This window comes from Lysinibacillus capsici, from assembly GCF_003367505.1.
In the GTDB taxonomy this organism is placed as follows: domain Bacteria; phylum Bacillota; class Bacilli; order Bacillales_A; family Planococcaceae; genus Lysinibacillus; species Lysinibacillus capsici.
The window spans coordinates 57,672-114,835 of sequence record NZ_PXXX01000009.1 but is presented as its reverse complement, the minus strand read 5'-3'; the positions used below and the strand labels follow the sequence as shown (position 1 = coordinate 114,835).

The following is a 57,164-nucleotide window of genomic DNA, read 5'->3' as shown; positions in this document are numbered from 1 at the left end:
AAAGGAAGTATTTGGTAAAGGTCCTGAACGTATTCATACTGTTTTTGTCGAGAATATGGCTGTATCTACCTTATACGGAAATATCACTCCGACAGAAAAATTTATTGCCAGTACACCAGAAGGGCTGAAAATGGTGCATGCTGCAAGGACGAGTATGATTCAAGATTTATATAGACAATCGCCACCAGAGGGTATGGAAGAATTGATGGGCAGCAAATTACTTCACTTATTTTCAGATATTAAAATTGAAGAGGATTTTGCGATTTCCGTCTTTGTTTTTGAAAAGCATATCAGTGAATAAAGGGGATGCCTTATGGATCGAGCAATGACAAGAAAAATTGTGCGTGTTGAAGGACAACGAGTGACAGAAATGGTTGATTTAATTGTTTCAGAATACGCTGTTACCGTAAAAATTAATCAGCAGGAATTTGTCACGATGGTCTGTACACCCGAGTATGTAGAAGATATGGTTATTGGCTACTTAGCTTCTGAACGAGTGATTCGTAGTTTTGAGGATATTGAGGAAATTTGGCACCAAGAGAAAGAGGGTTTTGTGCATATTAAAACAAAGCATATTAATCCTTATTACCAACAGACGCAAAACAAGCGCTATATTACGTCTTGCTGTGGGATGAGTCGACAAGGCTTTGTGTTTACGAACGATGCATTAGTAGCAAAAAAAATGGATCAAGTCCATGTGCAAATAACGACCGAAGATTGCTTCCGTTTAATGCATGCGATGCAGGATAGTGCAGATATTTTTAAGAAAACGGGTGGCGTGCATAATGCTGCACTATGTGATGTAAATGGCATCGTCCTAAGTCGCATGGATATTGGACGTCATAATGCTTTGGATAAAATTTACGGCTATTGCCTACGCAACAACATCCGTATGGAAGATAAAATTATCGTCTTTAGCGGACGAATATCATCGGAGATTTTACTAAAGGTTTCCAAAATAGGTTGTGCCATCGTGCTGTCTAAATCAGCACCCACAGAATTAGCATTGCAATTAGCAGAGCAGCTTGGTATTACGACGGTTGGCTTTATTCGGCAACAGACATTGAATATTTATACACACCCACAGCGCATCCTATTACCAGCTAATGAATTGAAAGAAGGAGATTAGATGACGAATCTACAAGACCAATTACACAGACCGTTAAGAGATTTAAGAATATCCGTGACAGATCGTTGTAATTTTCGCTGTCGCTATTGTATGCCAGCAGAAGTATTTGGTCCAGATTACGCATTTTTACCGTCTGATAAAATATTAAGTTTTGATGAAATTGAACGATTAGTAAAAATCTTTGTTTCATTGGGCGTGAAAAAAATACGGATTACAGGTGGGGAACCCTTACTACGTCGTGATTTGCCCGAATTAATTGCCCGTATTCACCGCATAAAAGGTGTAGAAGATATTGCTTTAACAACCAATGGCTCGTTATTAAAAAAATACGCACACTCATTGGCACAGGCAGGCTTAGCCCGAGTTTCTGTTAGTTTAGACTCGCTTGATGATGAGCGTTTTTTCGAGATGAATGGTCATAGAGGCAAGGTATTGCCAGTGTTAGAGGGAATTGAAAAGGCTGCAGAAGCGGGCTTACAAGTAAAAATTAATATGGTTGTTCAAAAAGGGAAAAACGAACAAGATATTGTTACCATGGCGCAGTTTTTTAAAGAAAAACAGCATATTCTACGCTTTATTGAATATATGGATGTAGGGAATTCGAACGGCTGGCGCTTGGATGATGTGGTGTCCAAAAAAGAGATTATTGAGCAAATCCATCGGTTTACGCCGTTACAACCAGTAGCGCCCAATTATAAAGGAGAGGTGGCAACGCGTTATCAGTATCAAGATGCTCAAGGTGAGATTGGTGTAATTTCATCTGTAACGGATTCATTTTGCTCCAATTGCTCACGTGCTCGTCTCTCTGCAGAAGGTTCATTATACACTTGTTTATTTGCAACAGAAGGCACGGATTTAAGGGAATTGTTACGTTCAGGGCAAGATGATGCTGCCATCATCAAGTGCATTACGAACGTTTGGGAAACAAGAAATGATCGTTATTCCGATGAACGCAATGAACAAACGATGGCAAAAAGGAAAACGTCAAAAATTGAAATGTCTCATATTGGGGGGTAGCGTGTAAAAAACAGAAAAAAATCGGCACAATAATGCCGAATTTTTTCTGTTTATTTATGCACAAAAGTGCCACTTTTCCCACCTGTTTTTTCAACAAGGTAAGTTTCTTTGATGACCATCGTCTTATCAACGGCTTTGCACATATCATAAAAAGTTAGTGCTGCGACAGACACAGCAGTGAGAGCTTCCATTTCAACACCCGTTTTTCCACTGCATTTAACAGTGGCTTGAATATGGAGCTCATAGCCATTCTCTGCTTTTTCATAGTCAAACTGGAAATCCGTACCCTGTAGCATGATGGGATGGCACATGGGAATGATATCAGCTGTTTTTTTAGCTCCCATTATCCCTGCAATTTGCGCAACTTGCGTCGGATCACCTTTTTTAATGCCACCTTGTTGGATGGCTTCATAGACCGCATCGGATAAAAGAATCGTACTGCGCGCAATGGCTGTACGTGTTGTGATTTCTTTTGCGGAGATATCGACCATTTTAGGACGACCTTCTTCGTTCCAGTGTGTAAAATTATTCATTATTAAACTCCTTTTTACTTGTTTGTGACCAGTCTTGTTGTGCGTTGATATTGATAAATGTTGAGCTATCGTCATCAAAAGGGACATAACAGACACGAAGTTGCTCTAAAAGCACTTTCATACTCCGTTTATTTTGTGCCGTTAATTGTGTCGCCTTTGGTAAAGCAGTACGTCGATATAATGCAGCTAATGGCTGATCGCGTAGTGCTTGCGTCGGAACAATGGCATCATAAGTGTCATCAATCAAACCTACCATTTTTTGGATAAATTCTGCATTCATATAAGGCATATCGCTTGCTACGACAAAAAACCATTCCACATCAGGATAGGCTGTCATGATATGATGCAAAGCAAAAAGAGGGCCTTGATGTGGCTGCTTTTCAATAACCCAGTGGACATTTTCCTGTCCAAACTGATGTTGTAAGTGCGCATTTGTAGCGATAATAAGAGGATCCAGCTGATTTTTTTGCAGGGCTATGAGACTATGTTTATATAATGGCTGTCCAGCAAACATCTCAAACATTTTTGGCTGTCCATAGCGAGAGGATTGACCGCCAGCTAACACTATACCTGCAATTTTCATACGCGCTTCAACTCACCGACAAAATGTTGGACTGTAGGTACTATGAGCTTCGTCATAGCTAAAGTCACCGCATTTGTAGAGCCTGGTAAAACATAAATGGCTGTTTGCTGAAGACTTCCAGCGGTGGCACGACTAAACATCGCCTTTGGGCCAATTTCTTCATAGCTGAGCATTCGAAATAATTCACCAAACCCCATCATTTCTTTTTCAAACAGAGGCAGAATGGTGTCATAGGTTTGGTCTCTTGGTGTAAATCCTGTTCCACCCGTAACGATAATGGTATTAATTGTTGGATCGCTGCACCAATTTTTAACATAATGAGCGATATCGAGCGGTTCATCCTTTGTTAGTTGGTAGTCTATAACTTCAAATGCAGCTTCCTGTAGTAAGGACTGAATACGCTGACCAGCATGATCATCTGCCTTTGTGCGTGTATCACTGACCGTTAAAATGGCAACTTGAATTGGTTGCTGCTGATGTGTGGGATGCACAGTAAGACCTCCTTCAAATGCGTTTTTGCTAAAAAACATTGCTTTTATTATAATGCTATAAATGAAAAGGTCAAACGAAAATTCATAGAAAGAAAGGCCACATACGTATGCAAAATAGATATTCTAGACAACAATTATTTCACCCTATCGGACAAACTGGGCAACAATCCCTTCAGCAAAAACACGTCCTTATTATAGGTGCGGGGGCATTGGGGAGTGCTAGTGCAGAAGCGCTTGTGCGAGCAGGTATTGGCAGGCTGACACTCATTGATCGTGATTATGTAGAGTGGAGTAATTTACAAAGACAGCAATTATATACAGAGCTAGATGCACAAGAAAAAATGCCCAAAGTTATCGCAGCTAAAAAGCGTCTCCAACAAATAAACACAGAGGTAGAAATTCATGTCGGCATTATGGATGCTTGTACAGAGACCTTGCTACCATTACTAGAAGATGTTGATGTGATGGTCGATGCGACCGATAATTTTGATGTTCGTTTTGTCATGAATGACCTTGCGCAAAAATATCGTATTCCTTGGGTATATGGCTCTTGTGTTGGTAGTTATGGTGCGACTTACACGGTTGTACCAGGTAAAACGCCTTGTTTGCATTGTTTATTAAAGGTGATGCCCCATACAGGGATGACTTGTGATACCGTTGGCATTATTAGTCCAGCAGTTCAAATTGTTGCTGCTTATCAGGTGGCAGAGGTTTTCAAGCTGCTTGTTGGAGATGACAAGGCCTTACGAAAAAGCTACTTAACGTTTGATGTTTGGCAAAATCAACACTATGAAATCAATATGGAGAAAATAAGGCAGGGTGATTGTCCATCTTGTGGCGACAAGCCGACCTATCCTTACTTATCCTACGAAAATCAAACGAAATTACAGATCCTTTGTGGCCGAGACGCGGTACAAATTCGACCACCAAAACCCATTTACTATTCGCTTGATCAGCTGGCAAATCAGCTCTGTTCCCACGGAGAAGTCCAGGTTAATCCTTATTTGCTATCTTGCCAAGCGGACGATTACCGAATCGTTATTTTCCAAGATGGGCGAGTTGTGATACATGGTATACAAGATATACAGAAAGCCAAAAGCATTTATTATCGTTTATTAGGTTAAGGGAGTGTACCAAATGGTAGAAAAAAGACAACCAATTCCTGTGGCAGAAGCCGTTCATCGTGTAATGGACTATGCCGTTCAAGCAAAAAAGGAGCATGTGTCATTAACGCAAGCACATGGACGCTTTATAGCACAAGCTATTAGAGCCGATCATGATGTACCTGCTTTTGATCGTTCACCGTATGATGGCTATGCCATTCGTTCCGTCGATAGCCAAGAGGCATATTCACAGCATCCAGTCCGCTTTCAAGTCGTTGGAGAAATTGGCGCAGGCTATGTCTATGAAGACGTAGTTGGCGATCATCAAGCAGTCCGCATTATGACAGGGGCGCCGATACCGCAAGGTTGTGATGCAGTGGTCATGCTAGAATTAACCCAAACATTCGAAGAAAATCATCAAAAGTATATGTCGATTAAACGACCTTTTGAAGCAGGTACTAATATTTCCTATAAAGGGGAAGATGTGCAGCAAGGCGCAGTCCTCATTGAACAAGGCCAATATATTAACCCGGGTGTGATGGCCTTACTTGCTACTTTTGGCTACGAGCAAGTACCTGTTTATTGTAAAACAGTTATTGGTGTGCTTGCCACTGGTAGCGAATTACTAGAGCCAGGTGAAGCTTTACAGCCAGGTAAGATTCGCAATAGTAATGCCTATATGATGATGGCGCAAATTGAGCGTGCTGGGGCAGAAGTGAAATATTTCGGCAAGTTGAGCGATGATCTTACATTATGTATTGAAAACGTAGAAAAAGCCTTACAGGAAGTAGATATTTTAATTACAACGGGTGGCGTTTCCGTAGGTGATTATGATTATTTACCAGCTATTTATGAGGCGATCGATGCAAAGGTATTGTTTAATAAAATAGCGATGCGTCCAGGTAGTGTGACAACGGTTGCTGCTCGCAACGACAAATTATTATTTGGTCTTTCTGGTAATCCTTCAGCCTGCTATGTTGGCTTTGAGCTATTTGTACGTCCGATTATACGTTCTGCATATGGGCATACTCAACCACATTTACGCAGAGAGCAAGCGATTTTAGGGGCTGATTTTACAAAGCCAAATCCCTTTACACGCTTTGTACGAGCTCGTATCGAATATGAAAAAGGGAAGCTCGTAACTGTCCCATCTGGGTTCGATAAATCGAGTGCAGTTTCATCTTTAGCGACAGCCAATGCATTCATTGTTTTACCAGGTGGCTCTAGAGGCTATGAAAAGGGTATGCAAGTGGATGTCCTTTTGCTAGAAGATCTGCAAGGAAGTGAGTGGCCTTGGGACAATATCGAAAAATCTTACAGATAGTTGGCTATCAAAATAGTGGGAAAACAACATTGATGGAGCAATTGATCAGGCAGGCTACAATGGAAGGGCTGAGGGTAGGAACCATTAAGCATCATGGACATGGTGGAGTACCGACGATCGAAACTTCCAAGGATAGTAGTCGGCATGAGCAAGCAGGCGCGGTTGTCACAGCAGTGGAGGGGGCGGGTACTTTACGTATGAGTATCCACCAAAATAGCTGGCAATTGGCTGATATACTAGCGATTTATGAGTCCCTTCCACTGGATATCATGCTAATTGAAGGGTATAAAAATGAACATTATCCGAAGGTTGTGCTGCTGCGCACTGCACAGGATCAAGTACTACTACAGCAAGTAACCAATATCCTCTGTGTGATTTTTTGGCCAAGCTGTCCGCTTGATCTATCCCTTGCAATCCCTGCTTTTTCGATTTATGAAGAATCACAATATATGGAATTTTTGTTGACAGAAATGAGGGGAAAACTATGACGACAGCGTTATTTGAAGTTATCGATCAACCAATAGATGTGGAGGAAGTAAGACAAAAAGTCCTTAGTCGAAATGCTGGAGCCATCACATTATTCATCGGTACAGTGCGTGAAATGACAAATGGTAAAAAAACGATGCATTTGGAATATCAAGCCTATCCAGCAATGGCGATTAAAATGTTTGAACAGATTGCAAAGGAAATACAAGAAGAGTGGCCAGAAGCAAAAGTGGCCATCACCCATCGTGTCGGTCATTTAGCTATTTCCGATATTGCCGTAGTGATTGCTGTGTCATCACCGCATCGTAAAATAGCTTACATGGCGAATGAATATGCAATTGATCGCATAAAACAAATCGTGCCCATATGGAAAAAAGAACATTGGGAGGACGGGACAGAGTGGATTGGTGATCAATTAGAAAATGTTCCCTATCCGCAAGGGAAACCAGCCATTCAGGAGGAGGAAAACCTGTGATTAACATTTTATTATTTGCCCACCTACAGGAAGCACTAGGTGAATCAAAGCTATCAGTAGAGCTGTCAGATGTGACAGTTGCTCAGTTAAAAGAGTGGATGGAAAAGCGCTACCCTCAGCTATCATTACAACAGATCATGACAGCGGTTAATGAGGAATTTGCAACGGATACGACGATTGTCAAATCTGGCGACACAATCGCCTTTATTCCACCGATCAGTGGGGGATAAGCAAAAAGAGGTAGTTGGCTTGAGCCAACTACCTCTTTTATACTTTCAGGATATGGATACTAAGAAGTAAAAGAAAGGAAATGGCGATCATACACAGAACCCATGTCCAGGCAAGGGTCATGTTTCCAGAATCGATGGCCATATATATTGCTAGCGGTGTTGTTTGTGTTTTCCCTGGAATATTTCCCGCAAACATAAGTGTCGCTCCAAACTCACCCAAAGCTCGTGTGAAGCTTAGAATCCCACCAGAAACAAGTGCCTTTAATGCAAGGGGAATGGACACGTAAAGAAAGACCTGCCATTCATTCGCCCCATCCACACGTGCTGCATTTTCAATATCTCGATCGACAGAGGCAAAGCCAGTTTTAGCTGATTGATACATTAATGGAAAGGCAACGATTGTAGAAGCGATGACGGCCGCCCACCATGTGAACATGATAGGTTGATCGAATAGCCAGATAATGATATCTCCTAACATACTATTTTTCCCGAAAATGACGATAAGCAGGAAACCGACTACTGTAGGAGGTAATACTAATGGTAATAGCAATACCGTTTCTAGCACTAGTTTGCCTTTGAAATCATGGGTTGCCATCCATTTACCCATTAAAATACCTGCTATAATAGCGATGATCCCTGCAACAAAAGCAATTTCGATCGAAAGCCTAAGTGGAGACCAAAAATCGGTACTCATCTTTTATTGAGCCCCTTTAAATCCATACTTTTCAAAGACATCCATAGCTTCATCACTTTGTAAGAAGTGATAAAAATCCTCCGCCTCTTGCCCATGCTTACTAGCTTTTAGAACACCTACAGGATAAATAATCGGTGCGTGCATAGCATCATCGGCAGTTGCCACGACATTTACCTTATCAGAGACAAGGGCATCTGTTTTATAGACCATACCCGCATCCACATTTTCTGTTTCTGTATAAGTAAGTACTTGACGTACATCTTTTGTATACACTACTTTTGATTCGAGTGAATCCCACAGTTGCATATTTTTTAATGTGTCCACACCATACTGTCCGGCAGGAACCGTTTCGGGCGTACCGAGTGCAATTTTTCCTGCTTGTTGTAAATCTTCAAAGGATTGAATTTGCTTTTCATTGCTTTTAGGCACGATTAATACTAAATCATTGGCTAAAAGATCCGTTCCTAGCTTTTGATCGATCATTTCTTTCTCTACAAGCGCATCAAATTTATCCTTTGCTGCTGAAAAGAAAAGGTCTGCAGGAGCTCCTTGTAAAATTTGTTGCTGTAAAGCACCTGAACCTCCAAAGTTATAGAGGATTTTGATTGTATCGTGTTGTTGTTCATAAGTTGTTTTCAGTTCTTCTAAGGCATCCTGTAGACTAGCTGCCGCAGAAATTGTTAGTTCAACTGGTTCGTTTGTTGCCGCCTCTTGGTTACCACAGGCTGCTAATAGTCCAACTAGTACTAACATTGTCGCAAATAAACGATAATATTTTTTCACGATGAGTATACTCCTTTTATAACTCGTTATAACAAGACATAACTAATTATAATCAGATGTAAATAAAAAAGAAAGTTAGTAAGGGTAGAAAATGTCAAGATGTTCATAAGGCTATAAATACGTTACCATGTAAAATAGAGGCTTATAGGAGGAGAACTTTTACATGTCACAAGAACAATCCTATACGATTGAAGAGGTTGCACAATTATTAAAGGTTTCAAAATTAACAATTTATGATTTAGTGAAAAAGGGTGATTTGCCAGTTTTCCGCGTAGGACGGCAAATGCGGGTAGATCGTGCTGACTTGCAAACCTATATACAAAAACGAAAAACAGGTAGTATGCCAGCTGTGGCACAGGCTTCCATAGCCACTCCTACTAAAAATCATGCGAAAATTATAGTGAGTGGGCAAGATTTAGTATTAGATATTTTAGCAAAATATATCGAGAAACGACGATCTACGAAAGTATTACGCTCACATGAAGGTAGTTTTAATGGTGTAATGGCGTTGTATCACGGAGACTGTGATATTGCGAGTTTACATATGTTTGATGGGGATACAGGAGATTATAATACTCCTTATGTAAAAAAAATCTTTGTCAGCCATGCCTTTGTTCTCATCAATGTTGTATCACGTAAAGCAGGTTTCTATGTTCAAAAGGGGAATCCGCTGGAAATACGCACATTTGAAGATTTCCAAACAAAGACATTTACATTCATCAACCGTGAGAAAGGCTCAGGTGCTCGTACTCTGTTAGATGAGCAATTGCGTATTCACGGTATCGCTCCATCCACGATTGCAGGCTATACCCATGAAGAAATGAGCCACCTCGATGTCGCCTCTGCAGTCGCCAATGGACGTGCAGATGTTGGGATTGGCATTGAAAAAATTGCCAAGCTTATTCAGGTCGATTTTATACCAATGGTCACTGAACGTTACGATATTGTGTTATTAAAAACACCAGAAAATCAACCGTTCATCGATATGGTGAAGGAGATTTTAAATACACCTGATTTCCAATCTGAAGTAGCTGCATTAGGAGATTATGACATCTCTTTAATGGGCCAAGTCATGTATGAAACGCTATAATCAAAAATTCATATTGAGTTTAATAAAAAAATCAATTACAATTCTAACTAGGAAATTTTATGGTCGTTGTGTCAATTAGTATGGCACAGCAGCTATATTCTTTTATGATACATGGTGAGATGGATAAATTAGTAGGTACTACTGCTAGGATATTAGCCCACCATAAAATAGCTTGCGTACTCAATGCGCAACTATTTTATGGTGGGCTTTTTTGTATAGTAAAAAGGAGATGGATGATGTGACATGGTCAGTATTACATATCATTGGCATTATTGCCTACGCCATTAGTGGAGCATTTGTTGCGTTACAGGCCAACTATTCTTTTATTGGCATATTTGTGCTTGGTCTGACAACGTCTTATGGTGGTTCCATTATCCGCAATGTTGTACTGGATATCCCTGTGTCAGATATATGGGAACGGCAATCCTTATTAGTCGTTTTAGTCACGCTGACGACCATTTTATTTGTCAAAAGGAACTGGATTCATCATTGGAACCGCTGGGGCTATTTCTTTGATTCAATTGGCCTAGCTTCTTTCGCAATACAAGGCGGTTTGTTAGCAAAAAGCTTACATCACGACCTAGGTATCATTATTATAGCGTCGATGTTTACTGGTGTTGGTGGAGGGATGGTTCGAGATTTGTTAGCTGGTAGAACACCGCTTGCATTAAGAGAAGAAATCCATGCTGTTCTAACATTTGTATGTGCCCTTTGTATATGGTTAGGGTGGGACAGCCCGCTTGAATTGTCAGTCATTGTTATTTTTATAGTAGTGATTCGCATGTTATCGGTGAATAATAAATTAAAATGGAAGCTTCCTTTTAAACATTCCTATAAGAATGCAGAGGAAAAATAGGTTGATTGTCGAAATAGGTGAAGGTAGTTTTAATTCGAAAAAAGGAGGGGAAAAATGGCAATAGAACGTTTACGTGAGTGGTTACTATCCTCAAATAATACAGTGATTCTAACAGGAGCGGGCATGTCAACGGAAAGTGGAGTTCCTGATTTCCGTTCAGCATCTGGTTGGTGGAAACAAATGGATCCAAGAACTGTCGCGACAACGGAAGCATTAACAGATCATTACTCATTATTTCATGACTTTTATAAAACACGTATCGAAAACCTAGAAAAGGTGGCTCCCCATGAGGGACATCATATATTAGCTGATTGGGAACGAAGAGGTTTAGTGTCTCTAATCGCTACTCAAAATGTGGATGGTTTTCACCAATTGGCAGGAAGTCAATCCGTCGAGGAGTTACATGGTTCGATCCGGTCTATTCGTTGTCATCGTTGCCAGCAGGCGGCTGTCATGGCAAGCTTCTTGAATAAGGCTAGTTGCGCCCATTGTGGTGGGAAACTTCGTCCAAATGTTGTGCTCTTCGGAGAAAGCCTACCACAAGCAAGCTGGCACTGTTCAATGGAGGCAATCAAAACAGCTGAACTTGTCCTTGTCATTGGAACGAGTCTTGAGGTATATCCCGTCAACCAACTACCTATGATGACAACAGGAAAAACCGTGTATATTAATATGGATATTTCACAACAGACAACCCCATTTGATCTGACAGTGAGGGGAAAAATAAAAGAAGTGTTGCAAAAACTTCAAATTTAAAAAAGGCGCCCTTGCAATTTCAAGTGGCGCCTAAAACATTTGAGGTAGAAATTCCCTCATGAATCGTTGATTTTTTCTTAACCATATCTTCAAAATCATGCGATGTGTTAACAGTTTATGCCTTTTATTTGGTCTCGCCTTTGCTTCTATGAGGCTCTGTAAAAGAATACAAGTTTCAGTTGCAAAAGCTTGAGGTTCAACGAGAACATCCAGCTTGTAATTAATTAACTGGGCTGTCTGAACCTTGGCAAGTAATTGCGCAAATTGTGTATTCATGGTAGCGTAATTTTCCTCTAATTCTAGGTCAATCAATGCATAGAGCGTTTGCTCTATTTCAACTTCTAATTCCTCCAATAACTCTTTTGACGGCTGTGTCACTAGTTCACCCTCTTTTATACGACTAGATAACCAATAGCTGCACAAAGTACGCCAATTAGCAAGGTACTGGCAATATAGCTTATGGCTTGTCTCCATTTTTGTTGTTCTATAAGCTGTAGACATTCAAATCCAAAAGTAGAAAAAGTTGTGTAGGCTCCTAAAAAACCTATGCCCATTAATTGCCATAACCAATCACTAAGATGTAGGGCAAATAAGAAACCAAGCGCAAAGGAGCCTGTACAATTAATAATAAAAGTCGCCCATGGATAGGGATGTACAAGTAATTTTCCTAAATAAAATCTAGAAAGAGCGCCAAAAAATCCACCAATTCCGACTAAAATCATGCAATACGCCCCCTAGCAAGTCGTATTCCCAGCCATGTGCAAGCTAATCCACCTAAAACACTTACTGTAACATAGAGTACAGCCTGTAGCCACTCGCTATTTTCTAGGAGTAATAGTGTCTCTAAGGAAAATGTCGAAAAGGTAGTAAAAGCTCCACAAAACCCTGTACCTACTCCTAGTACAATAGGTGTGCGTTTTATAAATGAAGTAAAAAACCATGCTAAGCAAAAGCAGCCCAGTAAATTAATAAACAGTGTTGTGAATGGAAATATTTCTGTATTGGGAACGGCGAGACTCAGACTATATCGACAGATGGCACCAAGAATTCCACCAATTCCCACGGCTAGAAATGACCTCAACATAAAAACCCCTTACTGAAAATGACTATAATGAAAGTGTATCATGAGACAAAAATTTTAGAAATATTTCAATTCGAGTTATGTCCCAAAATCGATTGTTGAAATGTATATAGTGTATAGAAAGTTATAGATGCGCATGAAATAATATTTCGAAATATTATATGTGGAAAATGAAATATCTTTTATTATAAGGACAATTCTTTGTCCCTCTTATGTGAAGCCGTTGACGGAAAACCCGGTGACGGCTAATCCATAAACGGAAATCCAGACACTACTAAATAATAAATAACTAAATAATAATTAACTAAATAAAGATGATGAGATAAGCATATGGAAGGAGTGCAACAGACGCAAAAAGAATATTCTAGTGTCTACTACTGGGTATCAAAATCACTAGTCGTGTATTTCAGTCTTTAGGTTAATGTTTGTGCCGTAGAATTATTGTAAGGTTATAGACAACACTGTAATTTTAAGCATGTTCTCCCTTTGATTCCTTAGAGCATTTCAATGCTTTAAAGCGCTAACTATTTCCTGAAAATGATAAAAAATAACAGGGTGATAGTTGACAAATATTTCTATAGTGTGATAATCTTCAAGAACACTATAACAAATAAACTAAAGGAGGGCATGACAATGTTAATTTTATCAGTATCAAATTCAATCACAGTTACATACATTGTCCGTGCCTAACGCTTTATTTACTATTGCAGAACTAGGTATGGAATTATCCTGCCTTTTATAAGAGACACTTACTCTTTTAGGGTATGTGTCTTTTTTTGTGCAAAAAAGGTTGTAGTGCAAACAAAAAAGGAGTGTATGTATATGACAAAAACAGTTAGAAGAATGATTTTCAAAAAGGAATTTCTAGAAAGTGGGTAGTCATCCACAACAGCACGGAGGAAAGAAGGTTATGATGTATGTTTGATGTGTTAAGTAAATTAGGCTGGTTCTTTAAAAAATACTGGAAGCAATATACGGTGGCCATTGTTCTACTAATGGTTGCCAGTGGATTAGAGGTTGTCCCTCCCTATTTACTCGGTTCTATTATAGATCTATTGACAGCCGGAGAAATGACCCCAGCTATTTTAACAAAATATGTCTTGATTTTTATTGGGATTATTATTGGGGGCTATTTATTAAATTTTGTGTGGCAATTCCGACTATTTGAAGGAGCTATCAACCTTGAGAAAATTTTACGTCGTAATTTAATGCAGCATTTTTTACGTATGACCCCAACATTTTATGAAAAAAACCGTACCGGTGACCTGATGGCGCGTGCAACAAATGACTTGAATGCCGTATCCACGACAGCAGGTTTTGGCATTATGACGTTGATTGATTCAACGATTTATATGGGTTTTATCATTTTTGCGATGGGCTATATGATTTCGTGGAAGCTTACATTTTTTGCTATGTTACCAGTTCCTATTATGGCGATCCTCATTCAATATTTAGGGAAAATTGTTCATGAGCGATATATGAAGGCACAAGATGCTTTTGGGGAACTAAATGATAGTGTGCTAGAATCTGTAGCAGGAGTGCGAGTGGTGCGTGCCTATGTGCAGGAAAAAAAGGATGAGGCTAATTTTGCAGATATGAGTGAAGTTGTGTATGCGAAAAATATTCATACAGCGAAAATCAATGCTTTATTTGGTCCAATTACAAAAGTCGGAACGGGCATTAGCTATGTTGTAGCACTTGGTTACGGGGCTCATTTAGTGGCAACTGAGGCGATGACGGTTGGGCAACTGGTCACGTTTAATGTTTATTTAGGTTTGGCTGTTTGGCCGATATTTGCGATTGGTGAGCTCATCAATGTTATGCAGCAGGGGAATGCCTCACTAGATCGCGTGCAGGAAACCTTGAACTACGAGGCGGATGTTCAAAATATTCCGAATCCACAAATGATTGCGACACCAAATGCGATTGGCTTTGATGCCTTAACATTCCAATATCCGATGAGTCAGGTGAAAAACCTACAGCAGATTTCACTTTCCTTGAAAAAAGGCCAAACGCTTGGCATTGTTGGTAAAACGGGAGCAGGTAAAACAACCTTCCTACGCCAATTATTGCGAGAATACCCAATCGGTCAGGGACAGCTTTCCATTGACGGTATCGATATTACCGCTCAAACGAAGGAGCAGATCCTCGATTGGATTGGTTATGTGCCACAAGATCATGTGTTATTCTCACGAACTATTCGTGAAAATATATTATTTGGGAAAGAAGATGCAACACAAGCAGAGTTGCAGCAGGCGATACGTGCCGCGTATTTTGAAAAGGATTTAGACAATCTACCAATGGGCCTTGAAACACTTGTTGGAGAAAAGGGTGTCTCTCTTTCAGGCGGTCAAAAACAACGTGTATCTATTGCTCGTGCTTTAATTAAAGATCCTGAAATTTTAATGCTGGATGATTCACTCTCCGCTGTCGACGCGAAGACAGAGGCAAGAATTATTGAAAATATTCAGCGTGAACGTCAAGGTAAAACGACGATTATTACGACACATCGCTTGTCTGGTATTCAGCATGCCGATGTCATCATCGTACTGGATGATGGGCAAATTGTAGAGCAGGGAACACATGAGGAACTTCTTGCGCAACAAGGATGGTATAAAGAGCAATTTGACCGTCAGCAGCTAGAAGGAGGTGCCTCATGAGTACGAGTCAACGTTTAATGCGCTATGCGATGTATTTTAAAAAGCCGATACTATTAGGCTTATTCTTCCTAACAATTGCCGTATTCACGGAGCTTGTTGGACCGTTTATTGCGAAACATATTATTGATAATTACATGACAATCGGTCATATAGAAATCAAACCGATTACATGGTTGCTCATTGTGTATTTACTTTTAGCCACTGCAACAGCCATATTACGTTATTTTATGTATATTTATTTGCAAATTGGGGCAAACCGTGTCATCCAAAAATTACGTAAAGATGTCTTTGAACATATTCAAACTTTACCGATCCAATACTTCGACAATTTACCAGCGGGTAAAATTGTTGCGCGTGTAACAAACGATACAGAGGCAGTTCGGAATTTATATGTACAGGTACTATCGAATTTTGTAACGAGCTTCATTTCTATTTTTGGGGTGTATATAGCGCTCTTTATTTTAAATTGGAAAATGGCAATGCTTGCTTTAACCATGATTCCAATTGTTTATGTATGGATGATTTTATATCGAAAATTTGCCTCTAAATACAACGATGTCATTCGTACAAAAATTGCAGATATTAATGCCATGATTAATGAATCCATTCAGGGCATGACAATTATTCAGGCGTTCCGTCGTGAGCAGCAAATGACGAAGGAATTTGATGACATGAATAATGAGCATTATGCGTATGAACGTAAGCTGCTGGTGCTTGATTCAGCTACATCCTTTAACCTTGTGAATACGCTAAGACTTATCATGTTTACGGTCTTTATTTTCTACTTTGGTACACGCTCATTCACATCAACTGAAGTGATTACAGCAGGGACATTGTATGCATTTGTTGATTACTTAACAAAGCTATTTAATCCGATCACGAATATTGTGAACCAGTTTTCACAGCTTGAGCGTTCACTCATTGCAGGTAAACGTGTCTTTGAGGTGTTAGATACGAATGGTGAGCCTGTTTCTGAAAAGAGCATCCCACGATATAAAGGAAATGTGGTTTTCGAAGATGTTTCCTTTGCCTATAAAGATAATGAATATGTGCTGAAAAACCTGTCATTTGAAGCACATCAAGGTGAAACAATTGCCTTAGTTGGTCATACAGGTTCAGGGAAAAGTTCCATTATGAACTTACTGTTCCGCTTCTACGACCCGTCAAAAGGCAAAATTACCATTGATGGCATTGATATTACCTCTGTTCCACGTCAAACGATGCGTGAACATATGGGTATTGTGCTACAGGACCCTTACTTATTTACAGGTACGATTGCATCCAATGTTAGCTTAAACAACCCGCGCATCTCTCACGAGAAAATAGAAGCTTCCTTAAATGCTGTCGGGGGAGAACGTGTTTTAGCTAATTTACCAAATGGCTATGAGGAGCCAGTTATTGAGAAGGGCAGCACATTATCTTCAGGACAACGTCAGTTGATTTCGTTTGCACGCGCCCTGGCGTTTGATCCAGCCATTTTAATATTGGATGAAGCGACATCGAATATTGATACGGAAACGGAAGAAATTATTCAGCATGCGATGGATGTCCTGAAAAAAGGACGAACAACGTTTATTATTGCCCATCGACTTTCTACCATTAAAAATGCAGATCGTATTCTTGTACTTGATCGAGGAAAAATTGTAGAAAACGGCACACATGATGAACTGCTAGCGCTTGGCGGAATTTATGACAAGATGTATCAAATGCAGGCGAACTCCTTACAATAAAGCTTAAAAGCCCCACTTCAACTGTGAAGCGGGGCTTTTCTATTTATCTTACATATTTGAAGACATTGATAAAGAATAACAGGACAGACAGCGCTACAGCAATTCCACCACCAGACAAGAAAAGCTCAAATAACCAGCGTGGTACATCCCAATACACCATCATCATGCCAACAAAAAGGAAGGGTAAACCGAGATTGTAAAGCCAGAACTGTGCTTTGGCGAGACCTGTCTCCGCAGCATTTTTATAAGTCGAATAAATTAAACCAATGAATCCAGTAGTCAGCCAACCTACCACACCAATATGAGCATGTGTCGCTTTCCATTGAAGTTGAACCGTATAATGCATAAACAGGCCAAAAGCAAAAACAATTAATAAATAAAAGACTGAAACCTTTATCCATTTAGCACCCATTATCCACAACTCCTTTCTTGAAAGTGATTTTAGCTAGCTGCTACAGTATATTCTTGTCAAATTAAAAAGATGCTTGTATGTATTTGAAAATAAATGTTGTTGGTTTTCACTAAACTAAAATATTTAATGAGAACTTTTTGTAATATGTAAACTTTTCATGGAGTTCTGCGTTGTATAGGCAGAAGGGGGGTGGACATGGTAAAGCAATCAATGAATGCGTTTCTACAGCAAGCAGGAACGCTGCTATATCGTTATTTGAGAAAACGTGGATTAGCCCATGAGGATGCAGAAGATATCGTCCAAGATACATGTTATAAATTTTTATTACATAAAAATGGAATTCAGTCAGACAAAGTAATGAGTTGGTTATATCGTGTAGCAACCAATCAATTTTATGATCTCAAGAGAAAAGAAACACGTCATCCAACAACAGAATTAGAGGAAGTTCAATTGACTTCATTCATTCATATTCCTGAGATCCAGATGCTAAAGAAAGAAAAATTAAAGGACATACAGAACACACTCGAAACGCTATCCATTTTGCATCAGGAATTATTAATCCTGAAATATGAGCTGGGATTATCGTATAAGGAAATTTCAGCCTTGATGAATAAGAATGAAAACACACTAAAAACGCATGTCAGACGTGCTAGGGAAGAATTTACTGAACGATTTAAGGAGGATGCTCATGATGAATAAAGAAGAAAATGAATTTTTGTTTGATGATAGACAAACGAAAAAAATAATGAGAAAGGCAAGGTTTTGGTCAACAGTCAAAATGATTGGGATTACATTGGTCGTTACCCCAATTGTGCTAATAGCATTATGGTATGGGCTGAGGGCTTTATCGTTAAATAGTGCGCAAAAAGTAATGGATGATATTCATTTATTTAACGAAATAAGTGCGCCCAATGTCCAAATTAGTAATCAGGTTTATGACGATCATTTGCTGGGAGGGAAAATAACAACAACAACCTATAAGGTGCTTGGAGATCAGCATCGGCCATATATTTGGCAGCCTATCAAAAGCGATTATAATTTATTTGGAACGCTTACACGAACGGCCATTTCTAGCCCCATCCAAATAGAAGGTTCAGAATCACTGGCGGAAACATCTCAATTCGAACGGTTTAATGACTACACAGGTGACCGAGAAATGTTTTTTTATCATCCAAGGATTTCCTACGACCATTATCAAGATAATATTAGTGAAGTGCATCAATTGGAGAAAAATACTTTAGTAGAAATAGCTATTTCTTTTGATGATGCCTATGATTTTGGTGAAATTAAAAGCAAGCTACCTTCTGAAGTACAAGTAGATTGGTGGTGGGTGGATGCCTATACAGATGATACACTAGATTTTTTTAAGCAAGGACAGAATACTATTTCAGCCAATGATCCATACATTTATGGCTTTCAATCAGAGCAATCCAAGCCAAAACCTCGACGCTCTTCAAACGATGAGGTTGAGACCTTTATTCGAAACATTGAGCTTCTGCGTAAAAGCAAGAACTTTGAGTGGGAAACAAACCAGATTTATCAAGCTTTAGTAGGGGGAAATGGCACCCTGGAGAAAAGTGATGTGAAAATAAGTGGGGCTGTAGTAACTGGTACTCCAGAGCAATTGCAGTCTTTACAAGGACAAACCTACATTAAAGGGTCTATATTTGGGGTAATATCAAATCAGAAATAGAGCGCTGGAAAAGAGAATCGGCACAATCATGTAGGAAAGATCAATTTTAGAAAAAGCTTATTTTGGATGAACCCTTCTCCAGAATAGGCTTTTTTATCTGAAACAATTTAGTTTAAAATTAAATAGTTTAATGTTAAACTATTAACAGATAAACAAGAAGGAGATGTTGTTGCAATGGGTAAACTACAAAACAAAGTGGTCATCATTACTGGTGGTGCAGGTGGTATTGGTAGTGGAATGGCAAAAGCTATGGTAAAGGAAGGGGCGATTGTTACAATTGTTGACTTAAATGCAGAAGCAGGCGAGGCAATGGCAAAAGAATTACAAGAAATGTCTCCGAAGTCTATGTTTTTACAGGCTAATCTAATGGAACGCGACCAATTACCAAAAATTATTGATACAGTCGTAGAAAAATACGGTAAACTAGATGTGCTAGTTAATAACGCTCATGCTGCTAAACAAGTTACAATAGAAGAAACTACACAAGCAGATCTTGATTTGTCATTTGGAACAGGTTTTTATCCAACCTTCTATTTAATGCAAGCAGCCCTACCGCATTTAAAAGAAACTAAGGGTAATATTATTAACTTTGCATCTGGAGCAGGCATTCAAGGTCATGAAACACAGGCTGCTTATGCCGCTGCCAAGGAAGCCATTCGTGGTATTTCCCGTGTTGCCGCAAATGAATGGGGACGTTTTGGTATTAATGTCAATATCATTAGTCCGCTTGCTGATTCACCAGGTGTACAAGCATGGGCAAAAGCACAGCCAGAGTATTATGAAGCGGTGAGAAGTAAAATCCCGTTAGGCCGTTTTGGTGATATTGAGCAAGATATTGGTCGAGTAGCTGTTTTCTTAGCTTCTGACGATTCTCAATACATTACAGGTCAAACGATTATGGTGGATGGAGGCTCACTAATGCTTCATTAATTCTCAGCGTTTGAGGAGGATTTTTTTGAAACAGACAAATATTTTTAAACTGATTCATATGATTGAACAGGTGAACAATGCGAATATTATACGTTTTACAAAAGCGTTCCCATATCCTTTAGGAATTTCACCAATTTTAGTTTTAAATGAGCTACATGTCAAAGGCCCTCAAAAACAAGCCGAATTAGCTGAGACAATCGGCTATACAAAAGGTGCTATGACGAGCATTGCTGAAAAGCTGGTCAAGCTTGGATTAGCAGAAAGACTATATGATCCATCCGACCGCCGCACCATTCGCTTACAAATTACAGATGAGGGTCAAAGTGCTTTAGCAAAGGCTCAATCTATCGGAAAAGAGGTCTTTGTACAGCTTTTTGAAGTATTAGATGATGAGGAAATTGCCCAATACTTGCGGATTCAAGAAAAATTAGTACAGGGTATCCAGCAGAAATAACCATGTAAAAAGATCAACCTACCTTTTAAGAGGTGGGTTGATTTTTCTTTGTTTAGGCGGATTGGGTACGTAAACTGGCGGATAGCTTTCCTTTTTTGGGTGATAGAATGGCTCTAAGTGGATAGAATGTCCAAACTGGCGGATAAAATTCGAAATGTGACGGATAAAAAGAGGAATCTAGCGGATAGCCTTCTTTTTTTGGGTGATAGAATGGCTCTAAGTGGATAGAGTGTCCAAACTGGCGGATAGCCTTCCTTTTTTAGGTGATAGCCATGCTCAGCACAATACGAATGTCCATATGAACTGCTTGAAATGAAATAGTTCATTTAAAATCTAATTGTAAAATAGTTGAATTTATTGAAAATTGTCCGTCTTCATTTTATAATCAAAATACGGTTCTATTATAGAGACATTTGAGGTGTGAAATGACATTAAAAACATTAGATAACTCATTGGAGGTACTGAAATATTTTAATAAGGAAAATCCTACATGGGGTGTTCGTGAGCTCGCAAAAGAGATGGATATTAGTCACTCCATTATTTATCGGATTTTAGCAACCTTCGAAAAACAAGGCTTTCTTATTCAAAATCCTGAGACAAAAAAATATGAATTAGGGCTTCGCTTTCTAGAATATGGCCAGATGGTTAAAGATAAATTAAATCTTTCTGACTTTGTTTTACCAATTATGATCAACCTTGCAGATACCATCAAAGAATCCGTATTTTTAACATGGCTGGATGGAACAGATGGTGTCACAGTAGAAATAGCTGAGAGCTCTCAAACCATTAAGTTTTCAGTGTCGATTGGCACGCGGACACCACTACATATCGGGGCATCTTGTAAAGTCATCATGGCGTATCTACCTGAAGAGAGAAAAAAGGAGATCATGAAGCATGGGATGAAAAGATTAACTCCTGAAACCATTACTGACCCTGATGAAATGTTAGCCGATTTAGAAAAAATACAACAGCAAGGCTGGTGCTTTTCAACAGGAGAGTACTCTCATTCAGTATTTGGGCTAGGTGTACCTCTTTTTAATAGTAAAAAAGAAGTCATTGCCTCTTTAACAATTGCTGGCCCTATTTATCGTAAGCCAACAGAGGAGAAATTACCTGATATGGTCAATGTTCTTCAATATGGAGCGATGAATATTCAACGGTATTTCGATCAATACAGCTTTAAATTATATCATGAATAAGCATGAAAAAGAGGCTCAAGATAGACATTAACTATCTTGAGCCTTTGCTTGGATTTTTTTCATGATGGATACGGCCTTGTCAATTTCTTCAAACGTATTAAAATAGTGTGGTGAAAAACGGGCCATTTTAGAAATTTGATTGCGTTCCATAATGGTATTCGCCATAAATGTGCCAGCTTCAATGATGACCCCATGCTCTGCTAAAGCATTGGTTAGCTCATCTGGTGACAGCCCTTCAATGTTAAACGGCGTAATCGATAATCGATGAGCACTATTTTGAGGACCATATAAGACAATGCCTGGAATGGTTGCAAGCTGTTCAATTAAATAGTTTGTTAGCTGCTTTACACGATCATATATGTGATGGATACCGATATTGTTCGCATAATCAATAGCTGCCCCTAAGCCGAAAATACTTGGAATGATCGGACAACCTGGCTCAAAACGTTTAGCTGTTTCTAAAAAAGAATAGGCATTGTTCTGATAATCCCACTGGGTGCTGCCCCAGCCAATCATAATAGGCGTCAATGTTGGAATGAGTGCTTCTCGTACATATAAAATACCTGATCCTTCAGGGCCGCGTAGCCATTTCCGCCCACTAGCAACTAGAAAGTCACAGCCAAGTTCGGCAACATTAATGGGTGTTAAACCAAGTGTTTGATTGGCATTCATCAATGTTAGTACATGGTGTTGCTGGGCTAGCTGACATATTTCTTTGGCAGGCTGGAGTGCCCCAGCAGCGTTAGACATATGGGCAAAGGCAATTAATTTTGTTTGTGGTGTGATGAGTTGTTCAAGTGCATATAAATCTACCATATATTCATCATTGGTTTTTAACACTTTCAGCTGAACCCCTTGTTGCTGAAGGGCAAGCCAAGGCACATAGTTACTCAACATTTCTGTGTCGAGCACTATGACCTCATCTCCCTGTTTCCATTGCAAGCCACCTGCGACATAATTAATCGCCACTGAACCGTTTGGCACAAAGGCAATCTCCTCTTTTGTTGCGCCGATGAACAATGCTGCTTTTTCTCGAATACGCTCTACTTGCGCATACGTTTCTTGACGAAAAGAGGGCAAGTAGGGACCAATACTTGCTTGTTTTTGGAGATAGCTAGTCATTTCATCCACTACTGGCTGTGGCATGGCAGATGCAGCAGCTGTGTTTAGATAAATATAGTGTTCAAGTAGCGGCATATCCTGTTGTATTTTCCTCATATCGATCATTGTACACACCAACCTTATAAAATGATTAATTCTTTCGAATAGGTCATTAAATTTTCGTAACCATTTTCTGTGACGATTAAATTATCCTCGATACGAACACCACCAACATCTTGCACATAGATACCTGGCTCCACGGTAAAGGCCATGCCTGGCTTTAACACTAGCTGATTACGCTGCATCATATAAGGCTCTTCATGTGCACTTAAACCAATGCCATGGCCAAGTCGGTGTGTGAAAGAATTGCCATAGCCGGCATCGCGAATAATGTCTCTGGCTAGATCATCAATGGCATGAGCTGTCATACCTGGTTTTATGGCTGCTATGGCTGTTTCATTTGCTTGCTTCACAATGCTATAAATTGTTTTGAGCGTTGGAGAAACTTCTCCTAAAGCAACTGTTCTAGTCATATCCGCCACATAGCCCTTATAAATCGCGCCAAAATCTATGACGATTAATTCACCTGTCTCTATTTTCTTTGTGCTCGCTCTACCATGAGGAAGTGCACCTCGATAACCAGAAGCAACAATGGTTCCAAAAGGTGTTCCCTCTGATCCACGTCGTCTCATTTCATATTCTAATTGAGCTGCGACTTCCATCTCTGAAATACCAGCTTGAATAATCGGTAATGTGGCTGCAAGACTTTCTTCGACAATCTGTACAGCCTGACGCATGAGGGCTATTTCGTGTTCATCTTTTTCCATACGTATATCACGAATGGTTTCACCGATATCACATAAAGTGTCATATGTAAGGTTTTCGATAGCTTTCTGTTCCTTCACGCGCATGGTGTCAAACTCAACGGCAAGTGTCTGCGCTGTTCCTAGTTCTTTTTTTAGTTGCTGGATGGCCTGTGACGGTCCTTCCTCATCCGAATAGGATAGGATTGTCCCTCCATTACCCAAGTCAACTTTTGTTAATTCTACTTGTGGAACGAGAAAGTATAATTGATGATGAGCAGTAATAGCGACTACTGTTAGGCGTTCACTTTGCTTTAACTGAAGACCTGTAAAATAATACATGTTTGACCCTGGCACTAGCACTGCTATATCAATTGACTGTTGCTGCATACGGGAAACGAGCTGCTCTCTTCTTTTTTGAAACATTGAGTGATTCCTCCTAAAAACGTTTCTATTATAGAGACGTTGTATCTGAAAAATAGTATATATCAACAATAATGAATTTTCAATAAATTAAGATAGCACCATTTTGATAGAGGGCAATGAATGTAAAAGGAAGATAATTGACAAATGAGGGAATAGTATGTTGTAAATTTAGTAAATACTAGTGTACGTCTTTTTTTCGTTCATTATGCATATAAGTAGACTAGATAAACTTTTTTCCAACTTAATACGTCAAAAAGAGGGGCAAAATTGTTAAGCAAGAAAGGACTTATGTATGGAAAAAAACATGAAACGCTCAAAAGAGAAAAAGAGCAAGAAAAAATTATGGCTGTGGATTGTTGGTAGCCTATTAGCAATTTTTTTAATTTTTATAGGTACTGCCTACTTTACCATCCAAAAAACTATGAATAAAATAAATACACCACTTATTCAAACAACAGATGCAGCACAACCAGAAGAAAAAACAGTGATTAAAAAAGATCCCTTTTCGGTTCTAATGCTTGGGGTCGATGAACGTAAAGATGATAGTGGACGTTCCGATACCATGATTGTAATCACTGTAAATCCTGAAAAGCAGACGATGAAAATGCTTAGTATACCCCGTGATACTCGAACAGAAATCGTTGGTCATGATACGGTAGATAAGATTAATCATGCCTATGCCTTTGGAGGCGTCCCTATGGCTGTGGATACGGTCGAAAATTTTTTAGATATACCCATTGATTATTATGTATTTATTAATATGGAGGGCTTTTTACAAATTATTGACACGCTGGGTGGCGTAACAATCGATAATGATATGGATTTAACCTTTGACGAATACCACTATCCAAAGGGAGAAATCACATTAGATGGTAATGAGGCCCTTATTTTTTCTCGTATTCGTTATGAAGATCCTCGAGGTGATTTTGGACGCCAAATTCGACAACGTCAAATCATTGAAGCGGTGATGAAAAAAGCCTCCACACCATCAACATTATTAAAAGCAACTGATATGTTGAATGTACTAGGCGACAATGTTCGCATGAACTTTTCGGTGAAGGACCTTATTCAGCTTCAAAGTATTTATAAAAAAATGGATAAGGATATTGAGCAGTTATCGTTCGAACAGGGAGACGGTGAAAGGATTAACCGCATTTGGTACTATATTCCGAATGAGGCAGAGCTTCAAAAAATACAAACAGATTTAAAACACCATTTACAAAAGTAAGTAAGCAAGTTGCTTACAAATGTCGCATACTAGTTGTAAACTTTTTGGCCACGAAGGGAGGGAGATGAATGAATGGGAGGACCCAGGTGCTGAGGTATACAGCGCTGAATCATTGCATGCAAAGCTATGTACCTAAACGTAAAGTGCGAAAAAATCCAGTCCAATCAGCAATTAGAGGCCTACAAGTATTATGTTTAAAATTATTTATGTAAGGGATAAAAAATCATTCAGGTAGGGTGCATGCCTAGTTGAATGATTTTTTTGCTGTTATTCATCATTTTTCGATATTTCTTGAAATATCAGAAAATTAAGTGTATACTGACATTAGAAATGGTTAAAGGAGTGATTGTGATGATTGTAGGCACAATTTTATTAGCATTTGCATTACCAGTGGGTATCGTATTAGCAGTAGATTTATTAAACGAGCAGCATCACTCTGCTACACAAACTAACCATTCATAACGTTGAAACAGTAAAATATCAATTTCTAGACAATGTTACTTTGTAGCCTTGTCTATTTTTCTATGAATAGGAAACAATTTGTGTGATTCATTCGTCAATAATAGTGAGAAAATGTTATACTATTAAAAAAACAGTATCGGGGAATGAGCATGCAAGCGGAAAAAACATCCAATCTTAAAAAAGAAATATTATCCTACATCAAAATTATTGTCATTACAGCTGTTGTTGTTTTTGGCTGTAAGCAATTCTTATTTGCGCCGATTAAAGTACAGGGAGCATCTATGTATCCAACTTATCACGATAAGGATATTATTATTGTAAGCAAAACAAGTAAAATCGAGCGTTTTGATCAAATTGTTTTCCAATCTCCTGTCGAAGATGAGTTATATATTAAACGTGTCATCGGTCTTCCAGGGGATAAAGTGGAAATGAAAGATGATGTATTGTACGTCAATGGCAAAGCATATAAAGAAGATTATGTGAACCGTCAAACGGATGATCCTAATCAATTACGCATTACGGAAAACTTTACATTGGAACAATTAGTGAATGAAAAAGAAGTGCCAGAGGGCATGTATTTTGTGCTTGGTGACAATCGCCTAAAAAGTAGTGACAGTCGCCATTATGGTTTAATTTCAGAGGATGCTGTATATGGTGAATCGAAATTAATACTATATCCATTTAGTCATTTTCATATTGGCTCAAAATGATGAAAAAAGAGGTCACTCCATTGAGTAGCCTCTTTTTTATTGTTGGGGTAAATCGGTACAGCTTTTATAAGTGGGATAATAGACACAAATCCTTGAATTTTCAACGGTTTCCTTGATGGGCGATGGCTTACTTTTCATGGGAGATTGCATTGCTGGTTCTTCATTTGTGAACGCTTCTTCTACTAATTCTACGCCATAAAATAGTATTAAAAAATAGCAGACAAATCCTACTATACGCAAACAATCACCTCGTAAAATAGTTATTGTATGTTTATATATATGGTCAAATTCGTCGAAATATAAGCAGAAAATCGAAATTTTCTCTTGCCCAAAAGATTTTTAGAGGCAATGAATTCTATGAAAAAAGCTATTGTCAATGAAATTTTGATGTGCTACTATAGCTAAAGTAAATATTTGATCTGTATAACCTCAATAATATGGATTGAGGGTCTCTACCAGGAACCATAAAATCCTGACTACAAAACTTTGCTTCATTTTTGTAGTCAGGATTTTTTTAGTTTGTTTTAAAACAATCTCCTACAAAAATGAACGTGTATCGAAGGGGAGATTACGATGAATTGGAGAGTTTATATTCTTGCTGTGACTACCTTTGCAGTCGGGTTAGTTGAATTAATTGTTGGTGGAATCCTGCCAAATATTGCAGAGGATTTAGATGTGTCTTTAGCGACAGCGGGACAATTAATTACTATTTTTGCACTTGTTTATGCGATTTCTGCGCCTGTCCTACTATCCTTGACAGCCAAGGTGGAACGCAAGCGCTTATTCCTTATTTCTTTATTTATTTTTACGTTAGGAAATCTAATGACCTTCTTTAGTACAACGTTTATCATTGTGCTAATCGCACGTATTTTCACAGCTATGAGTACAGCGTTAGTGATTGTTTTATCATTAACGATTACAACTAAAATCGTAGAGCCTCGCCATCGTGCTAAAGCACTGGGGCTTGTTTTTATGGGGGTAAGTTCTGCGCTGGTGATCGGTGTGCCAATGGGTATTTTTATTACAGAAGCGTTTGGCTGGCGAGCTGTATTTTTAGGTATTAGTATCCTATCAACGATTTCAATGATATTAATTGCTTTATTACTTGAAAAAATGCCAATTGGAGAAGTAGTGCCACTCAAGGCGCAAATTAAATCGCTGGCGAATTTAAAAATCCTGACAGCACAGTTAACTACCCTATTTATGCTAGCGGGCCATTACATGCTCTACGCCTATTTAACACCATTTTTAGTAGAGGCATTTGATATGAATGCTTCATGGATTAGTATCTGTTACTTAATCTTTGGTATTGCCTCTGTTAGTGGGAATGCTGTAGGTGGATGGGTGAGTGATAAAATTGGCACAAGTAAAGCCATAATTTTAATTGTCTCAGCCTTTGCCATTGTCTTATTTAGTATTCCTTATACAATTATTGCCCTTCCACTGTTTTTAGTATTTACGGTTTTATGGGGTGCGTTGAGCTGGGCACTGACACCGCCATTACAAAATTACTTAATTCAGGCGGATCCTCAATCATCGGATATTCAGCAAAGCTTAAATACAGCTGCCCTGCAAATTGGTATTTCTATCGGATCAGCAGTTGGTGGCGCAATGTTTGCTTGGACAGGGTCCGTTATGCACCTAGCTAGCTTTGGTACGATTCTAGTTCTTTGTGCATTAGGCTGCGCGATCTTTTCTATTAAAAGGGCACCTCTTGGACAGGAGCAGCACGTAGATTATCAGTCAGCACATCATCATTCATAATCGAACGATAGCCCTGAAAGGTATTGGGAAAGCCATCCCAATACCTTTTTAATTGGTTTGCATGAATCTATTTTCGTACACTTCCTAAAATTAAATTCTCTATGGTTTCTTAGCATACTCTAATTACCTATGGAATAGATTGTTGTAGTTAATGAATTTACAGATTTGAGGAGTTTGAGATTTTAAGAGCGAATATTATTTTTAAGAAAAATAGTAGGAGACTTTCAAATCTTGTAAATGGAAGGAGAACTCAATGACTGAATATCATCAACAATCAACTGCTGAAGTCATGAAGATATTGAACGTCACCACGCAAGGTTTGACTGATGATGACGTCCAAAAGAGGCAACAAGTCTATGGCTATAATGTATTAGAGGAAGGGAAAAAGACAAGTACGTTGGCTGTTTTTATGGGCCAATTCAAAGATTTATTGGTCATCATTTTACTCGTTGCTGCCTTCGTTTCCTTTCTACTAGGAGAAGTAGAAAGCACCATTGTGATCATGATCGTGGTTATTTTAAATGCCATTTTAGGTACAGTGCAGCATGTGAAGGCTGAACAATCATTAGATAATCTAAAAGCATTGACCTCTCCCATTGCCAAGGTCATGCGTCATAATCAACTAGTAGAAATTCCTTCTGAAGAAATTGTAGTAGGGGACCTTCTGATGTTGGAGGCGGGAGATTATATTAATGCGGATGGAAGACTACTAGAAAGCCATAATTTACACATCAACGAAAGCTCTCTTACAGGCGAATCAATTGCTGTGGCAAAAAGTACAGACCCTATTCGGAAGCAGAATATCACCATTGCGGATAAGAAAAATATGGTGTACTCAGGAAGCTTTGTGACCAATGGACGTGGCATCGTGATGGTTACGGCAATTGGGATGCAGACGGAAATCGGAAAAATTGCGAATTTACTCGATACAGCAAAGGAAAAGAAAACGCCATTACAAATTAGTCTCGATCAATTCGGTGAAAAATTAGCCTTAGGGATTACGCTGATTTGTTTAGCAATCTTTACGATTGATCTTATCCGAGGACGAGCCTTAGTAGAATCCTTTATGTTTGCTGTATCTCTTGCTGTGGCGGCTATCCCTGAGGCTTTAAGTTCTATCGTGACCATCGTATTAGCTTTTGGCACCCAAAAGATGGCAAAGGAAAATGCGATCATCCGCAAGCTTTATGCTGTGGAAAGCTTGGGGAGTGTATCGGTCATCTGTTCTGATAAAACAGGTACTTTAACAGAAAATAAAATGGTGGTACAGGAAGTTTTTGTGGACCAGAAGAAAATTCCTCATGATTGGCTCAATCCAGTAAATCCAGTGGAAAAAGAACTAATGGTAAAAGCGCTTTTATGTAGTGACGCTGTCGAGCGTGACCACAAAGAAATTGGTGATCCTACAGAAATTGCGCTCGTGAAATTGGGGAAACAGTATGGGTTAGATGAATTGAAGATACGTGAGCAATATCCACGATTGGCTGAAATTCCATTTGATTCGACGAGGAAGCTTATGAGCACTGTCAATCAGATGGACAAGCAGCCCATCATGATTACCAAAGGGGCTCTGGATGTACTCTTACCAAAAGTGACACGAATCAAAACATCAACAGGTATTTTTGAGATAACCCCGCAGCATCGCCAGAAAATCGAGGCGGTGAATCGTGATTTTTCTATGAATGGTTTAAGGGTGTTAGCCATTGCTTATAAGGAGGTATTGCCTCTACAAAAAGTCGATCCACGAGCGGAACGAGATTTAATCTTTGTCGGCTTAGTAGCGATGATGGACCCTCCAAGAAAAGAGTCGAAAGAGGCTGTGGAAAGCTGTATAAAGGCAGGTATTAAACCCGTCATGATTACAGGAGACCATAAAATTACAGCAACCGCGATTGCCGAACAAATTGGCATTTTGCAAAATCCAGCTGAAGCTATAGAGGGACATGCACTCGAAGGCTTAACTGATCAAGAGTTGCAAGAGAAAGTACAGGATTATTCTGTTTATGCCCGTGTTACACCAGCCCAAAAAATTCGAATTGTTAAAGCATGGCAGGATAAAGGACATGTGGTTGCCATGACAGGAGACGGTGTCAATGATGGACCTGCTTTGAAGCAAGCAGATATTGGGGTGGCTATGGGCGTAACAGGCACAGAGGTTGCAAAAGATGCCTCATCCATGATTTTAACGGATGACAATTTTTCAACAATTGTTAAAGCAATCGCCAATGGCCGTAGCATCTATACAAATATTAAAAATGCCATTCTGTTCTTATTATCTGGAAATGCAGGCGCTATTTTTGTCGTGTTATATGCAACGGTTCTGGGCTTACCTGTTCCTTTTGCACCTGTCCATCTTCTATTCATCAACTTATTAACAGATAGTCTGCCTGCTATTGCCATCGGTTTAGAGCCAAATAATAAGAAAACAATGAAGGACAAGCCTAGAAACATTCATACTCCTTTATTAAATAAAAAATTTACCACACAAGTTGTGCTTGAAGGGATATTAATCGCCATCTCCACCATTATTGCGTTTCAAATCGGTTTATCGACAGGCGATACGTTAACAGCAAGCACGATGGCCTTTACAACACTATGCCTGTCAAGGTTAGTGCATGGCTTTAATTCTCGATCCAAACAATCCATCTTTGCGATTGGTGTATTTTCGAATAAATATACGTGGTTCGCCTTTATCATTGGTGTGCTAAGTTTACACATGGTCTTATTTATGCCGATGCTTACAACGGTCTTTGAGGTAGCTCCATTAACACCAGCACAGCTAGGCTTTATTTATAGCCTATCGGTGTTACCATTCCTAGTCAATCAATGGTATAAGCTACTGTTCGTGAGAAATCGATAAAGATTAAAAAAAAGAAGCTTCCGTTAGTTATTAAAACGGAGGCTTCTTTTTAGTGTGTAGAGGCTAATAACCAGCCTTTACTCTTACTTAGGTCAATCAATCTCGCTCCAAGTAGCGCATAACGCATATGGAGTTCACTATATTTGGTTAGATGTGTTTTCTTTACTGCCAGCTCTAAAGCTTGGCTTACGGCAATCAAAGAAGAGGCAATATTCATCGATAAAATAGCACTTATTTCGCCATCATTAATGAAAGATTTCCCACGAATATCCGTTATTTTCATTTTACTGTATTCTATTGATGCTGTTGGTGCCAGCACACCGTTTTCCTTTAATAGCAGTGTTAGCTGTTTATTTTCCTCTTTTAAACATTGAATAAATTCCAATGTAAGGATTTTTAAGTTTTTATCACGCGTATGCTTAAAAAAAGCATGACTGGAAGCAATATAGCCTTGATTGATCCCAAGCTGTGACCAAAGCTTGAAAACCTCCTTAAATCGTAGCGATGCTAGATTTTCATTTATCATTGTCATCCTGACACTTCCTAACTCTTAGGTTGATTTAAGATTAGGATGTAGCAGTAAATGACATTCTATTCATCTTTTACAATAAAAAATGTATAAGAGGTCGCTAATAGTAGGTGCCATAAGGGTACATAGGAGGGTAACGATAGGGATAAGGGTATGGACATGGTTTCATATATTGCTGTGGCATGGTTGGTTTATAAGGGGCTTGATCGGTTGCTGATTGGACACGATTGCAGCCTTTTGCTGGTCCGATATAAGTCGTAGGAACAATCGGTGCAATCGTTTTCTTCCATTGTTCTTCATCTAAACAATACGTATGGGCCATAATATTGGCTGGTGTGAATTTTAAGATATCAGAGCCTAAAATGACCTCTGGCGTTGGCGCATCAAAAATAGCAAGTAGATGCGTGTCATCTTCTGTGGCTACTTCATAATGCCACCAGCCCTGTGGTACATTCGCAACCTGCCCAGGCTTGATAGGATAGTTTTGAATTTTCTTGGTAAAGGGATTCAATATAGAAACCGTTGCTGCTCCTGCAATACAATAGACAAGCTCTGCAGCATTTTGATGGTAATGTGGCTCGATGACATTGTCTTTACTTAAAAAAATATCAAGCAAAGATGTATTTTCTAATGTATTTAATTGTTCCACACCGAGAATATTAATGTAATTTCGGGAGTCTTTTTTAAAAAGCGTACTTTTATTGACATCAAAAGTGAACGCTGCAGAAGGGGAGTTATAATCGATATTTGAGCTGATACTTACATCCTTTCTCATATAAATTGAGCTATTCATCATCATAGATTATGTTTTAGGTACTTCTAGACTTACACAAATGCCTAGCTACAGTCAGCCTCTGTCTGGAAAAAAATTAGCTAAAATTACCACTTCTATTTCAGAACATACGTGCGTATAATAAAAACACAAACGTTTGTTCTTAGTTATCAAAAACTCTGTTCAACATGAACGCAAACAGAGTCAGTAAAGGAGCATTCAACATGAAAGAACAGTTGATAAAAGCCATGCATCGTCACCAAATCGTTCACATGATGTATATAGCGAAATCAGGTGCCATTACGAAAAGGCGCGTGAAAATTATCCACATTAAAGGTGGTGATTCCTTTACCGCCTTTTGTTTTACAAGGCTAGCGAAGCGTACGTTTCATATTAACAATGTTCTAGCACTTCTGCCCATTCTCCAACGGGAGTCTGAGGTGATATGAATTACAACGACTTCCCACAGAAAGATATTTTTTGTATTGATATGAAGTGCTTTTATGCAAGCTGTATTGCCATGCTAGAAGGGCTAGATGTGCTGACAGATCCAATTGCTATCATCGGTAATTTTGAACAACCTGGTAGTATTGTGCTGGCTGCATCACCAGTGATGAAAGAAAAATTTAACATTAAAACAGGGAATCGGCGTTATGAAATTCCCAAACATCCAGATATTAAGTTGTTTGAACCAAAAATGTCCTTTTTTCTAGAGATGTCCATGGCCATTACGCGTCTGATTGCACAATATGTCCCTCCAGAGGCGATCCATGTTTATAGTGTGGATGAAAGCTTTATAGATCTAACAGGCACGGAGCAACTTTGGGGTTCGCCTGAGCAGGTAGCCAAATTGATTCAGGAAGACATCTATGAAAAGTTTCGCATTCCGTCCGCCATTGGCATGGGACCAAACATGTTGATGGCTAAATTAGCATTAGATTTAGAGGCAAAAAAAACAGGCTTTGCCAAATGGACCTATGCCGATGTCCCAACAAAGCTTTGGCCAGTGCGTCCTTTATCTGATATGTGGGGGATTGGGAAACAGATGGCAGCCAATTTAAATGCGATGGGCATTCAAACAGTCGGTGGATTAGCCCATGCCGATTTAGCCGAATTAGAAAAGCGCTTTGGTATTATGGGTAATCAATACTATTACCATGCATGGGGCATTGATCTCTCCACATTAGGTGAGCCATTGGTGAACAATGCGGCATTAAGCTTTGGGAAGGGCCAAATGCTCATGAAGGATTATCACACACGAAAGGATATTGCAGTTGTACTCCTAGAAATGTGTGAGGATGTGATGCGACGTACACGGGAAGCAGGCTATGTCGGGCGGACTGTTAGCTTGGGGCTCTCTTACAGTCGCAATGCGATGACGAAGGGGTTCCATCGCTCAAGAACCATCGAAATTCCAACCAATGAGACCCTTGTTATGTATCAGACTTGTCTGGACTTACTAGATGAGCATTTTGCGGGTGAGCCAGCGCGTCAATTATCTGTTAGACTGACAAATTTAGAGGCAGAGCGTAGTATTCAGCTTGATTTATTTGATGAGCGTAAGGACCAGCGACAGGTCATTGGTCATGTCATGGATGCGATTCGTAGAAAATATGGAGTGGTGGCCTTATTACGCGCAGCCTCCTATACCAGCGCTGGTACAGCTATTTCACGGAATCGCTTAGTGGGCGGGCATTTAGCATAAGGAGTGGAAAAAATGATAAGAGATAGAGGAACGATGAAATGGACAGCGATGATGCTACCAGAGCATTTAATGCTTTTGAAGGCATGGAAACAAGAGGTGTTGACAGAGTTGCCTCGGGAACATGCTGAATGGGAGCTTGAAGAATTACAGCAAATAATCACACAAGCATTCACACAGCATAACTATATTATGTTAACTATATGGGAACATGGTAACTATGTGCAATGGGGAGGTACCATTCAAGCGATGAACGAGGACCAGCTGCTACTAGAAACCATTACCACAACGAAGCACATCCCGTTAAGATACATTTATGCTGCTCGTATAGAAGATGATGGATGTGATTAATGGAGAGCAACGACGATTATTACATCAATATTTGCTGCTTGATTTAGCTGTGAAATCCTTACAGCACGATCTAACAGTGGCGGAGCATTTTAAGATGAAGCGTGTATTTTTACCTGCTATGGATGCTTTATTAAAGCAGCTACACAAAGATTATTTTCAATTAAAACGTCAGCTCGCCCAACAAAAAATACGATTAGTTGGCTGGCATCGAATTGATGATTATTTTAGTGATGTGCAGGTGGCTACCGCAGGCAATGATGAGGTACTACGCTATGCCAATCAAGCGTTAAAAACACAAGTCGAAGAGCTAATGAATAAACATTTACACAATGCCTAGGCTTACGTCTACGACGAAAAAGCCAAAAGCTGATGACAGGAGTGGTCAGCTTTTGGCGGCTTTATTTCTCGATAGGTTTCACATCAATTTGCTCAACAAGAAACTCATTGTTAGTACGATTAAATTGATAGGTAATACGAACATCGGCTACATAAATAGGTGAGATGCCAATCGATCCAGGGATGTTTAACATTATTTTTTGATTTTCTACTGTATAAATAACCACACCACCGAAAGCAAGTTGCGCTTGCTTGATATCTGGTGCTGGATCAAAGTCATAATCAAATGTAGATTCTTTTCCCTGTGCTTTCATCGTAATCGCTAATGTGCCATCATCTTTTTTCGTAATCGTTGATTCAATAGTATGTGCAACGATGTCTTCATAATGTTGGACATTCATCTCCGATAAATCCTCTCCATTTACCACATGAATCTCATAGTGATTGAGGCCTGTCCCTCGTCCAGTTTGGATAATAATAGCAGCCTCTTCCTTATGATCATTTGTCAGATCTGTATAGAATAACTGAGGTTTAGTTCCTGTATCAGGGATTGTCCAGTCAAAATTTTTCCGCTTACCATCAATATCTAAAGTTACCTCTGTAATTTCATTTTGTGCTTCATTTCGTGCAAATAATCTCACCTTCTCATCATCGGAAACGGCGATCAATGGAGCCTCATGCTGTATCTCCAGCTGTGATGAGACCTGTTCAGCAGGGGTGTTTACTGTCTCATTTGGAACAGTAACACTACATCCAGCTAGTAGAGAAATTCCTAATAACCATAGCCACATCTCTTTTTTCAATGTCTAGTTCCACCTTTTCTATAGCTAATTGACTTTATTATACTGTATAAACATGCCCCATAGCAGTTGAATTCGTGAAGGAAAAGCTTATATGCCAGGGAGTGGAGGTGTAACAATGAAATTCTTAGAGATGGTAGGGGAAAATAGAATTCCATTGTTTGTAAGGTACGTCTCGCATTTTGAAAAGCAAATGAGTGACGATTTCTTTACAATGGCAAATTCATAACGATTTGTTCACCAATAGGTCCCATTCTTCTTTCTTCATGATCCATAAAGCCTACTTTGACATATAAATTCTGTGCAGCTATATTTTTATGATTGACGACTAACACTACTTCATTACATTCTTTAAACTCCTGCTTCACAAAATCAGCAAGTGCAGACATAGCCTTTTTAGCATAGCCCCTACCTTGCTGCTGATGGTCGATGGACAGGGCAGTTAGTAACATTGCCTGAGGATTACTAGAATATTGTTGGACTCTGTCCGTTGCATGAAGCACAAAAAAGCCGACAGGTACGCCACCACTTAAAATCACAATTGGATACTGTCCGACCTTCTCGATTGAAATCTCTTGAGGAAGTGCCGTAAATTGGTGTTGTTCTTCAGGTAATTCAAAACGATTTAACTGCTCTACATAGCTTTCAGAGAAATGTACTAACTCAATATTCGTTGTTTCTTGCATAAAAAAGCCCCCTTTTCTAATAGTTTAACCAGAGAACAAACGTTCGTCAAGGAGGCTTGTATAAAATAATGTGGGGGTAGGTCATTTTAACTTAAAAGGGTACCAAAAAGTAAAATAAAAGAAATACTAATCATCACAATAAGTGTAATGACCATTGTTAAAATTCCTCGAAGCAAGGTCGTTAAATTTTTAACATTTTTCATACCGACCAGGCTTAGGTAGAAACAGGCAATAGACAAGAGTAGTGTCAACAGTAATGGATGGAAATGAAGATAGGTGTCAAAGAAGTCTTTCATTGAACCTGATAGAAAAAATAATAGAATACAGCCCAAAGATAAGATAAATGACCAGAGATTTAAATTAATTCCCATTGTTTTCCTCCTTCCTATAAAAACGAATTTGTTGTAGGAATGTTCCGATGATTCCGCTTGATAGGGAAAAGGAGAAACTAAATGTGTGCTGCTAGAACAGGGTCACTCGGACGAAAGTGACCCCAAGTACCAAAAGGAGTGTAAAGTAAAGTTACAAGAACTTTACACTACTATTATTATGTGAAGCTAGCGGTTTAAGATAGTTATCTATCTAAATTACTAACTTTTAATTGTGAGTAAAAATAAATGAGCTAGAAAAAAACGAAAAGGGGAGGAGATTTGAATAGCTGTGGTAGCGATTCATGGTAAAAAGGCTTTAGCTTCTGTAATGGAACAGAGGCTAAAGCCTGAGACGATCAATTAACACATGAAGCTAGCACCAACGATAATAAGAAGGATGAATAGTACAACAATAAGCACGAATGTAGAGCTATTGCCGCTTCCATTGTCCCCGCCACAGTAATTATTGAAATTACAGTAACTCATGAAACACACCTCCTTTCTTTCTTTTAAAGTATGTATTGGACAAAAGGGGGGTATTAGCGAGTAGAGAAAAAATGAGTTGTCCCTTCATTCGGGAATAAAGCGGTGCAAGCTTTACTTTATTATTATGATGGAATAGTAGCTTGAGTTAGTTGTTAGCCTGTATAGCATCAAGAATAATGAAACAAATACTACTAATTGTTTTGGTATTCAACACGATGTAAAAAAACATCCGTTCTAGGATGTTTTTTTAGTATAACGGCTGCTGCGTATGACAAGGGGGGAAGCCGTTCACATCATGAATCATATGAAGGTCGTATTGCTTTAAGGCAAATTGACTTTGATACAAATATTCAAGAACAAGCAGTTTTCCTCCTGATACGCCACAGAGGACACCAGAAGTTCCTTGACCATTTGTAAAAGAAACACCAACAGGCTGACCGATTAAATACGGAATTTTATGTTGCCAAGGCACAATAGCCACTCCTTTCACTATAATATATGAAAGGCGTAGCTAGAGGTTCTTACCTTCACAAAATCGTACACTCCGTTTGTGGAGATGCTAACTAAATACTGACAAATCAATCATTCTTTCATTACTATTTTTATGGTAATATAAGTTATATATGGGGTTATAAAGAATTTTTAGTTATTAACGATTGGGAGGAGAATGGATGAAATTTAAAAAGGGAATCACCTTTATTCTAGGTCTCTTACTACTTATGCTTGCTGCCTGTACACCAACAGAAAAAAGTGAGAGCCAACTTCATGAGAAAAAGCAAATAACAGATGATGAAGAGATGGTGTTCTCATTTGAGCACCCTCAAACCAAACAAAAATACAAAATCATTCATGCCAATCAACTGTTTTATCCGTATATGGAAAAGGTCAAAGAGAATCCGAATCTTTCAAGCTCGGAAACTCTGGATTTGTACAATAAGGAAGTTATTCAACCGATCTACCAGGATTGTTTTGAAAATGGGGAATATTATCATATGGCAGAAACTCTGCTTAATACGGTTCCTAGCAGGCTAACAGAAATACAAATGGTGAGTGAAAAAATGGAAACACATAAAGCAGAAATCAATCAACTCATTCAAGAATCGCTATTGAAATCCGCAGACCTCTTACCCTCTCAAAGCGATGTAGCTGTTTGTGTATTCCCTTCAGCAACCAATAATAGAATACCCTTCGCAGTAGGAGCGGGCAAAATCATCCTCCCGCTTTATCTAAATGTTTTGGATGATGGTATAAAGTCAACTGTTGCTCACGAATACCATCACAGCGTTTGGGCGGAAAAATATTTAAATAAAGATGTCGGAGCTTCGGTATTGGATAGTATCGTCTTTGAAGGAAAAGCGGTCATGTTTGAAAAAAACGTTTATCCTGACTACGGCTATACAGCAAAGAATGTAACTTACAACAAGGAATTATGGTCTAAAGTAGAACCTGATTTACATAAGTACGACAGTAATCGTACCTCAGACATCTTATATGGTGGAAAAGGGTTACCGAAAAATTATGGTTACAGTGAAGGCTATAAGATGGTTAAAAACTATCTTGACTTGCATCCTGAACAAACACCAGAGGATTGGACAGCCTTAAGTGCACAAGAAATTTTCGAAGAAGGAAAATACTTGGAACACTATCAATAACTATTTTATGACACTTATTTGTGAGAGTACAAAATTAAAGAGCACTTTTACTGATTACAACATGAACTAGTAAAACATGCAGCATAATGATAGGACTTTCTCAATCGAAAAAACAAACAATAAGTCACTACGGTTTTAAATCGCAGTGGCTTATCTAATGCCGCACAGTCCTATTAGGATGATTGGAATGAGGAGAACCTTCCCAAGAACAATGCAACGGCTTTTAATGAATTAAAACTTGGGGAAATCTCCAACTAAACAGAGTATGTAAAAAGGGATAGCATTGTACAAAAACATCTTGGGGGCGATGTTAAAGGTGCTATCCCGACATTAATGTATGTGAAAGAACTTATAAACATTACCACTGTAAGTAAATTGAAAAGTAATTGAAATAAGGGTGTAAAGCTTTTATTATAGGTATAATCCTAGGCATCATGGATAAAAAAGGTGGTTTTTCCTTATCTGCTATGGATGAATTTATATTTTCATTTAATAGAAAATTTTTAGTACATATTTTAAATATAATGTCGATTATGAATTGGTTGATTCGCCACCATCTACATGCAAGACTTGCCCTGTAACATGCCTAGAATCATCTGATGCTAAATAGACAAAAGTAGGGGCGACTTCAAAGGGCTGAGCCATTCGGTTAAATAAATTAGTTCCATGTAAGGCGTTTTCATCAGAGGAAAAGCTAGAAGGAATAAGTGGTGTCCAAATACGGCCAGGGGCTATCGCGTTGACACGAATCTGTTTTTTGGCAACGCTTTTAGCTAGGGAACGAGTCCAGCCTACGATAGCCGCCTTTGTAGCAGAATAATCGATGAGTAAAGGTTCTCCAGCATAAGCCACAACGGAGGCAGTGCCAATAATGGAGCTTCCTGCTCGTAAATAAGGGAGAGCGGCTTTTGTCGTATAGAAGTGAGCATATACATTTAATTTAAAGGTTTCATCAAACTGTTCATCCGTGATGTCTGTCAGCTCATTTTGCTGAAATTGAATCCCAACATGGTTACATAAAATATCCAATTGACCAAAAGTGTTCATCGTTTCGGAAACAATGTCTACACATTGTTTTTTAAAGCGAAGATCTCCAGGAAGCAGCAGACATTTTTGTCCTAATTCTTCAACTCTTTTTTTCGTTCTTAGCGCATCTTCATGCTCATCTAGATAAGCAATGGCCACATCGGCCTCTTCTTTCGCAAAGGCAATGGCAGCAGCTGCACCCATCCCGCTATCACCCCCAGTAATAAGCGCAACTTTTCCCTTTAATTTACCACTCCCTTTATAATGAGGATTTTCTATGATGGGTTTAGGAACCATTAAGCTTTCCAATCCCGGTTGGCGTAATTGTCTTTGTTCAGGTTGAGTAAGTGGCACTTCTTTATATTGCGTAATCTTCCCATAGACAGGATATTGCGGGTATGGATCTTCCTTTTTATTGTCCTCAAACCACTTTTGATAAAAGTGGATTTGTGCTAATAATTCACGATAGTCCTTGTCATTCGGATTAGTAATAACCAATCCCTCCTTTTCAACATATACTATGAAAGCTTAGCTTTTTGTGTTAAACATCCAAACAAGCCGTGAAGGAAACAGGAGGACTGAAAATGGAGGTTGAATTTTTCCCAGAAGTTACGCGATTATTAGAAAATGAAGCGTCTACACTTGAGATCCATTATTTGAATGACACCTGGTTAACACCAACCATTGGCGTAAGACCACCTTATTATAGCTACCCAATCTACGAGTCATATTATCCGATTTGGGACAATGAATAAACTGTAAACGAAGAAGCCATCTGATGCTGAAAAAACAACACCAGATGGCTTCTTTATTTATAAGAATATTAATAATTTTTAATCTCTTCGAAAGTCCCGAACGTTGCATCCCGTAGATTAATTGTACCATATATATTTTTCTTCCCATCAATCACTAGCACCTTTGGATGCATGTATTGTCTGGGAATACTTGATTTTTGTCCGTCCGTTTTGTGGAATGCTAAAATTTGTTGCAATGTCACATCATCGGTATACGTAAATCCACCGAAATCATCATTATAGGTATGGAAAGGTACCGGCCGAATGATAGGTAAATAATAAAATGTGCGATCTTTTAGTACTTTTCCTTCCAATAGAACATCTCCATTATTTGTTACTGTGTAACGCTTATCACCGATATGATTCATGGCATCTGTATCAGATACCATCACACCTTGATAGTCGAAATAATATCGGTAATGCACCGTCTTGGGTGTTCTTATAATTTCTTCATTTTTCATAGATAATACATTTCCATTGATTGTATGCTCTATTATGCCAGAATCACTGTTTATGAAATACATAGATATACCTTGTTTATCTAAATATCCTGCTTGTGAACCATATTCTTTTCCTGTATCTAATAATTTGTAATGCGCATCTGTAAAACTATGCATTAAGAAAAGGTTCATATTGATATATCCATGTTGACCTGGAATGTATTTTTTTACAATGGAGAAAGCATTTGATTGCATAAATTGATTTCTTAACTGTAATCGTGATTCGTGAGGGCGACCAAAAAGGCTAGTCCCTTCAATTACCACTTCTTCGTCGATGGCAAAGTTACCATCATAGCGTGCATAAATATGAAGAAGAGAATTAGAAAAGGACACTTGTAAATGGGATTTATTGATCGTTGTTACATTTGAAATTTTTTGAAATCCTAGCTCTTCAGCTGTTTTTTCAAAATGAATAACATGGTGATTGCGCTCAATTAATTTGATTGTTCTTGATAAAAAAGAAGCAAAATGCACACGTGTCACACTGTTTTTGGGATAGAAAGTATCTACATTGGAAATGCCTAAAGCATTAAGTGCCTCTATATAGGGTCTAGCTTCTTTATTTGCTTTCTGTATATCCACTACATCACTTTGCAAATCATAGGCATAGTCAATCAATGAATAGTTTCGGGCTAATACCATAAGTCGGTTTAACGTTAGTGCCATTTGTTCTCGTGTCATGTGATTATATGGATTTAGGCGTCCATTTTCTCCTTTAAAGATGCCATTATCGTAAAGTAAAGTTGAATACTTTAGCAATTCACGATCCTTCACACGAAGGGGCATATCCATAAAACGATCCATTTCCTCCCAATTTTTATCAACCTTCGCTATGCCGTTCTGTTCGATATATCGTCCCATCATTACGACAACTTGACCACGAGTAATCGTCGTGTTTGGGGAAAAAGTTGTCGGTGTTGTCCCCTTAATAATATTTCTTTTTGTTAGATCCTGTACTTCTTGTTGCATTTGATTCGGCAGTTTTTTTATATCATCAAAGCCACTTGCAGAGACAGAAATGTGATTCATTAAAAAAACGAAACAGAATAAAACGAACATTATTGTATAAATAAGCTTTCTTTTCATCTTTCACCTGCTTTAACCAATATCCACAAAATGATAGCATGTTTAAACAGATAAATTCTATTGGTAATGAATAACAAATATAAAGTAACCCAGAGCTAACTAGATTTATTTTGCAGAAGGCTGTGTAATTGCAACTACTTTAGGTTCTCTTCACAATAATTTGCAGTGGCAAGTTCAAGTGATAAAAAGAGATTAATAGCATTAAATACGTTAAGATCAAATAAGGTGAAAGTTATTCATTCTTTTCAGTTAGTAGCGATAATGTTGAAAGGCAGAAATTCCTTTCACTTAAGAATATATTAATCGGCAACAAGCTACAGGTTTTCATTACATTTTGTCATGAGAAAGGATGGTAATATGAGTAGGAATTTTATTATCTTTGGAGCTAGCCAAGGATTGGGAGATGCATTTGTTAAGGGGTTACCTGTCAAAGGAGATACAGTATGGATGGTAGCACGAACGAGACCCAATAGTTTAGAGCTAAATGATGGAGTAAATCGTCACTGGTTATCCATTGATCTGTCTAGTCAACAACAAATTTCCACTTTAAAAGAAGTGTTACAAGGCATTCCGCTCGATGTATTAATTTATAATGTGGGTGTATGGGAAAAGCGTGGTTTTGAAGATGATTATACATTTGATAAGGATGAAGTAGAGGATATTTCGAAATTAATCAATATCAATCTAACTTCTACTATTACATATATTCAGGCACTTTTACCCAACTTAAGACAAGCGAAGCAGGGAAAGGTTATTTTAATTGGATCTACAGCAGGCTTAGATCACACAAACAATGCACAAGTTTCATTTGTCACATCTAAATTCGGCGTAAGGGGCATTACAAATGCACTGCGTGAACATTTAAGGAAAGATAAAATTTCTGTCACATGCATTAATCCTGGTGAACTGGCAGCAGAAGTACCCTATGAAGAAGGAGCGGAAAAAGCCATTCATTTATATGAAGGTACACGAATCCCCGTACAAGATATTGTCTCTCTTGTGCAATGTGTAATTAATCTATCAGCAGTCTCCTGTGTAAAAGAAATTAATGTCCCAGCCATAACGGATTTAAATGCATGATTACTCAGTGAACGCTACTCAATATTGAGTAGCGTCTTTTAATAAAAAGGACAAATAGATTCCGTGCCTTAGAAAAAATTTTCACGACCCCTTCACACATAACACTACAATTAAGCTCATATAAATAAAGGTAGTAAAAAAATCAACATCCTTTCATCGTCATAACCAATTCTAAAAATACTTCCAGCCTATTAAATCTTAAGAAAATCTTCAGGTTCTACTAGGAAATATTTAAGATTCGCTGTGTATAATTATAAAAAAAGGAAATTCACGAAACCATTTGAAGATTTAAAACGTATTGGTAGTAGGAGAGAGAATATTAAGTAGGTGAAGATATGGCACATACGATTTACATAGTATTAACCAAAACAGGGACGTTATTATCAAAAGCGATCGGCATGTATACGGGCAAGGAGATGAATCATGCATCCATAGCCTTTGATGAGGGGCTATTTGAAATGTATAGCTTTGGTCGAAGGCAATTGAACAATCCGTTAAGTGGGGGCTTTTTACGAGAGGATGCAGAAAGAGGGCTATTTGAGTGTGCGGATTGTGTTATTTATCGCTGTCGTATATCACATTATCAATATTTAGACATGATGAAAATTGTCCGTTATATGTACTGGAATCGAGATCGCTATAAATATAATTTTATCGGACTTTTTGGTGTGGTGATGCAAAAGGAAGTGAGACGTGAGCGTGCTTATTTTTGTTCCCAGTTTGTAGCGACGCTACTAAAGGTGGGAGGGCTAAAAATAGTTCAAAACCCAGCATTAATGACGCCTCATTGCCTAGCGCAATTACCGTATTTAGAGAAAGTATTTGCAGGGAAATTGGCAGATTATTTACAAACGGTTCGTGAGCCAGCTATGCTATATGGTTAAGATGCACTACCTGACGTTTAAATAGTAAAATAGACACTCATGCGACAATCTTCTATTTTGTAAGAGGATTGTCTTTTTATCTTTCAGCGAAAAACACCCTTCTTTATCGGTGGTGCGATAAATGTACAAATTGTACTTTTTGCTTCAATGGTGTCCCGATACTTTTCGAGCAAGCTCGAAAAAAATGAACGCAATTTCGCTAAGGCGTCATCAATATTAGTCATATTTACCCCATATAGAATGTCAATAAACCTAGTTGCTGGAAACTGGAAAATGAGTCCTATTCCTGTTAAAAGAGTCACCATAAAATTGCTATCATAAATAATAGATACGTACGTTCTACGAGTGATATCAGCAAGGAGGATATGGAAATGAGTGATGAAATAGCAGCAGTTGGCTGGGATGCGATTGATCAGGCATTAGCACAGGTATATGGTGAGCAGGAGCCAAAGCATTATGGAACTTTGATTCCCTATTCACTGGGAGGACAAGATCCTTTAGATGGAATTAGTGTTTATAAAAGCGAAACATCCATTCCGCATTGGCATTTTGTTACATATGGCTTCTCGGAACTATATGAAAAGGAATTTGAAAACAAGGACTATAGTGGATATGGATTTGAATTAACATTTCGACTAGTACGTCAACATGATGAGGACGAGCCACCTGCTTGGGCATTGAATTTACTACAGAATATGGGCAGATATGTGTTTAATAGTGGTAATGTTTTTAGAGCGGGAGATTATTTGGATGCAAATGGTCCGATTTGCCTCGATGCCGACACACAATTAACGGCACTAGCCTTTACACATGATCCAGAGCTTGCTGAAATCGATACACCAAATGGCAAGATGGAGTTTATCCAAATGGTCGGTATTTCAGAGGATGAGTTAGAAGCGATGCAGACATGGAATACACTTGGTGTACTACAGGCTGGCATGAAGCAAATACCAAGCTATACTACGGATTTAACAAGAACTTCTCTCCTACAAAATCCTGAAGTTACCGAGGCAGTTGTGCGAGGAATGGAGGAAGATGGCTCTAATACGGGGTTTCTTTTCGTAGATCAACTTGCTTGGGAAGTAGAAAAAAAGAGCTGGTTTAACAAACCGTCTAATGTTGTTCAACTTGGAGCAAAGCAAGCAGCTGTCATTAGTAAATTATTACGTGGACGTATTCTGAAAGATAAAGATCTTACCTTAGTCGGTCAACAAATAACGATAATATTTAAAGCAGGCCCTCAAATAGGCTATTCAGAGAATGGTCAAGAGATTACGATCACATTGAACAAGGCAGCGGTAGAAGAATTAAGTCAGAGGCTGATACCGCAAGAAAGTCAATTCACTATTTCTTCTTTAGCTGGTGTAAGTTTTCAAATTTTGAAGACACATATTAAAAATCAAGAAGGAGCGGTTGTGAAAACAATCGGATAAGATGGATCTCTCGCTAAGGCTTTAGCGGGAGATTTTTCTCTAACAATAGAAAGGGAGGATGTACAGTGAAGCAGTGTGTAGAGCATTTTCTAGCGGCTGTGTGGGAGCAAATCACGGCTGTTTATCAACAAGAGAGTAAACGAATAACAGGGCTGAAAGAGCAAAGTAGGTTACAAGCAGGCATCCTTCAATATTTGAAAGTTGCCTGGAAAAAAGGAAAAAGTCCTAATGGCACAATCTTTATAGATGTTTATGAGCCATTTAGTTGGAGTGATAGCTCCTATAAGGTGGAAGCGGGTTCATACATACAAGAATTTACAGATGTCCAGCATATTGAAGAGCTTTTTAGTGCTTTATGTACTAAAACAGAGGAAGTATTTCAATCTGAGCAATACGGTCCCCGATTTTTTGATTACCGCTTTGAGGTTGTGCTAGAATTTGAACATGATAAAACGGTGCTTCATTATCAAAAGGAGCTGTTGAATAATCGTAAACTAGCGTCAACGAAACAAGTGCTGGCAAGCTTTATAGAAACAAAGGTGATGGCAGAGCTACCAGTAAGACCAAGTGACAATGATGAATTTTTCCTTGCGAAGCATTTGGTCAATCCACATTTTTTCCATCAAACAGCTGAGGAAGTCGAACCACTTATTCATCGGCTTCAAGAAAAGCATCGGGCGAATAAAGAACGTTTAGACAAATGGATTTATTATTATACAATGGCCTTTAAGCAGTGGGCAGAGGAGCATTTTTTAACGCACTATTTTGAACAAGCAGGCGATTATAGGAAAGAGTGGGTATTGAAAACAGAGGACTCGGTACAACAACTAGAGCAGGAAAAACTAGATTTCTTTCTTTATGTCGCGTTGAAGATTGGTCAAAAAGAGCCAGCCACTCGATTAGAATACTTGGAACTTGCGAAGCAGCTTGGCTCGCTGCAGGCAGCTAATTATTTGGAAAAAGGAAGCGGTCGTTTTGAAAGTATAAGAAAGCGGGATGTATTCGAAGGACAGGCAAATGATATTTTACAAACGATTGATATACGAGTGATGGTAGAAGAGGAAAACGCTTATCGTGAAGCCCTTTACTATATCATTCAACTGCTACAAGAAGGTTTTCCAAAGGGCTATAAGCTGGCTTTAAAGAGTAAAGCGAAAAATTATCTTCCTATTAAAAAGTTAGCTAAATCAAAGCTTCATCAATTTTTCGCCAATTGCCTACAATATCCAAATCTTTTCCCTTTATTAGCGGACTATGCCCAGCTCGCTATGGAGGAATATGCTTGGTATCAGGATGTTGAGCCGAGTGAAAAATCAGCTATGCCCAGCACCTATGCGGTTTTTGGATTAGGACTTTATAGCAAGGATTATTTTCCACTTGTTCAACGATATATGTTACTCGTTGATACAGAGCATCAATCCGTGCAAGATGCTTATGCGGAAGCCTTTCTTGAAGCACATGGCTTATCAGTAGAGATGATGCCTGTGTTTGTAGCTATTTTACTTGGTGCAAGTGAATCAGCTAAGCCAATAAAGAACATTGACATCATGGATTTAGATTTGCTCGTGGCACTCGGACAAGAACTTGAAAAGAAAGCAGATTATCAGCGTCCATTTGTTTTATATCGAATATTCGGTAGTTCCAAGAAGCTTGCTCAGCGACTAAAGCAAGAATCAGCACCAATAAGGGATGAACTTGAGAAATTACTGCAATGGATGGATTCCTGAAGGGGGTAGACGAATGGAATGGACGGAAGTGAGTAAATCCAAGGATTTAGAGGTCGTTCGGGAGGCCCTTACTAAATTAGATGTAAATGAGCGAGATGCACGTGGGAGAACACCATTAATGCTTTTTATAACAAATCGAATGCCACATGAAGGAATCAAGCTTCTTTTGGCACAGCATATAGACTTGGAGGCACGAGATAAGCTTGGTGATACAGCAATTAAAAAAGCGGTAAAGTTTAAGCAGAAAGAAGTGATTTCTTTACTACTTGCAAAGGGTGTAAATTTATCTGAGCCAGAGGGGATTACCGCTACAGCTTGGTTTGCGGCAAGGGAGCATGCAAGAATAGCTGATTTATTGGTAGATACACCAGGTGCAATCCGTCTAACTTTGAATGCACAAGAACAACAGCAAGCTGATGCCATTTTATATGAGGATTCTCTCAATACAATGTGCCAGCGCATAAGCAAGGTATCATCAGCTGTTATTTTACATGCCATTGTCAATAGCTATAACTGGGATGATGGCCCCGAGCCTATGCTCGCAGCATTAGCTAATCCAGTTTGTGCCCCTATTACCATGATAGACATGTTTGAGCTAATGGAAGGAGAATATTGGCTAGCACTAACAGAGGAAGAGATAGCGAGTTCCGATTGGAAGCGACCATGGAAAGAGATGGCACTAACCTTACAAGAAAAATTAAAGTGCTAGCTAGCGAGGAGAGAATAATGGACCAAAAAGCAAGGAAAATATTAATGCAAACCTATTGGCAATCTGGTGGATGGCGTTCAGGTGGTTATACCTATACAGAAGAAGATTTTCAATATGCTAAAAGTAAGGGCTTGATGTTTGATCGATTAACGATTTCCCATGATGAATGTGTACAAAGATTGCGACAGCTGCATGAGAAATTCTTAACAAAGGAGCTTGTGGTAAAGGCATTTTTGCATAGCTTATCGACGCGCAAAGTACATTTACGCAGTGCCTTATCGAGCTGGGCTCTTACGCATAATTTACCAATGCATACGTATGATGAACAACCTGTGGCATTGGTCTCCTATAGTGGCTGTGGCTACTGTAATGAGCGGAAAATCATGTCCAATGCTACGTATGTCAATGAAGATTTAAATGTGCTTAATTTTGAACGCATCAAGTGGGGAGGGGTTCGCCTCAATTGGCTCATCTATTGTTTACTAGACTTAGAATGCCTAGTGAAAGAACAAGAAGCATTGAATGTAAGTGAGGATGGCGTAGCCATCTTAAAACAGATGGTAGCAGCAATAGAATCCTGTAACGACACAGATGCAGCTAGACAGCTTGAAAAGCGCTGGAAAGATGTTTTCAAGTCCAATCAACATGAACGAGATGTGGTCATGGAAATCTGGGGTTATGCGGGACTACTCGTATCAAAGGATGATTATCGCAAGGAGCGTGGACGTGGAACTGATTTTATGTCAATGGCGACTTGGAGAGGACAGGATGGCTATTCACAGGAAAAGATGAAGTTTTACTTTGCCTCCTACCTATAAAGCTGAGGATTATTGATATAGCAAAGGAATTTTAAGAGCGGCTACTATAATGAACAGCTGTCATGGTCATGCGTGCAGATTTTACTTTTACCAGAGCTTTACTAGAATAAATAAGAGAGGTGCAGTGAGATGGGGGCTTGGGGATACAAAGCATTGGAAAGTGATGAAGGTTTAGATGTAGTGGCGTTTTTGCGGGAGTTTATGGAACAGCATAAGGAATCCAATCAGCTAACATTATCGGATATTGTACAGGCTATGAAACAGCAAGGCTTTTTTGGTAAAACATTGGAGGATATAGATTTTTTCTACGATATAAGTGCCCTGGCTTTGGCAGAGCTTTATAGTCAATATCTGGATACAGGAACCATTTATGGTCAAGAAAGTAAGGATGAACAAATACAATGGGTAGTAGATGAAAGCTCTTTGACCTTTATATTGCGGTATTTACAGGACATTAGAGATGAAGTACCTGATCAACATGGTAGTAGAGAGATTGTAGAATTATGGCAAGAGTCCAAGAGTTGGCCAGAATGGCAGTCCAACTTAGCCTATCTTATTCAGACGGTGGAACAAGCAATTAACCGTTTGTCACAATAAAAATAGATGGAGTGATTGGAAATGACCTATGATTTTTGGATGATGGCTTCCATCATGGAGTTGGTTGAATATCCAGATGAGACAAGTGATGACTATATAGCACATCCAACTTTACAGACGATCATGGATGTGCTTGAAATCCAAGTACCGATAGCAGAGATTTACGAACGTTATTTTGGTCAATCCATTCATACAGGACATGTTTTAGTATTTGCGAATAAGCAGCAACCACATGTCTGTGTGGTACTTGATACTTATCGAGATCCGCTCGATCAGCTGGATTTAATTCAATTTGGCTGGAGAGTGAACACAAAAGATGTTCACCTAGTAAGACAGCTGACACGAAAACTATTTGATAATTGTGATGAGGGGATTCGCTATGAGGAAGGTCAATCCATTCTCTATCAGGTATTACAAGAACAACGCTATCCTCGAAAACTTTACTATGAGACATTATATGAACAACAGCTGAAGAAATTTTGGGTATGATAGCATCAAAAAGGATTCGTAACACTTTCTATAAAAAGTGTACGAATCCATTTCCTAGAACCTATACAAAGAAAAAGCTGAATAGAGATAGCGCAATCGAAATGATTACAATAGGTCCAATCATTTTCATATGTCGTTTTCGTGCCATTACAACAATCGCTACATATTCACGAATCATCGCATTTGGCCAATAATAAAAGGCTGTCTTAGAGCCAATGCCCTGACTATCTAAGCCCGCAAGTCTTGCATAAATACCCGCACGAAAAAGATGGAAATTATTCGTGGTGAAAATACTGTTATAGGCCTCACCCTGTTTCCGATCATCCATGAGCTGCTTAGAAAATAACATATTTTGATAGGTATTCACAGAGCGGTTCTCCTGGAGTGTATGCTCAATGGGAATGCCTTTTTCTATTGCATATCGTTGCATCGCTTCAGCTTCGGGTAGATTTTCATCAGGACCTTGTCCACCAGAGAAAATAATGGTAGGTGGAGTAGTCACTGCTGCTTGCTTATGATAGAAGTCAATTGCCTTTTGAATTCTACTAGCTAAAAGTGGAGGCACCTTATCATTAATTAATCCACTGCCTAGTACAATAATAAAATCTTGATTCAATCGAGGGCGATTGAATTGGTAGAGAAAATAAGCAGATAAAAAATTGGATAAATGGATAAAAAAATAAAACGTAATGAGTGAAATTCCACCAAAAATGGGCTGGAGGTGGACTGAAAACAAACTCGCTGGATTTATAATCGGTAATAGGATAAAAAGTAAAATGCCAATCGCCACAAGTAATGTTAAGGAATTGGCTAAACGTCTACCTTCTCGCTTCATTAATACTCTCGCATTTAAAAATAAACCAAACATTAAAGCAACAATACCAAAAGGAATTAAAATGAAAAGAGCAATCAGTGGAATAATGACAATAAGCCTTAAAAAGTAATGGTCAGATGCTAAAGATAGAATGACGCAGAATAGCAGAAATGAACAGACAAATAGATTAAATAATAGTCCGTTGATCATTTTTCTTGGGTCTTTAAAGTAAGAAATAAGAAAAACGATGAAAAGAATCAGTGGAATAATGCCAAAATACATACAAAATGCACCTCTAGTGATGGAAGTTGGTTAATGATATCTCTATATTATAAGTAATTATTGGATGAAATCAACCATCGATGAAAAAGTGGAGGGGGAGCATCTAGAAGCTCCCTCTATTTTTTGTGTGTACGATGATAGGTTTTATTGAGGTAATGAATATATTGGGTGCGGGTCAATCCACCCGTTTGGCGATTAAAGTCATCGTAGGAGATATCTTCTGGAAAACTAAATTCAGCGAGTGCCCGCTGACGATCTTCGCGGAAGTGTGGATGATCTAGCGACTCTGTTACAATTCCTTCCTCTTGCTTCAACCAATCACTGGCAACGCCTGCATAGACACCATGATTGGTAAAACGGCTAGCTGTTTGATAGGAGGTGGAAGGTGCAGGTTTACTAATTGTTCCTGTTCCCCAGGATAGACGATATCGAGGCTCTTTCCCATAGTTTAGTGTCACGCCATAGCCCATTGGAAAGACAATATCGGATTCTGTTAACATTTTATGGCCTATCTTTTCATAGCATCCTCGCATAAAATGGTCATCCATCACAATATGGGTTTGAGGGGCCAATGGAGCAGATATGATTTCCTCAAGAGAAGGCAGGCGCTCTGTCGTTGTCAACAAATAGGGCCGTACAAACAATGGCATTGTCATTACATTATGCCAAATACTATCTTCTCCAAAAAGATGATCCTTTTGCATTTGACGTAAATCGCCAATGACAAGCACATAGCCATCTACAAATAAATCGATTTCTACACGAAAAATATCACCTGGCACAGTCTTATAGCGTAGACTTTTCATCTTGGTTAGCTTTTCTAGCTTGTCTGAGTAATCAGCAGGAAGCTGGGAGGGAAATTGCTCTAACCAATTCAAGAGAGCCGACTTAGTCGTTAAATGCTCAAAGCCTGTTAATGGTAGCTGGTAATATGTTTTAGTGTTACGAGCTGTGATATAGCTAGATGGATGGTTTTCATTACCTAGACCAACAGAAAAAACAACGCCTGCAGCTTTCACAGCGGAGATATTGGTATAATTCAATTTCTTTTCTTTTCCACGCGCAGTTTGAGGGACAATGACTTCACGATTACGTGTTAAAATGTCGACATCCGCTTCTTGGTAGCTATGCTCATTCACGAAAATTCTTTTTTTAATGAGATCGCCTTCAAGGCAAATAAAATAATCCTCTCGAATCGGAATCGTTTCCCAATGTGCTTCTAAAGTATGTAGGCCGAAATAGGGGCGCAATGAATTCGTTAACCAACTAGTAAATGGTGTCAATCGAATTTCCTCCTAGCTATTGTTTTGTATTTTGGTCAAGTATACTGAATTTGGTGGGTGTCGAAAATAGCTTAGATGGAAAATAGTTACTTTTATGCAGTGATAATAATTGCTTTTGGAGCAGATGCCTACCTTTTTCTTCAGGCTATAGAACTGCTATAATGACAGACAGAGGTGATGAATATGCATATTGTGACGATTGAAGGCATACCCTATGCTTGGCTTGAACAATTACAAGAAATCCACGCTCACGTTTTTGATGGAGCAAATTTGCCACTCGAAAAGCTAGAAAAGAAAGAAGGCCTTCTTTGCATATTGGCAGTGGAAGGTGACACATTGATCGGCTTTAAACTAGGCTACCCACATCCAGATGATATTTTTTATAGTTGGTTGGGTGGCGTTCATGTAGCACATCGAGGTCAGGGAATTGCAAGTCAATTAATGAAACAACAGCATGAATATATCAAGACTTTAGGCTTTCACAAAGTTCGTACATATGGAAGAAATACATTCAAAGCCATGCTTATTACCAACCTCAAGCATGGTTTCGATATACGATCAACATTTATTGATGAAAAAGGCAGACATAAAATTATATTTGAAAAAACAATTGATTAAGGAGTTTTATACATGAAAGCATATTTAGCAAATGGGTTATTTTCGTTAGGCGATCGTTTTGTAAATGAACAATTGGCAGCAGCTATTCGCGAGGCAGCACCAGGCATCGCATTATATGTACCTCAGGAGAATGAGGCCATCAATGATAAATCTGCCTATGCAGATAGCTTAGCGATTGCCCAAGCAGATTTAGAGATGCTACAGGATAGCGATGTTCTGATAGCTGTATTAGATGGGGTGGAAATTGATTCAGGCGTTGCCGCAGAGATAGGTGCGTTTTCGATGCTGAATCGTCCCATTATTGGTGTGCTAACAGATGTTCGTCAGCAAGGGCGGGACAATATGCAAAAAATAGAGGCACTGATCCGAGATGGGCTAGAGAATCAGTTTGTTTATCGTAATTTATTTGTTGTGGGGTTAATTAAACGCAATGGCGTGATTACATCTTCTATTGAAGAGGCTGTGAAAGCCATACAAAAACTACAGAACGGGGAGGCATCATGATGCTATTAGCTACATCAGACATGGTGGCAGGAAAAGATATCATGGAAACATTAGGGCTAGTGAAAGGGAATTCTGTTCAATCTAGAAATATTGGTCGTGACATGATAGCAGGTCTTCGCAATATTGTAGGTGGAGAAATGAAGGAGTATGCGGAGATGCTTGTGCGCTCTCGTGAAATTGCCACAGAGGCAATGGTAGAGGAAGCCAAACAATTAGGTGCAGATGCAGTTGTAGGCGTTCGTTATGCTACTTCATCTGTCATGGATGGTACATCCGAAGTATTGGTATATGGAACAGCTGTAAAATTCAAATAAAAGAGTACAAGGACTTTCATTCAATGGAAGTCCTTTTTCAATGGTTAAAAAGTGACACATTCATCTAAAATGCTGTAAAATTTTAGTTAATTATGTCAAAAATACAGTCTATTGTGCTGCTTGAATGGTGATTTATTATAGGATGCGTATAGTACAAATTATACCAATAAAGTAGAAGTTTTATCTTGATTCAGTTTATAGATAATGAGATGAATGCACAAATGGAGTGGGTGTAAAAACACCAACTGAATCAAGATAAAAGCCCAAGCGGAGGTCACAGATTTTGAAGAGAAAGCTTTTTGAGCAACTCGCAAAAAATCTGGGCGCAATCAGTAGAAGGGCTATTTATGGCCAATATACTGCAAGCTGGGCATGATAGAAGAAAGAGTGGGATATATGGTAGATTCACAACAAGGCAAAGGCTATCGCGTACTATCGATGTTTGATCGATTGATGGATGGCCAAGGAATCAACAAGAAGCAAGAAGCATTGACACATCAGGTTGGTGAAAAAACCATACAACGGGATATCGATGAAATTCGTACGTATCTGGAAAAGGCTAAGCTAGATTACCATTTACAATATGTACGTACAGAAAAAGTGTATAAATTAATGCATACAAAAAACAATCGTTTATCTAAAGAACAGGTACTAGTCATCGTTAAAATACTGATTGCCTCAAAAGCTCTCGTAAATTCGGATATCGGTGAGATCGTTAATCAACTTCACTCACGTGTAGCAGACAATCAACTGTTATTAAATGAAAAAATTGTATATGAAGATATCCATCAAAACAAGTCATTATTGTCCTTGATATGGGGAATTTCAACAGCCATACAAAAGAGAAAGGTCATTACAATTGATTATTTACAGGAGGGTGAAGCGATTCCAACTGCAAAAATTTTAAAGCCGCTCGCTGTTATCTTTTCAACACATTATTTTTATTTAATAGGAGATAATCAAGAAACCCCAACTGTTTACAGAATGGATCGTATTCAGCATTTTCGTGAAATGACTATCCATTTTGAATTTCCATCTGTACATCCATTACAAGTAGAGGACACTAATGACCTTACTCATATCCGTCTTCTCTATAAAGGCCGTTCTCCTCAAATAGTCTACAGTCGTTTCCCAACAGCCCACCTAGTTTCACAAAACAATCATGAATATGTTTTTGAGGCAGAAGTGTTAGAATATGGCGTGAAAGAGTGGTTGTTAAGTCAAGGAGCCGATATGGAGGTATTAGAGCCAATTGAACTGAGAGAAGAGATCATTGAGACCTTACAAGCTATGCAGCAAAATTATCGTTACATATAAAAACCCGTGCGTACATGCACGGGTTTTTACGTTTACTGAAACAATTGTTTGATAAATGTCGTATCGATATCCTTAGTGAGCTTATAATCTTTCATGTAATTTTCCTCATATAAATACACGAATAAATGCTGGTCATCATCTAAACGCAAGCCAATTTCCCTGTTGTCATTAATTGAGAGTGTTAGCCAGTATGCTTCATGAGCATCAGAATTCGAAAACCACACCTTTTTTAAAGGTAGGTCCTTGAATGGCTGCATAATTTGATTGATTTCTGCTGCGTCAGTAATCGTTACTGTTTTTTCATCTGAGGAACGAATAATTTCAATCTCATGAATTTCCTCCATTTCGAGACGTTCTGTTACCTCTGTTGTAAAATCAGTGTCTCGTGTTAACAGCATTGTCGAGATATACAGAATAAGTAGTGGTAGTAAAATGCCTAGAAGTAGTTTGTATCTTTTTTTCATGCTTGTCTCCTTAAATTCTAAAAATTCACACATATGTATTCTTTTCCACGCTATAATTGAGCATATACTGAAATGATGAAGGAAGGCAATTAAATGACACATAATCATGAAGAAAAAGAACTATTTTACCCAAGTGGAATCATCATGTATCGAGGTGGCGTCAAGAAGAATGATTTCGGTCACGATATATATGACGGCAAAGGCTCGCTATTTGATCAAGAGGGAGAATTATTATTCGAGGGTGAATTCGTCAATCATATGAAGCAAGGCAATGGCATTATGTATTTGAAAGGACAACTCATTTATCAGGGTGAATTCATACAAAATAAAAAACAGGGTCATGGCATTTTATATAAGGATGGTCATATCCATTATGAAGGTCATTTTCGCAATGATTTAATGGATGGCTATGGTGTTTTATATTATGAAGAAGAAGTAATTCGCCCTTATCAAACACTACGAGCACAGTATCCACATTTAAATCAACCGCAGTATGAGGGTGACTTTGTCCATGGCATGAAAAAGGGAAAAGGCAAGCAATACTATCCAAATGGATTTTTACAATATGAGGGTGATTTTATTTGGCATCATATGCAAGGGGCTGGGAAGCTATATTACCCTACGGAATCACCAACAGCTGAGGAGCTTGCACGTGGTGTAACTAATCTCCACTATGAAGGTCATTTCTTTGAGGACCTAAAGCATGGTAAAGGCAAAGTATATTCTAGGGATGGAATTTTAGAAGCGGAAGGGCAATTTAAAGAGGATATGATGACAGGGCAAGGAACGCTCTATTATGCCAATGGGCAAGCTTCCTATATTGGTGACCTTGTTCAAGGCAAAAAACATGGACGAGGCGATTATTATAATGAAGAAGGCAAAATTATCTATAGTGGTGAATTTATTAACGATGAGCGGTTACGCATTACACCTGAAGTCGAGCAAGAGATTGCCAAGCTACAAAAACAATTAGATAGTCTTGTAGGTCTTCCGAATGCAAAGAAGGAATTACATAATTTAATAAACTTTATTAAAATTCAAAGTCTGCGTGTGGATCATGGTTTAACAAGCTTTCCTATTACGTATCATCTTGTCTTCTCGGGCAATCCAGGCACAGGTAAAACAACAGTGGCACGCATTATTGGCCAAATCTACAAGCATCTTGGCGTCCTTTCAAGTGGGCATTTTGTGGAAACAGATCGTGCAGGTTTAGTCGCTGGCTATGTTGGACAAACAGCGTTAAAGGTTCAGGAAGTCGTTAACAAAGCAAAGGGCGGGGTACTTTTTATTGATGAAGCCTATTCATTAATAAATGATAAACAGGATGCATTTGGGAAGGAAGCTATTGATAGTTTATTAAAGGCAATGGAGGATCTACGTGATGACTTGGTAATTATTGTTGCGGGCTATACAGAGCTAATAGAAGATTTTTTACAATCTAATCCAGGCTTTAAATCTCGCTTTAATCATTTTGTACAATTTGATAATTTTAGCACGGATGAACTCTATGATATTTTTGCGATGCTTTGTCAAACGAACGATTATCAATTTGGCGAAGCATTTGCCCAACATATGAAAACACAGCTACGTCATATGCCAATTGAAACTATCCCTAATTTCTCGAATGGTCGCTATATTCGAAACTTGTTTGAGAAACTAGTGACTATCCAATCAAAC

At 38.7% G+C, this 57,164-nt stretch carries 65 protein-coding genes and 1 riboswitch (2 of these 66 cut by a window edge); of the genes, 42 read left to right on the top strand and 23 right to left on the bottom strand.

The window, feature by feature from the left end; genetic code table 11:
• The 3 genes in view from C7B89_RS06005 to moaA are tightly spaced (at most 12 nt apart) and all read left to right on the top strand, a layout consistent with a single transcriptional unit that may run on beyond the window.
• Positions 1–301 carry the 3' portion of a Na-translocating system protein MpsC family protein gene (locus C7B89_RS06005; RefSeq protein WP_004230595.1) on the top strand. 47 nt of this gene lie to the left of the window's left edge, so 301 of the gene's 348 nt are visible here — the last part of the coding sequence; its start codon lies off the left edge, out of view; it ends in the stop codon at positions 299–301.
• A gap of 12 nt (positions 302–313) precedes the next feature.
• The gene (gene fdhD, locus C7B89_RS06000) at positions 314–1,129 is read left to right on the top strand and encodes a formate dehydrogenase accessory sulfurtransferase FdhD (RefSeq protein ID WP_004230594.1); all 816 of its coding nucleotides are present in this window, start codon (positions 314–316) and stop codon (positions 1,127–1,129) included.
• Positions 1,130–2,146 (top strand): GTP 3',8-cyclase MoaA, encoded by a 1,017-nt coding sequence (gene moaA / locus C7B89_RS05995; RefSeq protein ID WP_054550427.1) that lies wholly within the window; start codon positions 1,130–1,132, stop codon positions 2,144–2,146. It abuts the gene before it with no gap.
• Between the two features lie 50 nt (positions 2,147–2,196).
• Here moaA and moaC read toward each other — a convergent pair whose 3' ends face one another.
• The 3 genes from moaC to C7B89_RS05980 are packed head-to-tail and all read right to left on the bottom strand — an operon-like array spanning position 2,197 to position 3,753.
• Positions 2,197–2,679 carry a cyclic pyranopterin monophosphate synthase MoaC gene (moaC, locus tag C7B89_RS05990; protein ID WP_048392450.1) on the bottom strand — a complete coding sequence of 161 codons (483 nt, stop codon included), beginning with the start codon at positions 2,677–2,679 and terminating at the stop codon, positions 2,197–2,199.
• Entirely contained in the window at positions 2,672–3,262 is a 591-nt protein-coding gene (gene mobA / locus C7B89_RS05985; RefSeq protein WP_115673316.1) for a molybdenum cofactor guanylyltransferase, read from the bottom strand. Before mobA ends, moaC begins: the two co-directional genes overlap by 8 nt.
• Positions 3,259–3,753 (bottom strand): MogA/MoaB family molybdenum cofactor biosynthesis protein, encoded by a 495-nt coding sequence (locus tag C7B89_RS05980; protein WP_115673315.1) that lies wholly within the window; start codon positions 3,751–3,753, stop codon positions 3,259–3,261. The genes mobA and C7B89_RS05980 overlap by 4 nt, the downstream gene beginning before the upstream one ends.
• Positions 3,754–3,860: 107 nt before the next feature.
• Here C7B89_RS05980 and C7B89_RS05975 point away from each other — a divergent pair, with 107 nt between their 5' ends.
• The 5 genes from C7B89_RS05975 to moaD are packed head-to-tail and all read left to right on the top strand — an operon-like array spanning position 3,861 to position 7,371.
• Entirely contained in the window at positions 3,861–4,877 is a 1,017-nt protein-coding gene (locus C7B89_RS05975) for a thiazole biosynthesis adenylyltransferase ThiF (protein ID WP_115673314.1), read from the top strand.
• Positions 4,878–4,890: 13 nt separating this feature from the next.
• Positions 4,891–6,180, top strand: a complete 1,290-nt coding sequence (locus tag C7B89_RS05970; protein ID WP_115673313.1) for a molybdopterin molybdotransferase MoeA — start codon at positions 4,891–4,893, stop codon at positions 6,178–6,180.
• Positions 6,150–6,668 carry a molybdopterin-guanine dinucleotide biosynthesis protein B gene (mobB, locus tag C7B89_RS05965; RefSeq protein WP_081011035.1) on the top strand — a complete coding sequence of 173 codons (519 nt, stop codon included), beginning with the start codon at positions 6,150–6,152 and terminating at the stop codon, positions 6,666–6,668. The genes C7B89_RS05970 and mobB overlap by 31 nt, the downstream gene beginning before the upstream one ends.
• Positions 6,665–7,141 carry a molybdenum cofactor biosynthesis protein MoaE gene (locus C7B89_RS05960; protein ID WP_048392456.1) on the top strand — a complete coding sequence of 159 codons (477 nt, stop codon included), beginning with the start codon at positions 6,665–6,667 and terminating at the stop codon, positions 7,139–7,141. Before mobB ends, C7B89_RS05960 begins: the two co-directional genes overlap by 4 nt.
• On the top strand, positions 7,138–7,371 hold the full coding sequence (gene moaD, locus C7B89_RS05955) for a molybdopterin converting factor subunit 1 (protein WP_004230585.1): 234 nt from the start codon (positions 7,138–7,140) through the stop codon (positions 7,369–7,371). Before C7B89_RS05960 ends, moaD begins: the two co-directional genes overlap by 4 nt.
• A gap of 37 nt (positions 7,372–7,408) precedes the next feature.
• On the opposite strand, the gene modB is transcribed toward moaD, so the two are convergent.
• Positions 7,409–8,065 (bottom strand): molybdate ABC transporter permease subunit, encoded by a 657-nt coding sequence (gene modB / locus C7B89_RS05950; RefSeq protein WP_066037751.1) that lies wholly within the window; start codon positions 8,063–8,065, stop codon positions 7,409–7,411.
• Positions 8,066–8,068: 3 nt separating this feature from the next.
• Positions 8,069–8,848 (bottom strand): molybdate ABC transporter substrate-binding protein, encoded by a 780-nt coding sequence (modA, locus tag C7B89_RS05945; protein ID WP_048392458.1) that lies wholly within the window; start codon positions 8,846–8,848, stop codon positions 8,069–8,071.
• Positions 8,849–9,011: 163 nt separating this feature from the next.
• Here modA and C7B89_RS05940 point away from each other — a divergent pair, with 163 nt between their 5' ends.
• The 3 genes from C7B89_RS05940 to C7B89_RS05925 all read left to right on the top strand — a co-directional run bounded on the left by C7B89_RS05940 (position 9,012) and on the right by C7B89_RS05925 (position 11,550).
• The gene (locus C7B89_RS05940) at positions 9,012–9,938 is read left to right on the top strand and encodes a helix-turn-helix transcriptional regulator (RefSeq protein WP_054550419.1); all 927 of its coding nucleotides are present in this window, start codon (positions 9,012–9,014) and stop codon (positions 9,936–9,938) included.
• Between the two features lie 229 nt (positions 9,939–10,167).
• Entirely contained in the window at positions 10,168–10,794 is a 627-nt protein-coding gene (locus C7B89_RS05930; RefSeq protein ID WP_244205588.1) for a trimeric intracellular cation channel family protein, read from the top strand.
• 54 nt (positions 10,795–10,848) lie between these two features.
• Complete coding sequence (locus tag C7B89_RS05925; protein ID WP_115673311.1) at positions 10,849–11,550, top strand: SIR2 family NAD-dependent protein deacylase; 702 nt, start codon at positions 10,849–10,851, stop codon at positions 11,548–11,550.
• A 30-nt stretch (positions 11,551–11,580) separates the two neighbouring features.
• Here C7B89_RS05925 and C7B89_RS05920 read toward each other — a convergent pair whose 3' ends face one another.
• From C7B89_RS05920 to crcB (C7B89_RS05910), 3 genes are read right to left on the bottom strand one after another with little or no spacing between them, the layout of a single operon-like run.
• Positions 11,581–11,928 carry a hypothetical protein gene (locus C7B89_RS05920; protein ID WP_048392463.1) on the bottom strand — a complete coding sequence of 116 codons (348 nt, stop codon included), beginning with the start codon at positions 11,926–11,928 and terminating at the stop codon, positions 11,581–11,583.
• Positions 11,929–11,942: 14 nt separating this feature from the next.
• Positions 11,943–12,272 (bottom strand): fluoride efflux transporter CrcB, encoded by a 330-nt coding sequence (gene crcB / locus C7B89_RS05915; RefSeq protein WP_054550415.1) that lies wholly within the window; start codon positions 12,270–12,272, stop codon positions 11,943–11,945.
• Positions 12,269–12,634 carry a fluoride efflux transporter CrcB gene (gene crcB / locus C7B89_RS05910; protein ID WP_115673310.1) on the bottom strand — a complete coding sequence of 122 codons (366 nt, stop codon included), beginning with the start codon at positions 12,632–12,634 and terminating at the stop codon, positions 12,269–12,271. The genes crcB (C7B89_RS05915) and crcB (C7B89_RS05910) overlap by 4 nt, the downstream gene beginning before the upstream one ends.
• A gap of 914 nt (positions 12,635–13,548) precedes the next feature.
• Here crcB (C7B89_RS05910) and C7B89_RS05905 point away from each other — a divergent pair.
• A complete protein-coding gene (locus C7B89_RS05905; RefSeq protein ID WP_115673309.1) occupies positions 13,549–15,291 on the top strand; it encodes an ABC transporter ATP-binding protein in 1,743 nt (580 codons plus the stop codon).
• The gene (locus tag C7B89_RS05900; protein ID WP_115673308.1) at positions 15,288–17,021 is read left to right on the top strand and encodes an ABC transporter ATP-binding protein; all 1,734 of its coding nucleotides are present in this window, start codon (positions 15,288–15,290) and stop codon (positions 17,019–17,021) included. Before C7B89_RS05905 ends, C7B89_RS05900 begins: the two co-directional genes overlap by 4 nt.
• 43 nt (positions 17,022–17,064) lie before the next feature.
• Here the strand turns inward: C7B89_RS05900 and C7B89_RS05895 are convergent, their stop codons facing one another.
• Positions 17,065–17,433: a hypothetical protein gene (locus C7B89_RS05895; protein ID WP_115673307.1), complete on the bottom strand. Its 369-nt coding sequence runs from the start codon at positions 17,431–17,433 to the stop codon at positions 17,065–17,067.
• Between the two features lie 195 nt (positions 17,434–17,628).
• On the opposite strand from C7B89_RS05895, the gene C7B89_RS05890 reads away from it, so the two are divergent.
• The 5 genes from C7B89_RS05890 (at position 17,629) to C7B89_RS05870 (ending at position 21,709) form a co-directional block, all read left to right on the top strand.
• Entirely contained in the window at positions 17,629–18,132 is a 504-nt protein-coding gene (locus tag C7B89_RS05890) for an RNA polymerase sigma factor (RefSeq protein WP_115673306.1), read from the top strand.
• Positions 18,125–19,126: an anti sigma factor C-terminal domain-containing protein gene (locus C7B89_RS05885; protein WP_115673394.1), complete on the top strand. Its 1,002-nt coding sequence runs from the start codon at positions 18,125–18,127 to the stop codon at positions 19,124–19,126. The genes C7B89_RS05890 and C7B89_RS05885 overlap by 8 nt, the downstream gene beginning before the upstream one ends.
• Positions 19,127–19,300: 174 nt before the next feature.
• Entirely contained in the window at positions 19,301–20,056 is a 756-nt protein-coding gene (locus tag C7B89_RS05880) for an SDR family NAD(P)-dependent oxidoreductase (RefSeq protein ID WP_036077242.1), read from the top strand.
• Between the two features lie 25 nt (positions 20,057–20,081).
• Entirely contained in the window at positions 20,082–20,510 is a 429-nt protein-coding gene (locus C7B89_RS05875; protein WP_004230567.1) for a MarR family winged helix-turn-helix transcriptional regulator, read from the top strand.
• Positions 20,511–20,935: 425 nt separating this feature from the next.
• Positions 20,936–21,709: an IclR family transcriptional regulator gene (locus C7B89_RS05870; RefSeq protein WP_115673305.1), complete on the top strand. Its 774-nt coding sequence runs from the start codon at positions 20,936–20,938 to the stop codon at positions 21,707–21,709.
• 27 nt (positions 21,710–21,736) lie between these two features.
• Here C7B89_RS05870 and C7B89_RS05865 read toward each other — a convergent pair whose 3' ends face one another.
• Together C7B89_RS05865 and C7B89_RS05860 are read right to left on the bottom strand one after the other, a co-directional pair.
• Complete coding sequence (locus tag C7B89_RS05865; protein ID WP_115673304.1) at positions 21,737–22,936, bottom strand: aminotransferase class V-fold PLP-dependent enzyme; 1,200 nt, start codon at positions 22,934–22,936, stop codon at positions 21,737–21,739.
• Positions 22,937–22,950: 14 nt separating this feature from the next.
• Positions 22,951–24,039, bottom strand: coding sequence for a M24 family metallopeptidase (locus tag C7B89_RS05860; protein ID WP_115673303.1), 1,089 nt, complete (start codon positions 24,037–24,039; stop codon positions 22,951–22,953).
• Positions 24,040–24,331: 292 nt separating this feature from the next.
• Here C7B89_RS05860 and C7B89_RS05855 point away from each other — a divergent pair, with 292 nt between their 5' ends.
• The 5 genes from C7B89_RS05855 to C7B89_RS05835 all read left to right on the top strand — a co-directional run bounded on the left by C7B89_RS05855 (position 24,332) and on the right by C7B89_RS05835 (position 31,063).
• A complete protein-coding gene (locus tag C7B89_RS05855) occupies positions 24,332–25,267 on the top strand; it encodes an LCP family glycopolymer transferase (RefSeq protein WP_115673302.1) in 936 nt (311 codons plus the stop codon).
• Between the two features lie 351 nt (positions 25,268–25,618).
• The gene (locus C7B89_RS05850; protein WP_004230560.1) at positions 25,619–25,729 is read left to right on the top strand and encodes a hypothetical protein; all 111 of its coding nucleotides are present in this window, start codon (positions 25,619–25,621) and stop codon (positions 25,727–25,729) included.
• Positions 25,730–25,878: 149 nt separating this feature from the next.
• Entirely contained in the window at positions 25,879–26,439 is a 561-nt protein-coding gene (gene lepB, locus C7B89_RS05845; protein WP_048392477.1) for a signal peptidase I, read from the top strand.
• Between the two features lie 399 nt (positions 26,440–26,838).
• Positions 26,839–26,938: riboswitch (purine riboswitch) on the top strand.
• A gap of 74 nt (positions 26,939–27,012) precedes the next feature.
• Entirely contained in the window at positions 27,013–28,203 is a 1,191-nt protein-coding gene (locus C7B89_RS05840; RefSeq protein ID WP_009370354.1) for an MFS transporter, read from the top strand.
• 253 nt (positions 28,204–28,456) lie between these two features.
• Complete coding sequence (locus C7B89_RS05835) at positions 28,457–31,063, top strand: cation-translocating P-type ATPase (protein WP_115673301.1); 2,607 nt, start codon at positions 28,457–28,459, stop codon at positions 31,061–31,063.
• A 49-nt stretch (positions 31,064–31,112) separates the two neighbouring features.
• On the opposite strand, the gene C7B89_RS05830 is transcribed toward C7B89_RS05835, so the two are convergent.
• Together C7B89_RS05830 and C7B89_RS05825 are read right to left on the bottom strand one after the other, a co-directional pair.
• Entirely contained in the window at positions 31,113–31,595 is a 483-nt protein-coding gene (locus tag C7B89_RS05830) for a DUF3231 family protein (RefSeq protein WP_048392480.1), read from the bottom strand.
• A 97-nt stretch (positions 31,596–31,692) separates the two neighbouring features.
• Positions 31,693–32,349 (bottom strand): cupin domain-containing protein, encoded by a 657-nt coding sequence (locus tag C7B89_RS05825; RefSeq protein ID WP_349679724.1) that lies wholly within the window; start codon positions 32,347–32,349, stop codon positions 31,693–31,695.
• A gap of 239 nt (positions 32,350–32,588) precedes the next feature.
• Between C7B89_RS05825 and C7B89_RS05820 the strand changes: the two genes are divergently transcribed.
• Genes C7B89_RS05820 through C7B89_RS05805 form a run of 4 tightly spaced genes read left to right on the top strand, consistent with a single transcriptional unit; the run spans position 32,589 to position 34,754 of the window.
• Positions 32,589–32,813 (top strand): transcriptional regulator, encoded by a 225-nt coding sequence (locus C7B89_RS05820; RefSeq protein ID WP_115673300.1) that lies wholly within the window; start codon positions 32,589–32,591, stop codon positions 32,811–32,813.
• A complete protein-coding gene (locus C7B89_RS05815; protein WP_115673299.1) occupies positions 32,810–34,069 on the top strand; it encodes a Y-family DNA polymerase in 1,260 nt (419 codons plus the stop codon). The genes C7B89_RS05820 and C7B89_RS05815 overlap by 4 nt, the downstream gene beginning before the upstream one ends.
• A gap of 12 nt (positions 34,070–34,081) precedes the next feature.
• On the top strand, positions 34,082–34,417 hold the full coding sequence (locus tag C7B89_RS05810) for a YolD-like family protein (RefSeq protein WP_009370357.1): 336 nt from the start codon (positions 34,082–34,084) through the stop codon (positions 34,415–34,417).
• Positions 34,401–34,754 (top strand): YhjD family protein, encoded by a 354-nt coding sequence (locus C7B89_RS05805; protein WP_009370358.1) that lies wholly within the window; start codon positions 34,401–34,403, stop codon positions 34,752–34,754. Before C7B89_RS05810 ends, C7B89_RS05805 begins: the two co-directional genes overlap by 17 nt.
• A gap of 61 nt (positions 34,755–34,815) precedes the next feature.
• Here C7B89_RS05805 and C7B89_RS05800 read toward each other — a convergent pair whose 3' ends face one another.
• The 5 genes from C7B89_RS05800 to C7B89_RS05780 form a co-directional block, all read right to left on the bottom strand.
• Positions 34,816–35,556 carry a hypothetical protein gene (locus tag C7B89_RS05800; protein WP_066037246.1) on the bottom strand — a complete coding sequence of 247 codons (741 nt, stop codon included), beginning with the start codon at positions 35,554–35,556 and terminating at the stop codon, positions 34,816–34,818.
• A gap of 206 nt (positions 35,557–35,762) precedes the next feature.
• On the bottom strand, positions 35,763–36,239 hold the full coding sequence (locus C7B89_RS05795) for a GNAT family N-acetyltransferase (RefSeq protein WP_115673298.1): 477 nt from the start codon (positions 36,237–36,239) through the stop codon (positions 35,763–35,765).
• Between the two features lie 86 nt (positions 36,240–36,325).
• Complete coding sequence (locus tag C7B89_RS05790; protein WP_036076476.1) at positions 36,326–36,610, bottom strand: hypothetical protein; 285 nt, start codon at positions 36,608–36,610, stop codon at positions 36,326–36,328.
• Between the two features lie 360 nt (positions 36,611–36,970).
• Positions 36,971–37,096, bottom strand: a complete 126-nt coding sequence (locus tag C7B89_RS05785) for a YjcZ family sporulation protein (RefSeq protein ID WP_103118307.1) — start codon at positions 37,094–37,096, stop codon at positions 36,971–36,973.
• Positions 37,097–37,343: 247 nt separating this feature from the next.
• Positions 37,344–37,568: a hypothetical protein gene (locus tag C7B89_RS05780; RefSeq protein ID WP_004224247.1), complete on the bottom strand. Its 225-nt coding sequence runs from the start codon at positions 37,566–37,568 to the stop codon at positions 37,344–37,346.
• A gap of 199 nt (positions 37,569–37,767) precedes the next feature.
• On the opposite strand from C7B89_RS05780, the gene C7B89_RS05775 reads away from it, so the two are divergent.
• Entirely contained in the window at positions 37,768–38,748 is a 981-nt protein-coding gene (locus C7B89_RS05775) for a DUF2268 domain-containing putative Zn-dependent protease (RefSeq protein ID WP_115673297.1), read from the top strand.
• Positions 38,749–39,279: 531 nt separating this feature from the next.
• On the opposite strand, the gene C7B89_RS05770 is transcribed toward C7B89_RS05775, so the two are convergent.
• Entirely contained in the window at positions 39,280–40,266 is a 987-nt protein-coding gene (locus tag C7B89_RS05770; protein WP_036076497.1) for an SDR family oxidoreductase, read from the bottom strand.
• A gap of 92 nt (positions 40,267–40,358) precedes the next feature.
• Between C7B89_RS05770 and C7B89_RS23010 the strand changes: the two genes are divergently transcribed.
• Complete coding sequence (locus C7B89_RS23010; RefSeq protein ID WP_167444824.1) at positions 40,359–40,529, top strand: hypothetical protein; 171 nt, start codon at positions 40,359–40,361, stop codon at positions 40,527–40,529.
• A 68-nt stretch (positions 40,530–40,597) separates the two neighbouring features.
• Here the strand turns inward: C7B89_RS23010 and C7B89_RS05765 are convergent, their stop codons facing one another.
• Positions 40,598–42,154 carry an S-layer homology domain-containing protein gene (locus C7B89_RS05765; protein ID WP_115673296.1) on the bottom strand — a complete coding sequence of 519 codons (1,557 nt, stop codon included), beginning with the start codon at positions 42,152–42,154 and terminating at the stop codon, positions 40,598–40,600.
• 357 nt (positions 42,155–42,511) lie between these two features.
• Between C7B89_RS05765 and C7B89_RS05760 the strand changes: the two genes are divergently transcribed.
• From C7B89_RS05760 to C7B89_RS05725, 8 genes are all read left to right on the top strand, one after another.
• Positions 42,512–43,234 carry an SDR family NAD(P)-dependent oxidoreductase gene (locus tag C7B89_RS05760; RefSeq protein WP_066037249.1) on the top strand — a complete coding sequence of 241 codons (723 nt, stop codon included), beginning with the start codon at positions 42,512–42,514 and terminating at the stop codon, positions 43,232–43,234.
• Positions 43,235–43,569: 335 nt separating this feature from the next.
• Positions 43,570–44,118: a hypothetical protein gene (locus C7B89_RS05755; protein ID WP_115673295.1), complete on the top strand. Its 549-nt coding sequence runs from the start codon at positions 43,570–43,572 to the stop codon at positions 44,116–44,118.
• Between the two features lie 371 nt (positions 44,119–44,489).
• Positions 44,490–45,551: a suppressor of fused domain protein gene (locus C7B89_RS05750; protein ID WP_115673294.1), complete on the top strand. Its 1,062-nt coding sequence runs from the start codon at positions 44,490–44,492 to the stop codon at positions 45,549–45,551.
• A 65-nt stretch (positions 45,552–45,616) separates the two neighbouring features.
• Complete coding sequence (locus tag C7B89_RS05745; RefSeq protein WP_115673293.1) at positions 45,617–47,278, top strand: DUF6138 family protein; 1,662 nt, start codon at positions 45,617–45,619, stop codon at positions 47,276–47,278.
• 13 nt (positions 47,279–47,291) lie between these two features.
• Positions 47,292–47,987 (top strand): DUF4274 domain-containing protein, encoded by a 696-nt coding sequence (locus tag C7B89_RS05740; RefSeq protein ID WP_115673292.1) that lies wholly within the window; start codon positions 47,292–47,294, stop codon positions 47,985–47,987.
• Between the two features lie 17 nt (positions 47,988–48,004).
• A complete protein-coding gene (locus C7B89_RS05735; RefSeq protein WP_115673291.1) occupies positions 48,005–48,805 on the top strand; it encodes a hypothetical protein in 801 nt (266 codons plus the stop codon).
• Between the two features lie 129 nt (positions 48,806–48,934).
• A complete protein-coding gene (locus C7B89_RS05730) occupies positions 48,935–49,402 on the top strand; it encodes a DUF4259 domain-containing protein (RefSeq protein WP_115673290.1) in 468 nt (155 codons plus the stop codon).
• A 21-nt stretch (positions 49,403–49,423) separates the two neighbouring features.
• Complete coding sequence (locus tag C7B89_RS05725; protein WP_103118297.1) at positions 49,424–49,891, top strand: hypothetical protein; 468 nt, start codon at positions 49,424–49,426, stop codon at positions 49,889–49,891.
• Positions 49,892–49,952: 61 nt separating this feature from the next.
• On the opposite strand, the gene C7B89_RS05720 is transcribed toward C7B89_RS05725, so the two are convergent.
• Together C7B89_RS05720 and C7B89_RS05715 are read right to left on the bottom strand one after the other, a co-directional pair.
• On the bottom strand, positions 49,953–50,987 hold the full coding sequence (locus tag C7B89_RS05720) for a YdcF family protein (RefSeq protein WP_048392508.1): 1,035 nt from the start codon (positions 50,985–50,987) through the stop codon (positions 49,953–49,955).
• 116 nt (positions 50,988–51,103) lie between these two features.
• Positions 51,104–52,270, bottom strand: coding sequence for an immunity 26/phosphotriesterase HocA family protein (locus C7B89_RS05715; protein WP_115673289.1), 1,167 nt, complete (start codon positions 52,268–52,270; stop codon positions 51,104–51,106).
• A 183-nt stretch (positions 52,271–52,453) separates the two neighbouring features.
• Between C7B89_RS05715 and C7B89_RS05710 the strand changes: the two genes are divergently transcribed.
• From C7B89_RS05710 to C7B89_RS05695, 4 genes are all read left to right on the top strand, one after another.
• Positions 52,454–52,888, top strand: coding sequence for a GNAT family N-acetyltransferase (locus C7B89_RS05710; protein WP_115673288.1), 435 nt, complete (start codon positions 52,454–52,456; stop codon positions 52,886–52,888).
• A gap of 12 nt (positions 52,889–52,900) precedes the next feature.
• Positions 52,901–53,392 (top strand): nucleoside 2-deoxyribosyltransferase, encoded by a 492-nt coding sequence (locus tag C7B89_RS05705; RefSeq protein WP_115673287.1) that lies wholly within the window; start codon positions 52,901–52,903, stop codon positions 53,390–53,392.
• On the top strand, positions 53,392–53,706 hold the full coding sequence (locus tag C7B89_RS05700) for a YbjQ family protein (RefSeq protein WP_004225046.1): 315 nt from the start codon (positions 53,392–53,394) through the stop codon (positions 53,704–53,706). Before C7B89_RS05705 ends, C7B89_RS05700 begins: the two co-directional genes overlap by 1 nt.
• Positions 53,707–54,102: 396 nt before the next feature.
• Positions 54,103–55,023 (top strand): helix-turn-helix transcriptional regulator, encoded by a 921-nt coding sequence (locus C7B89_RS05695; RefSeq protein WP_244205581.1) that lies wholly within the window; start codon positions 54,103–54,105, stop codon positions 55,021–55,023.
• Positions 55,024–55,055: 32 nt separating this feature from the next.
• Here the strand turns inward: C7B89_RS05695 and C7B89_RS05690 are convergent, their stop codons facing one another.
• Complete coding sequence (locus C7B89_RS05690; protein ID WP_054550389.1) at positions 55,056–55,487, bottom strand: hypothetical protein; 432 nt, start codon at positions 55,485–55,487, stop codon at positions 55,056–55,058.
• 93 nt (positions 55,488–55,580) lie between these two features.
• Between C7B89_RS05690 and C7B89_RS05685 the strand changes: the two genes are divergently transcribed.
• Positions 55,581–57,164, top strand: the 5' portion of a protein-coding gene (locus C7B89_RS05685; protein WP_115673285.1) for an AAA family ATPase. It continues 105 nt past the right edge of the window; 1,584 of the gene's 1,689 nt are visible here — the first part of the coding sequence; the start codon lies at positions 55,581–55,583; its stop codon lies beyond the right edge, outside the window.

Bases quoted from the DNA above. Each gene is read 5' to 3' on its own strand.
- fdhD (WP_004230594.1), top strand. From the start codon at position 314: ATGGATCGAGCAATGACAAGAAAAATTGTGCGTGTTGAAGGACAACGA.
- moaA (WP_054550427.1), top strand. From the start codon at position 1,130: ATGACGAATCTACAAGACCAATTACACAGACCGTTAAGAGATTTAAGA.
- moaC (WP_048392450.1), bottom strand. From the start codon at position 2,679: ATGAATAATTTTACACACTGGAACGAAGAAGGTCGTCCTAAAATGGTC.
- mobA (WP_115673316.1), bottom strand. From the start codon at position 3,262: ATGAAAATTGCAGGTATAGTGTTAGCTGGCGGTCAATCCTCTCGCTAT.
- C7B89_RS05975 (WP_115673314.1), top strand. From the start codon at position 3,861: ATGCAAAATAGATATTCTAGACAACAATTATTTCACCCTATCGGACAA.
- C7B89_RS05970 (WP_115673313.1), top strand. From the start codon at position 4,891: ATGGTAGAAAAAAGACAACCAATTCCTGTGGCAGAAGCCGTTCATCGT.
- C7B89_RS05960 (WP_048392456.1), top strand. From the start codon at position 6,665: ATGACGACAGCGTTATTTGAAGTTATCGATCAACCAATAGATGTGGAG.
- modB (WP_066037751.1), bottom strand. From the start codon at position 8,065: ATGAGTACCGATTTTTGGTCTCCACTTAGGCTTTCGATCGAAATTGCT.
- C7B89_RS05940 (WP_054550419.1), top strand. From the start codon at position 9,012: ATGTCACAAGAACAATCCTATACGATTGAAGAGGTTGCACAATTATTA.
- C7B89_RS05930 (WP_244205588.1), top strand. From the start codon at position 10,168: ATGGATGATGTGACATGGTCAGTATTACATATCATTGGCATTATTGCC.
- C7B89_RS05925 (WP_115673311.1), top strand. From the start codon at position 10,849: ATGGCAATAGAACGTTTACGTGAGTGGTTACTATCCTCAAATAATACA.
- crcB (WP_054550415.1), bottom strand. From the start codon at position 12,272: ATGATTTTAGTCGGAATTGGTGGATTTTTTGGCGCTCTTTCTAGATTT.
- crcB (WP_115673310.1), bottom strand. From the start codon at position 12,634: ATGTTGAGGTCATTTCTAGCCGTGGGAATTGGTGGAATTCTTGGTGCC.
- C7B89_RS05905 (WP_115673309.1), top strand. From the start codon at position 13,549: ATGTTTGATGTGTTAAGTAAATTAGGCTGGTTCTTTAAAAAATACTGG.
- C7B89_RS05900 (WP_115673308.1), top strand. From the start codon at position 15,288: ATGAGTACGAGTCAACGTTTAATGCGCTATGCGATGTATTTTAAAAAG.
- C7B89_RS05895 (WP_115673307.1), bottom strand. From the start codon at position 17,433: ATGGGTGCTAAATGGATAAAGGTTTCAGTCTTTTATTTATTAATTGTT.
- C7B89_RS05890 (WP_115673306.1), top strand. From the start codon at position 17,629: ATGGTAAAGCAATCAATGAATGCGTTTCTACAGCAAGCAGGAACGCTG.
- C7B89_RS05885 (WP_115673394.1), top strand. From the start codon at position 18,125: ATGAATAAAGAAGAAAATGAATTTTTGTTTGATGATAGACAAACGAAA.
- C7B89_RS05880 (WP_036077242.1), top strand. From the start codon at position 19,301: ATGGGTAAACTACAAAACAAAGTGGTCATCATTACTGGTGGTGCAGGT.
- C7B89_RS05870 (WP_115673305.1), top strand. From the start codon at position 20,936: ATGACATTAAAAACATTAGATAACTCATTGGAGGTACTGAAATATTTT.
- C7B89_RS05865 (WP_115673304.1), bottom strand. From the start codon at position 22,936: ATGATCGATATGAGGAAAATACAACAGGATATGCCGCTACTTGAACAC.
- C7B89_RS05860 (WP_115673303.1), bottom strand. From the start codon at position 24,039: ATGTTTCAAAAAAGAAGAGAGCAGCTCGTTTCCCGTATGCAGCAACAG.
- C7B89_RS05855 (WP_115673302.1), top strand. From the start codon at position 24,332: ATGGAAAAAAACATGAAACGCTCAAAAGAGAAAAAGAGCAAGAAAAAA.
- C7B89_RS05850 (WP_004230560.1), top strand. From the start codon at position 25,619: ATGATTGTAGGCACAATTTTATTAGCATTTGCATTACCAGTGGGTATC.
- lepB (WP_048392477.1), top strand. From the start codon at position 25,879: ATGCAAGCGGAAAAAACATCCAATCTTAAAAAAGAAATATTATCCTAC.
- C7B89_RS05840 (WP_009370354.1), top strand. From the start codon at position 27,013: ATGAATTGGAGAGTTTATATTCTTGCTGTGACTACCTTTGCAGTCGGG.
- C7B89_RS05835 (WP_115673301.1), top strand. From the start codon at position 28,457: ATGACTGAATATCATCAACAATCAACTGCTGAAGTCATGAAGATATTG.
- C7B89_RS05830 (WP_048392480.1), bottom strand. From the start codon at position 31,595: ATGACAATGATAAATGAAAATCTAGCATCGCTACGATTTAAGGAGGTT.
- C7B89_RS05820 (WP_115673300.1), top strand. From the start codon at position 32,589: ATGAAAGAACAGTTGATAAAAGCCATGCATCGTCACCAAATCGTTCAC.
- C7B89_RS05815 (WP_115673299.1), top strand. From the start codon at position 32,810: ATGAATTACAACGACTTCCCACAGAAAGATATTTTTTGTATTGATATG.
- C7B89_RS05810 (WP_009370357.1), top strand. From the start codon at position 34,082: ATGATAAGAGATAGAGGAACGATGAAATGGACAGCGATGATGCTACCA.
- C7B89_RS05805 (WP_009370358.1), top strand. From the start codon at position 34,401: ATGATGGATGTGATTAATGGAGAGCAACGACGATTATTACATCAATAT.
- C7B89_RS05795 (WP_115673298.1), bottom strand. From the start codon at position 36,239: ATGCAAGAAACAACGAATATTGAGTTAGTACATTTCTCTGAAAGCTAT.
- C7B89_RS05790 (WP_036076476.1), bottom strand. From the start codon at position 36,610: ATGGGAATTAATTTAAATCTCTGGTCATTTATCTTATCTTTGGGCTGT.
- C7B89_RS05785 (WP_103118307.1), bottom strand. From the start codon at position 37,096: ATGAGTTACTGTAATTTCAATAATTACTGTGGCGGGGACAATGGAAGC.
- C7B89_RS05775 (WP_115673297.1), top strand. From the start codon at position 37,768: ATGAAATTTAAAAAGGGAATCACCTTTATTCTAGGTCTCTTACTACTT.
- C7B89_RS23010 (WP_167444824.1), top strand. From the start codon at position 40,359: ATGGAGGTTGAATTTTTCCCAGAAGTTACGCGATTATTAGAAAATGAA.
- C7B89_RS05765 (WP_115673296.1), bottom strand. From the start codon at position 42,154: ATGAAAAGAAAGCTTATTTATACAATAATGTTCGTTTTATTCTGTTTC.
- C7B89_RS05760 (WP_066037249.1), top strand. From the start codon at position 42,512: ATGAGTAGGAATTTTATTATCTTTGGAGCTAGCCAAGGATTGGGAGAT.
- C7B89_RS05755 (WP_115673295.1), top strand. From the start codon at position 43,570: ATGGCACATACGATTTACATAGTATTAACCAAAACAGGGACGTTATTA.
- C7B89_RS05750 (WP_115673294.1), top strand. From the start codon at position 44,490: ATGAGTGATGAAATAGCAGCAGTTGGCTGGGATGCGATTGATCAGGCA.
- C7B89_RS05740 (WP_115673292.1), top strand. From the start codon at position 47,292: ATGGAATGGACGGAAGTGAGTAAATCCAAGGATTTAGAGGTCGTTCGG.
- C7B89_RS05735 (WP_115673291.1), top strand. From the start codon at position 48,005: ATGGACCAAAAAGCAAGGAAAATATTAATGCAAACCTATTGGCAATCT.
- C7B89_RS05730 (WP_115673290.1), top strand. From the start codon at position 48,935: ATGGGGGCTTGGGGATACAAAGCATTGGAAAGTGATGAAGGTTTAGAT.
- C7B89_RS05725 (WP_103118297.1), top strand. From the start codon at position 49,424: ATGACCTATGATTTTTGGATGATGGCTTCCATCATGGAGTTGGTTGAA.
- C7B89_RS05720 (WP_048392508.1), bottom strand. From the start codon at position 50,987: ATGTATTTTGGCATTATTCCACTGATTCTTTTCATCGTTTTTCTTATT.
- C7B89_RS05710 (WP_115673288.1), top strand. From the start codon at position 52,454: ATGCATATTGTGACGATTGAAGGCATACCCTATGCTTGGCTTGAACAA.
- C7B89_RS05705 (WP_115673287.1), top strand. From the start codon at position 52,901: ATGAAAGCATATTTAGCAAATGGGTTATTTTCGTTAGGCGATCGTTTT.
- C7B89_RS05700 (WP_004225046.1), top strand. From the start codon at position 53,392: ATGCTATTAGCTACATCAGACATGGTGGCAGGAAAAGATATCATGGAA.
- C7B89_RS05695 (WP_244205581.1), top strand. From the start codon at position 54,103: ATGGTAGATTCACAACAAGGCAAAGGCTATCGCGTACTATCGATGTTT.
- C7B89_RS05690 (WP_054550389.1), bottom strand. From the start codon at position 55,487: ATGAAAAAAAGATACAAACTACTTCTAGGCATTTTACTACCACTACTT.